The sequence below is a fragment of the Streptomyces brevispora genome (assembly GCF_007829885.1).
GTDB classification, from domain to species: Bacteria; Actinomycetota; Actinomycetes; order Streptomycetales; family Streptomycetaceae; genus Streptomyces; species Streptomyces brevispora.
The window spans coordinates 3,479,920-3,536,356 of record NZ_VIWW01000001.1; the positions used below are offsets into that span (position 1 = coordinate 3,479,920).

General features: G+C 71.3%; 52 protein-coding genes, 1 pseudogene and 1 riboswitch (2 of these 54 running past the window's edge). Of the genes and pseudogenes, 28 read left to right on the forward strand and 25 right to left on the reverse strand.

Annotated features, from left to right (window positions below; all coding sequences use genetic code 11):
- The 4 genes from FHX80_RS16215 to FHX80_RS16230 form a co-directional block, all read right to left on the reverse strand.
- Window positions 1-332, reverse strand: partial view of a 1-phosphofructokinase family hexose kinase gene (locus tag FHX80_RS16215; protein WP_145764826.1) — the 5' portion only. It extends 610 nt beyond the left edge of the window; only the first 332 of its 942 coding nucleotides appear in the window; it begins with the start codon at window positions 330-332; its stop codon lies beyond the left edge, outside the window.
- 167 nt (window positions 333-499) lie between these two features.
- Window positions 500-1,660, reverse strand: a complete 1,161-nt coding sequence (nagA, locus tag FHX80_RS16220; protein WP_145764827.1) for an N-acetylglucosamine-6-phosphate deacetylase — start codon at window positions 1,658-1,660, stop codon at window positions 500-502.
- Window positions 1,660-2,592 (reverse strand): ROK family protein, encoded by a 933-nt coding sequence (locus FHX80_RS16225; protein WP_145764828.1) that lies wholly within the window; start codon window positions 2,590-2,592, stop codon window positions 1,660-1,662. The genes nagA and FHX80_RS16225 overlap by 1 nt, the downstream gene beginning before the upstream one ends.
- Window positions 2,593-2,772: 180 nt before the next feature.
- Window positions 2,773-3,681 (reverse strand): SIS domain-containing protein, encoded by a 909-nt coding sequence (locus FHX80_RS16230; protein ID WP_145764829.1) that lies wholly within the window; start codon window positions 3,679-3,681, stop codon window positions 2,773-2,775.
- A 286-nt stretch (window positions 3,682-3,967) separates the two neighbouring features.
- On the opposite strand from FHX80_RS16230, the gene FHX80_RS16235 reads away from it, so the two are divergent.
- From FHX80_RS16235 to otsB, 3 genes are all read left to right on the forward strand, one after another.
- Complete coding sequence (locus FHX80_RS16235; RefSeq protein WP_145767330.1) at window positions 3,968-5,245, forward strand: ABC transporter substrate-binding protein; 1,278 nt, start codon at window positions 3,968-3,970, stop codon at window positions 5,243-5,245.
- A 32-nt stretch (window positions 5,246-5,277) separates the two neighbouring features.
- Complete coding sequence (locus FHX80_RS16240) at window positions 5,278-5,547, forward strand: DUF3263 domain-containing protein (RefSeq protein ID WP_145764830.1); 270 nt, start codon at window positions 5,278-5,280, stop codon at window positions 5,545-5,547.
- Window positions 5,548-5,883: 336 nt separating this feature from the next.
- Window positions 5,884-6,741 (forward strand): trehalose-phosphatase, encoded by an 858-nt coding sequence (gene otsB, locus FHX80_RS16245; protein WP_145764831.1) that lies wholly within the window; start codon window positions 5,884-5,886, stop codon window positions 6,739-6,741.
- On the opposite strand, the gene FHX80_RS16250 is transcribed toward otsB, so the two are convergent.
- Window positions 6,718-8,109 carry an alpha,alpha-trehalose-phosphate synthase (UDP-forming) gene (locus tag FHX80_RS16250; protein ID WP_145764832.1) on the reverse strand — a complete coding sequence of 464 codons (1,392 nt, stop codon included), beginning with the start codon at window positions 8,107-8,109 and terminating at the stop codon, window positions 6,718-6,720. The genes otsB and FHX80_RS16250 overlap by 24 nt on opposite strands.
- Before the next feature lie 57 nt (window positions 8,110-8,166).
- Window positions 8,167-9,117 (reverse strand): glucosyl-3-phosphoglycerate synthase, encoded by a 951-nt coding sequence (locus tag FHX80_RS16255; RefSeq protein WP_145764833.1) that lies wholly within the window; start codon window positions 9,115-9,117, stop codon window positions 8,167-8,169.
- Window positions 9,118-9,270: 153 nt separating this feature from the next.
- Window positions 9,271-9,397: riboswitch (SAM riboswitch) on the forward strand.
- 17 nt (window positions 9,398-9,414) lie between these two features.
- Here FHX80_RS16255 and thrC point away from each other — a divergent pair.
- From thrC to FHX80_RS16280, 5 genes are all read left to right on the forward strand, one after another.
- The gene (gene thrC, locus FHX80_RS16260) at window positions 9,415-10,707 is read left to right on the forward strand and encodes a threonine synthase (protein WP_145764834.1); all 1,293 of its coding nucleotides are present in this window, start codon (window positions 9,415-9,417) and stop codon (window positions 10,705-10,707) included.
- A 31-nt stretch (window positions 10,708-10,738) separates the two neighbouring features.
- Window positions 10,739-11,017, forward strand: coding sequence for a MoaD/ThiS family protein (locus FHX80_RS16265; RefSeq protein WP_145764835.1), 279 nt, complete (start codon window positions 10,739-10,741; stop codon window positions 11,015-11,017).
- A 433-nt stretch (window positions 11,018-11,450) separates the two neighbouring features.
- Window positions 11,451-11,657 carry a cold-shock protein gene (locus FHX80_RS16270; RefSeq protein ID WP_003967346.1) on the forward strand — a complete coding sequence of 69 codons (207 nt, stop codon included), beginning with the start codon at window positions 11,451-11,453 and terminating at the stop codon, window positions 11,655-11,657.
- Window positions 11,658-11,978: 321 nt separating this feature from the next.
- Complete coding sequence (gene groL, locus FHX80_RS16275) at window positions 11,979-13,604, forward strand: chaperonin GroEL (protein ID WP_145764836.1); 1,626 nt, start codon at window positions 11,979-11,981, stop codon at window positions 13,602-13,604.
- A gap of 64 nt (window positions 13,605-13,668) precedes the next feature.
- Window positions 13,669-15,627 (forward strand): glycosyl hydrolase family 28-related protein, encoded by a 1,959-nt coding sequence (locus tag FHX80_RS16280; protein ID WP_425281686.1) that lies wholly within the window; start codon window positions 13,669-13,671, stop codon window positions 15,625-15,627.
- 672 nt (window positions 15,628-16,299) lie between these two features.
- Here the strand turns inward: FHX80_RS16280 and FHX80_RS16285 are convergent.
- Window positions 16,300-17,121 carry a hypothetical protein gene (locus tag FHX80_RS16285; RefSeq protein ID WP_208764671.1) on the reverse strand — a complete coding sequence of 274 codons (822 nt, stop codon included), beginning with the start codon at window positions 17,119-17,121 and terminating at the stop codon, window positions 16,300-16,302.
- Between the two features lie 490 nt (window positions 17,122-17,611).
- On the opposite strand from FHX80_RS16285, the gene FHX80_RS16290 reads away from it, so the two are divergent.
- On the forward strand, window positions 17,612-17,980 hold the full coding sequence (locus FHX80_RS16290; protein WP_145764839.1) for a VOC family protein: 369 nt from the start codon (window positions 17,612-17,614) through the stop codon (window positions 17,978-17,980).
- Window positions 17,981-18,364: 384 nt separating this feature from the next.
- On the opposite strand, the gene FHX80_RS16295 is transcribed toward FHX80_RS16290, so the two are convergent.
- Both FHX80_RS16295 and FHX80_RS16300 read right to left on the reverse strand, forming a co-directional pair.
- Window positions 18,365-18,934: a mycothiol transferase gene (locus tag FHX80_RS16295; RefSeq protein WP_145764840.1), complete on the reverse strand. Its 570-nt coding sequence runs from the start codon at window positions 18,932-18,934 to the stop codon at window positions 18,365-18,367.
- A gap of 89 nt (window positions 18,935-19,023) precedes the next feature.
- The gene (locus FHX80_RS16300; RefSeq protein ID WP_167523557.1) at window positions 19,024-20,445 is read right to left on the reverse strand and encodes a DUF6056 family protein; all 1,422 of its coding nucleotides are present in this window, start codon (window positions 20,443-20,445) and stop codon (window positions 19,024-19,026) included.
- A 442-nt stretch (window positions 20,446-20,887) separates the two neighbouring features.
- Here FHX80_RS16300 and FHX80_RS16305 point away from each other — a divergent pair, with 442 nt between their 5' ends.
- The 3 genes from FHX80_RS16305 to FHX80_RS16315 all read left to right on the forward strand — a co-directional run bounded on the left by FHX80_RS16305 (window position 20,888) and on the right by FHX80_RS16315 (window position 23,504).
- Complete coding sequence (locus tag FHX80_RS16305) at window positions 20,888-22,294, forward strand: ricin-type beta-trefoil lectin domain protein (protein ID WP_167523558.1); 1,407 nt, start codon at window positions 20,888-20,890, stop codon at window positions 22,292-22,294.
- 215 nt (window positions 22,295-22,509) lie between these two features.
- Entirely contained in the window at window positions 22,510-22,977 is a 468-nt protein-coding gene (locus FHX80_RS16310; RefSeq protein WP_145764843.1) for an RICIN domain-containing protein, read from the forward strand.
- 137 nt (window positions 22,978-23,114) lie between these two features.
- Window positions 23,115-23,504: a VOC family protein gene (locus FHX80_RS16315; protein WP_145764844.1), complete on the forward strand. Its 390-nt coding sequence runs from the start codon at window positions 23,115-23,117 to the stop codon at window positions 23,502-23,504.
- Here the strand turns inward: FHX80_RS16315 and FHX80_RS16320 are convergent.
- Window positions 23,485-23,811 (reverse strand): DUF397 domain-containing protein, encoded by a 327-nt coding sequence (locus FHX80_RS16320; protein ID WP_145764845.1) that lies wholly within the window; start codon window positions 23,809-23,811, stop codon window positions 23,485-23,487. The genes FHX80_RS16315 and FHX80_RS16320 overlap by 20 nt on opposite strands.
- Window positions 23,792-24,633 (reverse strand): annotated as a pseudogene (locus FHX80_RS16325) (helix-turn-helix domain-containing protein). The gene FHX80_RS16320 and the pseudogene FHX80_RS16325 overlap by 20 nt, the downstream one beginning before the upstream one ends.
- Window positions 24,634-24,746: 113 nt before the next feature.
- On the opposite strand from FHX80_RS16325, the gene FHX80_RS16330 reads away from it, so the two are divergent.
- The 6 genes from FHX80_RS16330 to FHX80_RS16355 all read left to right on the forward strand — a co-directional run bounded on the left by FHX80_RS16330 (window position 24,747) and on the right by FHX80_RS16355 (window position 27,583).
- Window positions 24,747-24,989: a hypothetical protein gene (locus FHX80_RS16330; RefSeq protein ID WP_145764846.1), complete on the forward strand. Its 243-nt coding sequence runs from the start codon at window positions 24,747-24,749 to the stop codon at window positions 24,987-24,989.
- The gene (locus FHX80_RS16335) at window positions 24,979-25,221 is read left to right on the forward strand and encodes a hypothetical protein (protein ID WP_145764847.1); all 243 of its coding nucleotides are present in this window, start codon (window positions 24,979-24,981) and stop codon (window positions 25,219-25,221) included. The genes FHX80_RS16330 and FHX80_RS16335 overlap by 11 nt, the downstream gene beginning before the upstream one ends.
- Window positions 25,222-25,275: 54 nt before the next feature.
- On the forward strand, window positions 25,276-26,100 hold the full coding sequence (locus tag FHX80_RS16340) for an inositol monophosphatase family protein (protein WP_145764848.1): 825 nt from the start codon (window positions 25,276-25,278) through the stop codon (window positions 26,098-26,100).
- Between the two features lie 199 nt (window positions 26,101-26,299).
- A complete protein-coding gene (locus tag FHX80_RS16345; RefSeq protein ID WP_145764849.1) occupies window positions 26,300-26,659 on the forward strand; it encodes a hypothetical protein in 360 nt (119 codons plus the stop codon).
- Window positions 26,605-26,859, forward strand: coding sequence for a hypothetical protein (locus FHX80_RS16350; RefSeq protein ID WP_145764850.1), 255 nt, complete (start codon window positions 26,605-26,607; stop codon window positions 26,857-26,859). Before FHX80_RS16345 ends, FHX80_RS16350 begins: the two co-directional genes overlap by 55 nt.
- A gap of 118 nt (window positions 26,860-26,977) precedes the next feature.
- Complete coding sequence (locus FHX80_RS16355; RefSeq protein ID WP_145764851.1) at window positions 26,978-27,583, forward strand: Uma2 family endonuclease; 606 nt, start codon at window positions 26,978-26,980, stop codon at window positions 27,581-27,583.
- Between the two features lie 96 nt (window positions 27,584-27,679).
- On the opposite strand, the gene FHX80_RS16360 is transcribed toward FHX80_RS16355, so the two are convergent.
- From FHX80_RS16360 to FHX80_RS16375, 4 genes are all read right to left on the reverse strand, one after another.
- Window positions 27,680-28,147, reverse strand: a complete 468-nt coding sequence (locus tag FHX80_RS16360) for a BP74-related protein (protein WP_145764852.1) — start codon at window positions 28,145-28,147, stop codon at window positions 27,680-27,682.
- Window positions 28,148-28,314: 167 nt separating this feature from the next.
- Window positions 28,315-29,862 (reverse strand): PTS transporter subunit EIIC, encoded by a 1,548-nt coding sequence (locus FHX80_RS16365; RefSeq protein WP_145764853.1) that lies wholly within the window; start codon window positions 29,860-29,862, stop codon window positions 28,315-28,317.
- Window positions 29,863-29,907: 45 nt separating this feature from the next.
- Window positions 29,908-30,876: an N-acetylmuramic acid 6-phosphate etherase gene (murQ, locus tag FHX80_RS16370; protein ID WP_145764854.1), complete on the reverse strand. Its 969-nt coding sequence runs from the start codon at window positions 30,874-30,876 to the stop codon at window positions 29,908-29,910.
- Window positions 30,877-30,937: 61 nt separating this feature from the next.
- Window positions 30,938-31,855: a MurR/RpiR family transcriptional regulator gene (locus FHX80_RS16375; RefSeq protein ID WP_145764855.1), complete on the reverse strand. Its 918-nt coding sequence runs from the start codon at window positions 31,853-31,855 to the stop codon at window positions 30,938-30,940.
- A gap of 103 nt (window positions 31,856-31,958) precedes the next feature.
- Between FHX80_RS16375 and FHX80_RS16380 the strand changes: the two genes are divergently transcribed.
- Together FHX80_RS16380 and FHX80_RS16385 are read left to right on the forward strand one after the other, a co-directional pair.
- Complete coding sequence (locus FHX80_RS16380) at window positions 31,959-32,327, forward strand: hypothetical protein (RefSeq protein ID WP_145764856.1); 369 nt, start codon at window positions 31,959-31,961, stop codon at window positions 32,325-32,327.
- Complete coding sequence (locus FHX80_RS16385; protein WP_145764857.1) at window positions 32,324-32,605, forward strand: DUF4031 domain-containing protein; 282 nt, start codon at window positions 32,324-32,326, stop codon at window positions 32,603-32,605. The genes FHX80_RS16380 and FHX80_RS16385 overlap by 4 nt, the downstream gene beginning before the upstream one ends.
- An 87-nt stretch (window positions 32,606-32,692) precedes the next feature.
- On the opposite strand, the gene FHX80_RS16390 is transcribed toward FHX80_RS16385, so the two are convergent.
- Both FHX80_RS16390 and FHX80_RS16395 read right to left on the reverse strand, forming a co-directional pair.
- Window positions 32,693-33,925 carry a Cmx/CmrA family chloramphenicol efflux MFS transporter gene (locus tag FHX80_RS16390; RefSeq protein WP_145764858.1) on the reverse strand — a complete coding sequence of 411 codons (1,233 nt, stop codon included), beginning with the start codon at window positions 33,923-33,925 and terminating at the stop codon, window positions 32,693-32,695.
- Between the two features lie 198 nt (window positions 33,926-34,123).
- Window positions 34,124-34,798: an HD domain-containing protein gene (locus tag FHX80_RS16395; protein WP_145764859.1), complete on the reverse strand. Its 675-nt coding sequence runs from the start codon at window positions 34,796-34,798 to the stop codon at window positions 34,124-34,126.
- 102 nt (window positions 34,799-34,900) lie between these two features.
- Between FHX80_RS16395 and FHX80_RS16400 the strand changes: the two genes are divergently transcribed.
- The 4 genes from FHX80_RS16400 (at window position 34,901) to FHX80_RS16415 (ending at window position 38,121) form a co-directional block, all read left to right on the forward strand.
- On the forward strand, window positions 34,901-35,554 hold the full coding sequence (locus tag FHX80_RS16400; protein ID WP_145764860.1) for a maleylpyruvate isomerase family mycothiol-dependent enzyme: 654 nt from the start codon (window positions 34,901-34,903) through the stop codon (window positions 35,552-35,554).
- Between the two features lie 157 nt (window positions 35,555-35,711).
- On the forward strand, window positions 35,712-36,461 hold the full coding sequence (locus FHX80_RS16405; protein WP_145767331.1) for a LamB/YcsF family protein: 750 nt from the start codon (window positions 35,712-35,714) through the stop codon (window positions 36,459-36,461).
- Window positions 36,458-37,258 (forward strand): 5-oxoprolinase subunit B family protein, encoded by an 801-nt coding sequence (locus tag FHX80_RS16410; protein ID WP_244318299.1) that lies wholly within the window; start codon window positions 36,458-36,460, stop codon window positions 37,256-37,258. Before FHX80_RS16405 ends, FHX80_RS16410 begins: the two co-directional genes overlap by 4 nt.
- Window positions 37,255-38,121 (forward strand): 5-oxoprolinase subunit C family protein, encoded by an 867-nt coding sequence (locus FHX80_RS16415; RefSeq protein ID WP_145764861.1) that lies wholly within the window; start codon window positions 37,255-37,257, stop codon window positions 38,119-38,121. Before FHX80_RS16410 ends, FHX80_RS16415 begins: the two co-directional genes overlap by 4 nt.
- Before the next feature lie 16 nt (window positions 38,122-38,137).
- On the opposite strand, the gene FHX80_RS16420 is transcribed toward FHX80_RS16415, so the two are convergent.
- The 3 genes from FHX80_RS16420 to FHX80_RS16430 all read right to left on the reverse strand — a co-directional run bounded on the left by FHX80_RS16420 (window position 38,138) and on the right by FHX80_RS16430 (window position 41,706).
- Window positions 38,138-38,680, reverse strand: coding sequence for a hypothetical protein (locus FHX80_RS16420; protein WP_145764862.1), 543 nt, complete (start codon window positions 38,678-38,680; stop codon window positions 38,138-38,140).
- Window positions 38,677-39,225, reverse strand: a complete 549-nt coding sequence (locus FHX80_RS16425) for a hypothetical protein (RefSeq protein ID WP_244318301.1) — start codon at window positions 39,223-39,225, stop codon at window positions 38,677-38,679. Before FHX80_RS16425 ends, FHX80_RS16420 begins: the two co-directional genes overlap by 4 nt.
- Before the next feature lie 195 nt (window positions 39,226-39,420).
- Window positions 39,421-41,706, reverse strand: a complete 2,286-nt coding sequence (locus tag FHX80_RS16430; protein WP_145764863.1) for a heavy metal translocating P-type ATPase — start codon at window positions 41,704-41,706, stop codon at window positions 39,421-39,423.
- A gap of 251 nt (window positions 41,707-41,957) precedes the next feature.
- Between FHX80_RS16430 and FHX80_RS16435 the strand changes: the two genes are divergently transcribed.
- Window positions 41,958-42,647 (forward strand): copper homeostasis protein CutC, encoded by a 690-nt coding sequence (locus FHX80_RS16435; RefSeq protein WP_145764864.1) that lies wholly within the window; start codon window positions 41,958-41,960, stop codon window positions 42,645-42,647.
- A gap of 155 nt (window positions 42,648-42,802) precedes the next feature.
- Here FHX80_RS16435 and FHX80_RS16440 read toward each other — a convergent pair whose 3' ends face one another.
- A complete protein-coding gene (locus FHX80_RS16440) occupies window positions 42,803-43,927 on the reverse strand; it encodes a hypothetical protein (RefSeq protein ID WP_145764865.1) in 1,125 nt (374 codons plus the stop codon).
- A gap of 363 nt (window positions 43,928-44,290) precedes the next feature.
- Here FHX80_RS16440 and FHX80_RS16445 point away from each other — a divergent pair, with 363 nt between their 5' ends.
- Window positions 44,291-46,942 carry a glycoside hydrolase family 9 protein gene (locus FHX80_RS16445; protein WP_145764866.1) on the forward strand — a complete coding sequence of 884 codons (2,652 nt, stop codon included), beginning with the start codon at window positions 44,291-44,293 and terminating at the stop codon, window positions 46,940-46,942.
- Window positions 46,943-46,990: 48 nt separating this feature from the next.
- Here FHX80_RS16445 and FHX80_RS16450 read toward each other — a convergent pair whose 3' ends face one another.
- Window positions 46,991-49,066, reverse strand: coding sequence for a HelD family protein (locus tag FHX80_RS16450; RefSeq protein WP_145764867.1), 2,076 nt, complete (start codon window positions 49,064-49,066; stop codon window positions 46,991-46,993).
- A 383-nt stretch (window positions 49,067-49,449) separates the two neighbouring features.
- On the opposite strand from FHX80_RS16450, the gene FHX80_RS16455 reads away from it, so the two are divergent.
- Entirely contained in the window at window positions 49,450-49,638 is a 189-nt protein-coding gene (locus FHX80_RS16455) for a hypothetical protein (RefSeq protein WP_145764868.1), read from the forward strand.
- Between the two features lie 29 nt (window positions 49,639-49,667).
- Here the strand turns inward: FHX80_RS16455 and FHX80_RS16460 are convergent, their stop codons facing one another.
- Window positions 49,668-51,311, reverse strand: coding sequence for a DNA repair helicase XPB (locus FHX80_RS16460; protein WP_145764869.1), 1,644 nt, complete (start codon window positions 51,309-51,311; stop codon window positions 49,668-49,670).
- A gap of 571 nt (window positions 51,312-51,882) precedes the next feature.
- Complete coding sequence (locus FHX80_RS16465) at window positions 51,883-54,336, reverse strand: helicase C-terminal domain-containing protein (RefSeq protein ID WP_145764870.1); 2,454 nt, start codon at window positions 54,334-54,336, stop codon at window positions 51,883-51,885.
- A 75-nt stretch (window positions 54,337-54,411) separates the two neighbouring features.
- On the opposite strand from FHX80_RS16465, the gene FHX80_RS16470 reads away from it, so the two are divergent.
- Window positions 54,412-55,494: a hypothetical protein gene (locus tag FHX80_RS16470; RefSeq protein ID WP_145764871.1), complete on the forward strand. Its 1,083-nt coding sequence runs from the start codon at window positions 54,412-54,414 to the stop codon at window positions 55,492-55,494.
- Window positions 55,495-55,586: 92 nt separating this feature from the next.
- On the opposite strand, the gene FHX80_RS16475 is transcribed toward FHX80_RS16470, so the two are convergent.
- On the reverse strand, window positions 55,587-56,437 hold the 3' portion of the coding sequence (locus FHX80_RS16475) for an ABC transporter substrate-binding protein (RefSeq protein ID WP_145764872.1). The gene runs 127 nt beyond the window's last position; only the last 851 of its 978 coding nucleotides appear in the window; its start codon lies beyond the right edge, outside the window; its stop codon occupies window positions 55,587-55,589.

A 56,437-nucleotide genomic window follows, 5' to 3' on the forward strand; every position in this document is an offset into this window, starting at 1 on the left:
TCGTTGAACTGGGTGGTGTCGCCGGTGGCCCGGTCGGCGACGGCCAGGGTGCGGCGGGTGTCGCCGGCCACGGGGACGAGCGCGTCGGTGAGGGTCGCGGTGTCCTGCGGGAGGGCCGCGAGCAGTTCCCGCAGCGCGGTGCCGGTGGTGCCTCCGGCGAAGCCGGTGACGACGCTGTCGTGGCCGAGGGCGGTGAGTACCCGGGCGACGTTGACGCCCTTGCCGCCGGGGCGCTCGGAGAGGTCGGTGACCCGGTGGCTGGAGTGCGGGACGAGGGCCGGAACGTCGTACGTCAGGTCGAGTGCCGTGTTCAGCGTGACCGTGAGGATCACCTCGGCCGCCCCTCCGATCCGTGCTGAGCGCGGATCCCTTGGCAGAACGCGCTTTCCCTGTCTGGTTCGCGGACGATCATGCCAAAGAGCCGGCGGCCGGCCCAGACCCGGGGAACAACCGCCGTCTCTTCGTTACGTCTTCGCCCACGGTTCTCAAGATGCGGTCCTCACACCGCCGCGGGCACCGGCTGGACGATCCACTCGCCCTTGCGCATGACGCCCTTGAGCGTGAAGTCGGCGTCCAGGATCACCAGGTCGGCGTCCTTGCCCGGCTCCAGCGAGCCGACCCGGTCGTACACACCGAGCAGCCGGGCCGGGTTGGCGGAGATGGACTGCACCACGTCGCCGACCGGGATGCGGTCGATGGTGACGGCCCGGTGGAAGGCGGTGTCCAGGGTGAGCGTGGAGCCGGCGATGGAGTTGCCCTCGACGAGCCGGGCGACGCCGTCCTTGACCTCGACGGCGAGCGGGCCCAGCTGGTACTGGCCGTCGCCGAACCCGGCCGCGTCCATGGCGTCGGTGATCAGGGCGACGCGGTGGGCGCCCGCGTGGTGGTAGGCCAGCTGGAGGGCGGCCGGGTGCAGATGGGTGCCGTCGTTGATCAGCTCGACGGTGATCCGCTCGTCCTCCAGGAGGGCGGCGATCGGGCCGGGCGCGCGGTGGCCCAGGGGCGGCATCGCGTTGAAGAGGTGCGTGGCGACGGTGGCGCCCGCGTCGATCGCCTCGACGGTCTGCTCGTACGTGGCGTCGGTGTGCCCGATCGCGGCGATGACGCCGTGCTCGGCGAGCAGCCGTACGGACTCGATGCCGCCGGGCAGTTCGGTGGCGAGCGTGAACATCTTCGCGGTGCCGCGCGCGGCGTCCATCAGCTTGCGGACCTCGGCCGGGTCCGGGTGGCGCAGCAGGCCCTCGCTGTGCGCGCCCTTGCGGCACGGCGAGATGAAGGGGCCCTCGAAGTGGATGCCGGCCAGGTCGCCCTGTTCGACCAGTTCGGAGAGGATGCCGGCCCGTTCGGCGAGGAAGTCCATCTCGCCGGTGACGGTGGAGGCGACCAGGGTGGTGGTGCCGTGCTCGCGGTGGGTGCGGACGCCGGTGAGGACGTCGTCCACGGTGCCGGAGGTGAAGGAGGCGCCGCCTCCGCCGTGGTTGTGCATGTCCACGAAGCCGGGGACGATCCAGTGGCCGGACAGGTCGACGGTCCGGGCGTCCTCCGCCGGACTGTCGGCGATGCGGGTGCCCTCGATGATCACCCGGCCGTTCTCGACGGTGCCGGTGGGGAGTACCACCCGGGCACCTGCGAGAACTGTGCTGTCTGCGCGTCCGGCCATCAGGCGGATACCTCCGTGGAGAGAAGATCCCAGGCGAGCAGCCCTGCGCCCAGGCATCCGGCGGTGTCCCCGAGGGCCGCCGGGACGATGTGGGGCAGCTTCTGGAACGTGACGCGTTCCTCGACGGCCGCACGCAGTGGTGTGAACAAGGTTTCCCCCGCCTCGGCGAGACCGCCACCGATGATGAGCACGCGGGGATCCAGCAGTGTCAGTGCGGTGACCAGTCCGGCGGCGAGGGCGTCGACGGCGTTGTCCCAGACCGCCACGGCCGCCGCGTCGCCCGACTCCACGGCCTTGGCGCAGTCCGCGGCGTCGGCCTCCGGGTCGCCCGATGCGGCGGCCCAGGCCCGGCTGACGGCGGACGCGGAGGCGAGCGTCTCCAGGCAGCCGCGCTGGCCGCAGGGGCACTCCGGGCCGTCCGGCCGGATCACGATGTGGCCGATCTCGCCCGCGTAGCCGTGGGCGCCCGCCTCGATGGTGCCGTCGATGCCGATGGCCCCGGCGATCCCGGTGCCCAGCGGCACGAACAGGAAGCGGTCCGCGCCCTTGCCCCCGCCGATCCGGCCCTCGGCGAGCCCGCCGGTCCGGACGTCGTGGCCGAGGGCGACGGGTACGCCGCCGAGTCGTTCGCCGAGCAGTTGGCGCATGGGCACGTCGCGCCAGCCCAGGTTCGAGGAGTAGACGGCGATCCCGTTCTCGGCGTCGACGATGCCGGGCACGGCTACGCCGGCCGCGACGGCGCTCTCGCCGAGGTGCTCCTTGCCGTACGCGCGCAGATCCGCCGCGAAGGCGAGGATCGACTCCACGACGGCGTCGGGGCCGCGCTTCCTGCCGGTCGCGCGACGTGCCTCGTACAGCAGGGTGCCATCGGCCCCGACCAGCGCGGCCTTCATTCCGGTGCCGCCCACATCGAGGGCGATGACATGTTTCACGGGAAACAGTTTCGCCCGAGGAACCCCAAAAGGTCTAGTCCACTATCGCTGTTTGTTGCGCATCCATACAAAATCGGGGGCGCAACCCGGCGGCAATCCGCCGACATCCGGGCGCAATCCGGCGACAACGGGGGCGGAACACCCCCCGGCGCGCGCCCCCGACCGCATGGGCCGGTACGCCTAGTTCGGAAGGATCACGCTGCGTGACAGGTTGCGCGGGCGGTCCGGGTCGTACCCCTTCGACTCCGCGAGCACCACCGCGAGCCGCTGGGCCCGGATCAGGTCGGCCATCGGGTCGGCGCCGGCGTGGGCCACGAGCGTTCCGCCGACCCCGGCGACCTCGCCCGCCAGACCCTCGGGCAGCGCGCCGAACACCCAGGCCACCCGGTTCGGCCCGGTGATCGCGATCGGGCCGTGGCGGTACTCCATCGCGGGGTACGACTCGGTCCAGGCCCCTGCCGCCTCGCGCATCTTCAGTCCGGCCTCCTGCGCCAGGCCGTAGGTCCAGCCGCGCCCCAGGAACGTCCACTGCTCGGCCGCGACCACCGCCTCGTCCAGCGGCTCGGTCACCGCCAGCTCCGCGTCGACGGCGGCCTCGGCGACCGTCTTCACGCCCGCCGGGAGCGGACCGGACGCCTCCAGTCCGGCCCGCAGGAAGGCGAGCGCGGTGGTGGCGAACCGGGTCTGCACGACCGACTCCTCGTCGGCCCAGTCCAGTACCGCCACCGTGTCCGCCGCGTCCATGACCGGCGTCTTCGGGTCGGCGGTCAGCGCGACCGTCGGGGTCTTGCCGCGCAGCTCGCCGAGCAGCGCCAGCACCTCGCTCGTCGTGCCGGAGCGGGTGATGGCCACCACACGGTCGTAGGACCGCCCGGCCGGGAACTCCGACGAGGCGTAGGCGTCCGTCTCGCCCTGCCCGGCCGCCTCGCGCAGCGCCGCGTAGGCGATGGCCATGAACCAGGAGGTGCCGCACCCGGTGACGGCGACCCGCTCGCCCGGACGCGGCAGCCCCTCGGCCACCGCGCCCGCCTGGGCGGCGCGCCGCCAGCAGTTGGGCTGGGTGGCGATTTCTGATGCGGTACGGGACATGCGGAACGGCTCCTTGCGGTAGGGGCGGTGGCGGGGGCGGCGCAGAGGCACCGCAAGTGTGCGGGTATATATGGTCCGGACCATCGGGGCCGATCCAAAGGCCTGGTGCCGGAACCCGGTTGACCGAGACCTACTTAGCAGTCACTCCGTGTCCCGTGCAATGCCGCTGTGTTGCTGAAGCGATACCGCAATGGTGTAGACCTCGTCGTAAGTCGTGGGGGAAGATCGCACCTCATCCAAAGTGCTCCACGAGGACGTGGTTGTCGTGGATGACGCGATCGACAGGATGGACTGGGCTGTGCAGCGGCGTTACTTGGGACTGACTGCGGCTGTCGCCGCTCTGGGGATGACGGCAGCACTGTCGGGTTGTGGCGGTGACGGCGAATCGGGCGATGTCACACTGAAGTTGGTCGCGGCCGACTATGGCACGGGCGAGGCGAACAAGTCCGACAAGTACTGGGACCGGGTCGCCAGGAGGTTCGAGGCATCCCACCCCGGCATCAAGGTCGACGTGACCGTCCTCCCGTGGACGGACATCGACCGCGACGTCGCCGAGATGGTGAAGAACGGCAAGGCCCCCGACATCGCGCAGATCGGCGCGTACGCCGACTACGCCAAGGCCGGGAAGCTGTACTCCGCCGACCAGATGCTCAGCATCCGCACCCAGGCGAACTTCCTGCCGGTCCTCGCGGACGCGGGCCGGGTCAGCCAGGTCCAGTACGGACTGCCGTTCGTGGCCAGCACCCGGCTGCTCTTCTACAACAAGAAGCTCTTCAGCCAGTCGGGCCTCGACGCCCCGCAGACCTGGAACGACATCGCCGACGACGCCACCGCGCTCAAGCAGCACGGCGTGAAGGTCCCGTTCGCGCTGCCGCTTGGCCAGGAGGAGTCCCAGGCCGAGACCCTGATGTGGCTGCTCAGCGGGGGTGGCGGCTACACCGACGACGTCGGCTCGTACGACATCGACTCGGACGAGAACATCAAGACGTTCAACTGGCTGAAGTCGAACCTCGTCGACAAGGGTCTCGTCGGCCCCGTCGCCCCCGCCGGACTCAACCGGGCGAAGGCCTTCGCGGCGTTCACCCGCGGCGAGGTCGGCATGCTCAACGGGCATCCGACGCTGATGCAGGAGGCCGAGAAGCAGGGCGTGGACGTCGGCATGGTGCCGCTGCCCGGCATCGCCGGGCCCACCAACAGCTCGATGGGCGTCGCCGACTGGATCATGGGCTTCAAGCAGAACGGCCACCGGATCGAACTCGGCAAGTTCTTCGACTTCATGTTCGACGACAAGAACGTCATCGACTTCGCCGATACGTACGACATGCTGCCGGTCACCGACACCGCCTCCGCCTCGATGGAGACCGACCCCAAGTACAAGCCGCTGTGGAAGTTCCTGGCCGCGCTGCCGAACGCGGAGTTCTACCCGTTCGGCAAGACGTCCTGGGCGCAGGCCAGCGAGTCGATCAAGAAGAACATCGGCAAGGCGGTCGAGCGGGGAGCGAACCCCGAGAGCGTGCTGGAGCGCATATCGCAGGAGTCCTCGGCGGCGGAGAACGCGGAGTAGCGGTCCGCCGGCCGCGCAATATATTGGCTGATATGAACGATCCTCCTCCGAACGCCCCCGACGAGCCCACCCCGTCTTCCGGACTCTCCGACCGGGACCGTGCGGTCCTGGCGGTCGAGCGGCAGTCGTGGGCGGGGCCCGGGGCGAAGGAGCGGGCGATCAGGGAGCAGCTCGGCATCTCCCCGACCCGCTACTACCAGTTGCTGAACGTGCTGCTGGACGACCGGCGGGCGCTGGAGGCCGACCCGGTCACGGTGAACCGGCTGCGCCGGGTGCGGGAGGCCAGGCGGGGGCGCCGGTGACCGGCGGGGTCGTCCGTCACGCCCCTCCAGGGGTGTCGGTGACCGGCAGGGTTCGGCCCCTTCCGGGGTTCCTGACGTCCGGGGTTCGGCCCCTCCCGGGGCTTCGCTGACGTTCAGGGGTCGGCCCGTTCCGGGGTTCCGCTGACGTCCGGGGTTCGGCCACTCCGGGGCTTCGCTGGCGCCCGGGGTTCGGCGACTCCCAGGACTCCGCTGACGCCCGGGTTCGGCCGACTCCCGGGGCTCCGGTGACCGGCAGGGTTCGGCCACTCCCCGGGCTCCGCCCCGGACCCCGTGCCTCGAACGCCGACGGGGCCGAGTTGTCTATAGGCTCGGCGCATGGGCAGCCATCCGCACACCCCATCCCTGCCGACCCCGACGACCCCCGCCGGTCAGGAGGGCCTCGCCGCTCTCCTCGCCCGCCCCGACCGTGCCGTCATCGCGCTCGATTTCGACGGCACCCTCGCCGACATCGTCCCGGACCCCGAACAGGCCCGCGCCCACCCCGGCACCGTCGAGGCGCTCGCCGCACTCGCCCCCCGGGTCGCGTCGATCGCCGTGATCACCGGCCGCCCGGCCGGCGTCGCGGTCCGCTACGGCGGCTTCGCCGGGGTCGCGGGACTGGACCACCTCGTCGTCCTCGGCCACTACGGCGCCGAACGCTGGGAGGCCGTCTCCGGCACCGTCCGCGCCCCCGCCCCGCACCCCGGAGTCGCCGCCGTACGGGCCGAACTCCCCGGCATGCTCGACAGGTTCGACTCCTGGCGCGGCACCTGGATAGAGGAGAAGGGGCAGGCGCTCGCCGTCCACACCCGCCGTGCCGAGAACCCGCAGGCAGCCTTCGAGGCCCTGCGCGGCCCCCTCGGCGAGCTCGCCGCCCGGCACGGCCTGATCGTCGAACCGGGCCGCCTGGTACTGGAGTTGCGCCCCTCGGGCATGGACAAGGGCGTCGCCCTCACCGAGTACGTACGCGAGACGGGCGCCGGGTCCGTGCTGTACGCGGGCGACGACCTGGGCGACCTGGCCGCCTACGCCGCCGTGGAGAAGCTCCGCACCGAGGGCCCCCACGGCACCCCCGGCCTGCTGATCTGCAGCGGCGAGGCGGAGGTGCCCGAACTGGCCGCGCGCGCCGACCTGTTGTTGCCGGGGCCGGAGGCGGTCGTCGGATTCCTGTCAGCCCTGGCGCAGCGCCTCTAGCTGGTCCAGGAACCACTGCTGCGGCGGCAGCGCGGTGGCCGCCGCGGCCAGCCGTTCCGTGCGCTCCGCACGCTCGTCGTCCCCCATCGTCAGCGCCTCGTGCAGCGCGTCGGCGGTGGCGGACACGTCGTACGGGTTCACCGTGATGGCGTCGTCGCCCAGCTCCTCGTAGGCCCCCGCCTCCCGCGACAGGACCAGCGCGCAGCCGTGGTCGGAGACGACCGGGACCTCCTTGGCGACCAGGTTCATCCCGTCCCGGATGGGGTTGACGAGCGCCACGTCGGCCAGCCGGTACGCCGCGAGCGAGCGGGCGAAGTCGTCCTTGACGTGGAGCACGACCGGGGTCCAGTCCGCCGTCCCGTGCACCGCGTTGATGTCGGCGGCGACGCGCCGCACCTCGGCCGTGTACTCCCGGTACACTGCGAGGTCCTGCCGCGAGGGGTAGGCGAACGCGACGTGGACGACCCGGCCGCGCCACTCGGGCCGCTCGTCGAGCAGGGCGCGGTAGGCGAGCATCCCGCGGACGATGTTCTTGGACAGTTCCGTACGGTCCACCCGCACGATCGTCCTGCGGTCGGGGCCCACCTGTTCGCGCAGCGCCGCCATCCGGTCGTCCACGTCCGCCTCGTGCGCGCGCCGGCGCAGGAAGTCCGCGTCGGCGCCGAGCCCGTGCACGCCGATGCGGGTGCGGCCGGTGCCGCCCAGGATCTCCGTGCAGCAGCCGATGAAGGCGTCCGCCCAGCGCCGGGTCAGGAAGGCCGCCCGGTCGGCGCCGAGGATGCCGCGCAGCACCTGCTCGGCGATGTCGTCGGGCAGCAGCCGGAAGTAGTCGACGGGCGCCCACGGGGTGTGCGAGAAGTGGCCGATCCGCAGGTCGGGGCGGAGTTCGCGGAGCATTCCGGGCACCAGCACCAGGTGGTAGTCCTGCACCAGGACCGCCGCGCCCTCGCCCGCCTCCTCGGCGAGCGCCTCGGCGAAGGCCCGGTTGTACGTCTCGAAGGCCGCCCACTGACGGCGGAACTCCGCGTCGAAGACGGGCTCCACAGGGGTCTGGTAGAGCAGGTGATGGACGAACCAGAGCACCGAGTTCGCGATGCCGTTGTACGCGTCGGCGTGCACGTCCGCGTCGATGTCGAGCATCCGTACGCCCGGCTCGCCGACCCCGCGGCGCACCGCCTCGCGGTCGCCGTCACCGAGGGCGGCGCACACCCACATCTTGTCGTCCACCGCGCTCAGCCCGGAGACGAGCCCGCCCCCGCCCCGTTTCGCTTCGAGCGAGCCGTCCTCGTTCAGCGCGTACGAGACCGGACCGCGGTTGGACGCGACGAGTACCTGGGCGGCGGGCTGAGGGGCGTGCTCGGAGACCATGTTGCGGAATCTAGCCCGATCCCGAACCGTCCAAACGTGCGTCCGGCCGTGCCCCGGTCACGCCGCGCGGCGCGAGACGTACTCCTCGATCTCGCACATCGGCGGCCGCTCCTCGGTGTCCACCGGGTAGGTGTGCGGAACGAAACCGTGCTCGCCGCGCTCGAACTGGGTCAGCGAGGGGCGGACCAGATGCCCCCGGGAGAGCCGCAGCTGAGCGGTCCGGTAGATGGCCGCCGCCATCCGGCCGAGCGCCTGGCCGTCCTGATGGCGGTGCTTCCGGACGCCGACGTCGACCTGTCCGAGCGCGTCCAGGCCGACCGTGTGCAGGGCGTCGACGAGCAGCCCCAGCTCCACTCCGTAGCCGACCGGGAACGGCAGCCGTTCGAGCAGCGAGCGGCGCACGGCGTACTCGCCGCCCAGCGGCTGGACGAATCCGGCCAGCCGCGGCCAGTGCAGATTGAGCAGCGGCCGCGCCACCAGTTCGGTGACCCGGCCGCCCTGGCCTGCGGTGTCCCCGAAGGGGCGGTCGTACATCGCCTTGACGAACTGCACCGACGGGTCGGTCAGCAGCGGGCCGACGATGCCGGAGACGAAGTCGGCCGAGAAGTCCTTGAGGTCAGCGTCGATGAAGCAGACGATGTCACCGCCGGTCACCAGGAGTGACCGCCAGAGCACCTCGCCCTTGCCGGGGACGGCCGGGAGGCGGGGCAGGATCGCGTCCCGGTGGATCACCCGGGCGCCCGCCCGGCGGGCGATCTCGGCGGTGGCGTCCGTGGAGCCGGAGTCGATCACCACGAGTTCGTCGACCAGCCGGACCTTCTCCATGAGCTCGCGCCGGATCGTTCCGACGATGTCACCGACCGTCGCCGCCTCGTTGAGCGCGGGCAGTACGACACTCACGCTCCCGCGGTGCGGGTCGCCGTCCCTGGCCGCCAGGAGCTGTTCCAGCGGGCGGTCGGCGGCTGACCAGGAACGCCTGGTCAGCCAGCCTTCGACCTCTTCCAGCACGGTCGATACTCCCTGTATGTGATCCATCTCGCGGTTCGGACGTCCATCTCAACAGTCCGATGCTTCGGTTACAGTCTTGAACAACGCAGATGGCCCTGGCATGCCGGGGTCCTTCCGCCCATAAACGCCTGGACCATTGGTCCAGTGCCATAGCGCTCATCCAGAGGGACAGAGGGAACGGCCCGTTGAAGTCCCGGCAACCCTCCCGCCGACCGCGAGGTCAGGTGGGGAAGGTGCCAATTCCGTCTTGTGGCGAAATGCGTCACGAGGAAGATGAGGAGAAAGGGCCTCGCCATCATGGCTGTTGAGACTGTTGCAGCAAACACCGAATCTTCTGTGGACCTTGGTCCCGCCGCGGCGCTTTCCTGCCGCGAATGCGGAGAGCGATTCGAGCTCGGTCCCCTTTTCGCCTGTGCGACCTGTTTCGGGCCGCTCGAAGTGGCGTACGACCTGCCGAGCGGCTCCCCGGACGAGCTGAAGAAGCGCATCGAGGCCGGCCCCGACAACATCTGGCGCTACGCGCCGCTGCTGCCGGTCCCCGCCGATGTCGCGGACAAGCCCAACATCAACCCCGGCTTCACCAAGCTGGTCAAGGCCGACAACCTCGCCCGTGAACTGGGTGTCACCGGCGGCCTGTACGTCAAGGACGACTCGGGCAACCCGACGCACTCCTTCAAGGACCGTGTCGTCGCGATCGCCGTCGAGGCCGCCCGCGCCTTCGGTTTCACCACGCTCTCCTGCTCCTCCACCGGCAACCTCGCCGGTGCGGTGGGCGCCGCCGCCGCCCGCGCCGGCCTGCGGTCCTGTGTGTTCATCCCGCACGACCTGGAGCAGGGCAAGGTCGTCATGGCCGCGGTGTACGGCGGTGAGCTGGTCGGCATCGAGGGCAACTACGACGACGTCAACCGCTTCTGCTCGGAGCTCATCGGCGACCCGCTCGGCGAGGGCTGGGGCTTCGTCAACGTCAACCTGCGCCCGTACTACGGCGAGGGCTCCAAGACGCTCGCGTACGAGATCTGCGAGCAGCTCGGCTGGCGGCTGCCCGACCAGATCGTCATCCCGGTCGCGTCCGGCTCGCAGCTCACGAAGGTCGACAAGGGCCTCCAGGAGCTGATCAAGCTCGGCCTGGTCGAGGACAAGCCGTACAAGATCTTCGGAGCCCAGGCGGAGGGCTGCTCCCCGGTCTCCGTCGCCTTCAAGGCCGGTCACGACGTGGTGCGCCCGCAGAAGCCGAACACGATCGCCAAGTCCCTGGCGATCGGCAACCCGGCCGACGGCCCGTACGTCCTGGACATCGCCCGCCGCACCGGCGGCGCCGTCGAGGACGTCAACGACGAGCAGGTCGTCGACGCGATCAAGCTCCTGGCGCGTACCGAGGGCATCTTCGCCGAGACCGCGGGCGGGGTGACGGTCGGTGTGACGCGGAAGCTGATCGAGGCCGGTCTGCTCGACCCGTCGCTCACCACCGTCGTCCTGAACACGGGTGACGGCCTCAAGACGCTGGACGCGGTGGCCGCCACCTCGCAGGCGACGGCGACGATCCGCCCGAGCCTGGACGCCTTCCGCGCCGCCGGCCTCGGCAACAGCTGACCCACCCGAGACTCCAGGAAGGGCACCCACCATGAGCGTCAAGGTCCGTATCCCCACCATCCTCCGCACCTACACGGGCGGCCAGGCCGAGGTCCCGGCCGAGGGCGCGACCCTCTCCCAGGTCATCGCGTCCCTGGAGGACAACCACCCGGGCATCGCCGCCCGCGTCCTGGACGACCAGGGCAAGCTGCGCCGCTTCGTGAACGTGTACGTCAACGACGACGACGTGCGCTTCGAGGGCGGCCTGGAAGCGGTCACCCCGGACGGCGCCGGCATCTCGATCATCCCGGCCGTCGCCGGCGGCTGCTGACCCCCAGGGACCCGGGCGGTCCCACATCACCGCGTCACCGGATTGCCCCCTCCGCGAAAGAAGCGGAGGGGGCAATTCCGAATGATTGAGCGCGGTACAGTGTGGGAAGTCCCCTCCGCTGCCCGTGCCGCCCGCATATGAGAATGCGCCTCGCCACGACAAGATGCAGCCAAAGTGCCCGATCTCCTTGCGCCATAAGTCGCCTTTGCCTGGCCCGACTTGCCCCGGAATCCTACGAGTTCCTCATGTTCGGGCGATCGGTGCTGCCCAGAATTCTCGTCCGATTGACCTGTTGCAGAGGGCAGTTGGGCAGATACATTCGGCCGCGGTCAACGCGTTCCGGCGCACACGCTCTCTCCTGTCGGAGGGTGAGTTCTGACCCGGGACCGCGAAGTGCGGTCCTGTGCAAGGGCCAGTAATAGGGGAGTTGGGCATGGCTCAGGGCACCGTCAAGTGGTTCAACGCGGAGAAGGGGTACGGCTTCATCGCGGTCGACGGTGGTGCGGATGTTTTCGTCCACTACAGCGCGATCCAGATGGACGGATACCGCACCCTCGAAGAGGGTCAGCGAGTTGAATTCGAGATCTCGCAGGGCCAGAAGGGGCCGCAGGCGGACATGGTCAAGCTCGCTGTCGGCTGAGCTCGGCACGGTTGGCCAACGACGCTACTCACGCACGGAGGGTCCGTACCCCTGGGGTACGGGCCCTCCGTGCGTCCGGACTCCTTCGCCCCCTGGACGGTTGTCCGGTTGTCCACACTCCGGAGGGGGACGCTTGCACTCTCGGGGGTCGAGTGCTAATCATTGGGCTTAGCACTCTCCGGGTGAGAGTGACAGAAACTTGGACCGGGCCGGTGAGGCCCGCAGGTCTGTCGGGGCAAGGAACCGGCAGGCGGCAGGCCGTCCGTCGCGGGCGCCACTCGGTCCGGAGAAATCCACCCCTGTCCGGGAGGACCACTTCATATGGCCAAGATCATCGCGTTCGACGAGGAGGCCCGGCGCGGTCTTGAGCGCGGCATGAACCAGCTCGCCGACGCCGTCAAGGTCACCCTCGGCCCCAAGGGCCGCAACGTCGTCCTTGAGAAGAAGTGGGGCGCCCCCACGATCACCAACGATGGTGTTTCCATCGCCAAGGAGATCGAGCTGGAGGACCCGTACGAGAAGATCGGTGCGGAGCTGGTCAAGGAGGTCGCCAAGAAGACGGACGACGTCGCCGGCGACGGTACGACCACCGCCACCGTTCTCGCTCAGGCGCTCGTCCGCGAGGGCCTGCGCAACGTGGCCGCGGGTGCGAACCCGATGGCTCTCAAGCGGGGCATCGAGAAGGCCGTCGAGGCCGTCTCCGCCGCCCTCCTGGAGCAGGCCAAGGACGTGGAGACCAAGGAGCAGATCGCTTCGACCGCCTCCATCTCCGCCGCTGACACCCAGATCGGCGAGCTCATCGCCGAGGCCATGGACAAGGTCGGCAAGGAAGGCGTCATCACCGTCGAGGAGTCCCAGACCTTCGGTCTGGAGCTCGAGCTCACCGAGGGTATGCGCTTCGACAAGGGCTACATCTCGGCGTACTTCGCCACGGACATGGAGCGCATGGAGTCGTCCCTGGACGACCCGTACATCCTGATCGTGAACTCGAAGATCAGCAACGTGAAGGACCTCCTTCCGCTGCTGGAGAAGGTCATGCAGTCCGGCAAGCCGCTGCTGATCATCGCCGAGGACGTCGAGGGCGAGGCCCTGTCGACCCTGGTCGTCAACAAGATCCGTGGCACCTTCAAGTCCGTCGCCGTCAAGGCTCCGGGCTTCGGTGACCGCCGCAAGGCCATGCTCGGCGACATCGCCATCCTCACCGGTGGCACCGTCATCTCCGAGGAGGTCGGCCTCAAGCTGGAGAACGCCGGTCTCGACCTGCTCGGCCGCGCCCGCAAGGTCGTCATCACCAAGGACGAGACGACGATCGTCGACGGCGCCGGTGACAGCGACCAGGTTCAGGGTCGCGTCAACCAGATCCGTGCCGAGATCGAGAACTCCGACTCGGACTACGACCGCGAGAAGCTCCAGGAGCGCCTCGCGAAGCTGGCCGGCGGCGTGGCCGTCATCAAGGCCGGTGCCGCGACCGAGGTCGAGCTCAAGGAGCGCAAGCACCGCATCGAGGACGCGGTGCGCAACGCCAAGGCCGCCGTCGAGGAGGGCATCGTCGCCGGTGGTGGCGTGGCTCTGCTCCAGGCCTCGGCCGTCTTCGAGAAGCTGGACCTCTCGGGTGACGAGGCGACCGGCGCCAACGCCGTCAAGCTGGCGCTGGAGGCCCCGCTCAAGCAGATCGCCGTCAACGGTGGTCTCGAGGGTGGAGTCGTCGTCGAGAAGGTGCGCAACCTGCCGATCGGTCACGGCCTCAACGCCGCGACCGGCGAGTACGTCGACATGATCGCCGAGGGCATTCTCGACCCGGCGAAGGTCACGCGCTCCGCCCTGCAGAACGCCGCGTCCATCGCCGCGCTCTTCCTCACCACCGAGGCCGTCATCGCCGACAAGCCGGAGAAGGCCGCTGCCGGCGGCGCTCCGGGCGGCATGCCGGGCGGTGACATGGACTTCTGATCCTGACGGATCGGTAGTTCCTGCACAGCCTTAGCTGTAGCTGTACGACGTCGGCCCCCGGGGAGTGATCCCCGGGGGCCGACGTCGTGCGTGCACCCCTCGTACGGGATCCACCTCTGCCGCCACCCCCGCGGTGACCCGGGCCGCCCTCGATCCGGCGCTCGTGGCCGGCCGGGGCGCGGATGTGGCCTTCGTCGAGCAGGAGGCCGAGAACGCCACGACCAACGGCACGGTCATCGGCCCCGGCCGCGCCGCGTACACGCTGCCCGCCGAGGCGTCCGGCCGTAAGGCGGTCAGCCTGGAGCCGGGCGAGCACGTCGAGTTCACGCTGCCGCGCGCGGCGAACGCGATCACCGTGCGGTACAGCATCCCGGACGCCCCGAACGGCGGCGGGATCACCGCACCGCTCGATGTCGCGGTGAACGGCAAGAAGCGCTCCACGATGACGCTGACCTCGCAGTACGCGTGGCTGTACAACCAGTACCCGTTCTCCAACGACCCGTCCGCGGGGCTGCTCCACCCCGACTGGTGGATCACCGAGTGCTCCTGCGTGCCCAGCGAGACGACCCCGGCCCCGGTCATCGCGAAGCCGTACCGGCCCAGCCACTTCTACGACGAGCAGCGCCTCCTGCTGGGCCGTACGTACCGTGCGGGCGACACCGTACGGCTCACCGTCCCGGCCGGCAGCCGGGCCGCGTGGACGGCCATCGACCTGCTGGACTCGGAGCTGGTCGGCCTCCCGCGCGTCGAGCTGCTCGCCGCCAACGTCCGCGCGTTCGGGGCCGATCCGACCGGTCGGCGCGACTCGGCGACCGCGATCGACAAGGCCATCGCGGTCGCCCGGCGCACCCACCTCAAGGTGTACATCCCGCCGGGCACGTACCAGGTCAACCGGCACATCGTCGTGGACGACGTCACGATCGTCGGTGCCGGCAACTGGTACACGAAGATCAAGGGCCGCGAGACGGCACTCGCCACCCCGGCCCCCGACGGCTCGGTCCACACCGGCGTCGGCTTCTACGGCAAGGACGCGGCGGGCGGCGGCAGCCGCAACGTCCATCTGTCCGGCTTCGCCATCGAGGGCGACGTACGCGAACGCATCGACACCGACCAGGTCAGCGGCATCGGCGGCGCACTGAGCGACTCGACCATCGAGGGCCTGCACATCAGCCACACCAAGGTCGGCATGTGGTTCGACGGCCCGATGTCGAACCTGCGGATCACCGGCAACATCATCGTCGACCAGATCGCCGACGCCATCAACTTCCATACCGGCGTGACCGGTTCACGGGTCGCCCACACCTTCGTACGCAACTCCGGCGACGACGGCCTCGCGATGTGGTCGGAGAAGACGGCGAACGCCCGCAACACCTTCGACCACAACACCGTCCAGACCCCGGTCCTCGCCAACGGCATCGCGATCTACGGCGGCACCGACAACACCGTCTCGAACAACCTGGTCGCCGACCCGATCCGCGAGGGCAGCGCGCTGCACATCGGCTCCCGCTTCGGCGCCGAGCCCTTCGCCGGGAAGCTGAACCTGACGGCCAACACGACGGTCCGCTCCGGTACGTACGAACTCAACTGGAACATCGGCCTCGGCGCCCTGTGGATCTTCGCCCTCGACAAGAGCATCGACGCGGACATCAGGGTCACCGGCAACAACTTCCTCGACAGCACCTACAACGCGATCATGCTGGTCTCCGACTGGGGTGTGAAGAACCAGTACGTCATCAAGGGCGTCCGCTTCAAGGACCTCAAGGTCGACGGCACGGGCACCTCGGTGGTGAGCGCCCGCGCGGCGGGCGGCGCGACGTTCGAGAACGTGGACGCGCGAAACGTGGGCGCGGTGGGCGTCAACAACTGCGGCTCGTTCAACTTCCCCGCGACGGGATCGGAGTTCGCACTCACGGACCTGGGCGGCAACGACGGCGGCTGGCTGGCTCCCTGGCTGCTCCCCAACACGATCACCTGCGACGACCGCCCGGAGGTCGTCCCGCCGCCCGCACCGGGAAGTTGGTGACGCGGACCGGCGGAAGAGCGAAGGGCAGCCGGGTGGGGGAGAGGAACACCTTGGCGGCGGCACGCATCGGCGGGCCGCGCTGACGACCGGCTGGGCCGCCCTGTGCGGCTCGGCCGGTTCGGTGTGTCAGCAGGCGCGGGCCGTCCCGGTTCGTCGGCGAAGAACAGGGCGGGGCGAGGCGACTGCGGTCCTCGACCGGGCAGATCCGCTACGGTCCGACCCGTCGCTTGTGCAGATCTTGGTGGAGGAACCACGCCGTGAGCGCGACGGTCGTCCCGCAGACCGGGCACGAGTAGCAACGGAAGGCCGTTCCACACGGTCAGCAGGCCCACGACGGCGCAGCTGACCCCCCCCGGGGGCACGGCGCGGCCGTCCTGTACTCCTGGAGCCGGGCGCGATCGGTGGGCAGCCAGCTGGTGAAGGCGGAATAGCAGGTCAGTGCGGCGGCCAGGGAAAGAACGATCAGCGCCCCACCCATCAGCAGGGTCCCGCCGATCCTCGACCGGGGCGGCGGGGTCATGCCCGCATCGGGTGTGTCCGCCCCCTGCGCGGTGCCGGTCCTCTTCATGCCCTTCGCTCGTCCCCCCCGCCGCTCCCCACCGAAATCCGGTGAAAACCAGTCTCCAGCGGTTGCGATCCAGCGGGCTAGGAGATCAACGGGCGGCCCGCACCCTACTGATGGGGCCGGTCTGCTCGGGGTACCAGTCCCGCGCGTACTGCGTTCATGCGTGCTCGTACGCCTTGTTGGGGTACGGCGTTGGTGGGGCCGGTGGGGGTGGGGTGGGGGTTGCCGCGGCAGGTGCCGCATACGCCGCCCGGCATGGCCTGTGCGCTGCCGGGGGCGCGGCATTCGCTGCATTCCAGGGTGCGCAGGACGACGCGGGGGGTCGGGGGAGTCGCGCGCAGGGGTGGGAGTTTGTCGCGCAGGCGTCGGCGGATGAGTGCGGCGGCGTGGTGGATGGGTGAGGGCAGGCCCTGGGTCAGCGCGTGCAGGATCTCTGTTTCGGTGGCGCCGCGCTCGAACCATTCGCTCACCTGTGGTTCCAGTGCGAGGCAGTCCGCCTGGGACAGCATCAGGGCGGGCGCGTTGCGGCCGAGTGCGGCGAGGAGGATGAACGAGCGTGATCGGGTGGGGTGTTGGGGTGTCTGTGGGGGTGCGTCGCCCCTGGTGAAGGCTGCCCACCAGGCGTTGTCGCGTGAGGTGCGGGAGAAGAATGTCCGGGTCACCCAGATCAGTGCCGTCTCGGTGGCGATGCACTCGCTGCCCCGGCGCAGGTGACCTGCTTCCTGGAGCCGGTTCAGTGTGGTGCGCAGGGCGCACTGCCCGTACGGGAGCACCTTGGCGAGGCTCTTCACGGAGATGTCGGCCCCGTCGCACAGGCCGTCGACGTACGCGGCGATGGCGGCATCGCGAGGGAGGAGATGGACGAAGTCATGTCCGGTGCGGGGGCGTTGGTCCGGGGCCGAACGCTTGCCGTACCCGGGGTTGGCCATCGGGTGGTCAAGCGCGGTCGGCGTTACGGGCGCGGGGGAAGGGGCAGCACTAAGCTGGCTGACAGCCATGAGATCGGGCCTTAACGATCGAAGTGGTCAGGCCCCTGTTCGGTGTTTCCGCACCGGCGGGGGCCGTCGTGTCTTGGCTGACGCTAGAGCGTCGCTACCTTCCGTCGCAAGTCGGTCACGAATGGTCAACCCGCCGGTCAGGGTGGGTGGGTGGGTATTCAATCCCTCCGCCCGTTCCGCTGAAAGAGCGCTCGGATCTCGACACTTGAGCTCCGAGCCGGACGGGCGGCACGAGCTGGAGGCGGGTCGCCTACGGGAGCAGGGCCCCGCCCCGCCATGCTCTCCGCCCGCCATGCTCTCCGCCCACTGGTCGTCGGCGGCAGTCTGTGTGGCAGATCGTCCGGCAGGAGTGGTCGTGCCGATGAGTTCACCGTCCTCGAACGGTCTACCTATGGACACGACCGTTCTCGACAGGAGTGCCATGTCCACCATTCAGCCAGTGATCGTGACCACCGACCTTGACGTTCTGATCGGCTTCTATACGAAATTGTTCGGCGCTGAGGAGATCTTCCGGGTACCGGCGAAGGGCCCGGTCTTCTACCTCGGCTTGCGCATCGGCGACACCGACCTCGGGCTGGTGGCCAAGAAGGACCCGGGGACCGGGGATGCGTCGCGGATCCTGCTCAGCATCGCTGTCGACGACGTCGACGAGACGCTCGGCCGGGTGGAGGCCCTGGGCGGGTCGGTCGGCGGCGACCCCAAGGACATGCCGTGGGGACAGCGCGTCGCCCACATCCAGGACCCCGACGGCAACGCGGTGAACCTCACTCAGCCGGTCCCGGCCGGGTGACGCTGTTCCGGGGGCAAGCGCTGATCGTGGGCTACCCGCGGTAGAGATCGATGGTCGGTAGCGGCCTCGATGTCGTCAGGACGAGCAGCGCGCGAGACAGGTGGGTGGCGCGGGCGGGGCCAGTACGGGGCCCTGGCCGCCGCACGCGTCCCCGTCGAACGCGGCGCTGCCCACCTGAAGAACCGGCGCGCGGCCGGGCCGGGCGGCCGAGGTCCACACCGGACGGTCCCGAGGCGCCCTGGTTCCTCTTACGGTTCCGGGCCAGGGGCGTTGCAGGTGGCCCGGACCGACGGGGGAGGGGCGGTCCCGGATCGCGGGCGCCCCCGGAGGCGCGTCCCGGACCGGGGTTGCCCCCAGGAGAGGCGGGGGCAACCCGGTCCCTCCCTACTGGCCCACGCGTCCGTCGACGCACTCGCGCAGCAGGTCGGCGTGGCCGCAGTGACGGGCGTACTCCTCGATCCGGTGCACCATCAACTCCCGTACCGCGATGCCGTCCTTGCCCAGGCGTGTACCCAGGTCCGGGTGGGCGGCCAGTGCCGCGTCCGTCGCGGCCTGCTCGCGGGCCAGGTCGGCGTACGCGGACTCGACCACGGTCCGGTCGGCGACGGCGCCGGCGAAGTCCGCGTCGCGCTTGCCGTACAGCTTCGGCAGCGGTTCGCCGTCGCTGATCCAGTTGCGCCAGTCCCGTTCCACCTCGGCGAGGTGCCGGACGAGGCCGAGCAGCGACATCGTCGACGGCGGAACCGGCCGACGGGCCAGCTGTTCCGCGTCCAGGCCCTCGCACTTCATCCGCAGGGTCAGGCGGTAGTCCTTCATGAAGTCCTGGAGCGTGGGGAGTTCGCCGTCCGGGCTGGTTCCCTCGCTGTTGCGGGGGTCGTCGTCGGGGTCGGCCCACATGTCGGGGTAGACGGTCGCCTGGCTCCAACGTGCGGGTTGGTCGCTCATGCGTGCCATGGTGGTCGGTGAGGGCCCGCGCTCGCCAGTGATTTGCGGCCGGGGCGCGCGGAATTGGAGGTTCGGCCGACGAGGACCGCGTGCTTCGGTCAGGGCACCAGCGGGGTGTATTCCACCTGTTTCAGGCGGTAGTAGCGGGCCACGCACGTCGTTGTCCAGCTTCTTCGCCCGTTGTTGAACGGTTCCGTCATCTTGGCGATGGGCAACGGCGCGTACGGCAGGACCCGCGCCCCCTGTGCCACCCGGGCGCGCAGCCAGGCGTCCTGGCGGTCCCAGTTGTGCGCCCGCGTCCGCATCTGGTCGCCCAGCTCGACGAGCGGGGGCGCGAGCCCGACGCACACGGCGGCGCACACCGTCGCGGCGGCCAGCCGCAGTGCGCCGGCGTGCGTCCGGTGCAGCCGGACTCCCTGGAGCGCCTGCCCCAGCAGCGTGCCGAGACCGGTGAGCAGGACGACGTACAGGAAGAGGAAGTCGTTCCAGAGCCGGGTGGAGGTCGCCACCCCGGCGTGGAAGACGGGATACGCGAGGAGCGCGGCGAGACAGCCGGCCACCAGGAACGTGACCGCTCCGGCGCACACCAGCAGCACCGGGCGGCGTGGCGGCCCCGGCCTGGCGCCGCCGGGGCCGCGCATCACCAGGCCGAGCAGGACACCGGCCGCGATCGCCCCCAGGTAATGCCATGAGGAGAACGTGTCGATCATGATGTGCCCGAAGCTCCGGGCGGCCCCGGCCAGCGATTCCGGAGCGATCAGCGAGGTGTCCTTCGCCGCACCCCGGCTCCTGCGGTGCCGAGACCCGGGTGACGTCACCAGGATCAGCGCCCCGGCCACCGTCGCGGCCATACCCACCGCGAACCCGACCCGCAGCCGGCGGCGCCGCTGTTCGCCCGCCGTCCAGAAGGTCATGACCAGTGCGGCGAACAGCACCACCAGCACGACGATCGTGGTCTGCTCCGACAGCGTCCCGACGCAGAGGCCGATGATCACGCCGATGCCCAGCGCTACCGCCGTCCCCCGGCGCGAACGCGCGAGCAGGAACGGAATCACCGCCGCGCAGGCGAGCACCGGGGGCAGTGTGTGCGAGACGGACGCGGCGGGCCAGTAGAACGTCTTGTACGTGTTGGGTGACCCCAGCAGGAACACCACCGCCACCATGGACGCCACACACAGCGGGATCCCGCGCGGCACCGTCATGACCGCCCTGCGCAGGGCCAGCGCGAGCACCGCCCACAGGACCCCCAGCACGAACACGGCGCTGAGCGGGGCGAACCACTGCTGCCCCGACACACCGGACCTGCCGTAGAGCCAGACCAGCACGCCGTTCATGACGCGCCCGTTGTCGTCGATGTAGAACTTCCTGACCATCCCGGAGAATCCGTGATCCCGGATGACCGGCAGGAAGCACCACTCGTCGCCGCTCGGGCGCACCCAGCGGGCGAAGTACGCGGCGACCGCGAGGAGCCCCAACGGGAACAGGCAGAGGACGTACGCCCATGGCACGGCCCGTGGCACAGCCCATGGCCTCCTGCGCTCGGGACCGTTCGCGTACGCCGACCGCTCTCCTTCTCCCACTGCGGAACCCGCCCTCGATCCTCGATCGGCCACCGGCGATCCGGATCGGCTCCGGGCCGATGCGTCACATCCTGGCGGCTGCCAATTTCCTTCTTGTCCGCAGTACCTCACCCGTTCGGCGGCCGGGTTTCCGCACACGCGAACTCCGCTTCGAAGCAACGCGAACGGTCTACTCCGATGCGTTCTTCGGGTGGGAGTCGGTGGCGGCCCGGCCCGGCTGTCCGGTGGGAAGGGCGGACCGCGCCGAGCATCGGACGAATCGGGGTACGACGGCGGCGAGCGAGGCGGTGAGACCGGGATGCGAGTGGTGCGTGCGGGTCGGAAGAAGGGTGCGGGCGAGGGCAGATGGAAGCTGTTGCTCTGGGGCACGACCTGTCTGACGGTGAGTGTTGTTCTTCTCTTCCTGGTTCTCGGCCGGCCCGCCGGAATGTCCGAGAACCGTGCCGTCGCGCTCCTCGACGGACCCGGCGCATCCGGCGGGAAGAGCGGCGCCCAAGTCTGTGGGCGCACGATGGTGGGCGTGGCACACGAGGACGACGACCTGTTGTTCGTCAATCCGGAGATGCAGCGGGCGATGGGTCCGCAATGTGCGTTCAGCACCGTCTACCTGACCGCCGGGGACGCCGGCCGGTCCTACGCCGGGGGCGACTACGTACAGGAGAGGGAGGAAGGCGTCCGAGCGGCCTACGCGGAGATGGCGGGCGTCCCGGACCGCTGGACACGGCATGACGTCCACGTGGGGAACCGCACCATCGCCTCGTACACCTTGAACGGCAAGACCGGTGTGCGGCTTTCCTTCCTCAGACTTCCTGATGGCAACCCCGTCGGCAGCGGATATCCGAGGCACGCCCACCAGAGCCTGCTGAAACTCTTCCGTGGCGAGATCAGGGACATTCGGCCGGTGGACGGGGCGCAGAGCTACACGGAGCGGCAGCTCATCGATTCCCTCACCGCGCTCGCCCGGCAGGACGGCATCAGGCGCGTGCTGACCCTGGACTACGACAACACGTCCTTCGGGCACACGTACACGCCGGGGGCCGATCACAGCGACCACGGAGTGGCCGCCAGGTACTTCCGGCGCGTCGCGTTCGGCCTCCCGGACAGCCCCCGGATCGGGGTGACGGGATATCTCGGATACGACATGTCCCGCCTCCCCGAAAACCTGGGCCCGATCCTGGCCCGTCAGAAGGACGCGATCTTCCAGTCCTATCGGCGCGGCGCGGGGTGCGAGTCCAAGGCGTGCCCGCCCGGCCACTACATGGGCGGGAAGTACCTGGAGTGGGCGCGCCGGGAGTACTCCCTGAAGCCGCCGACGTCCGGGCCGGGAGAGATCGTGTCGGCGATCGGCCGCGCGAACGGAGCGGGACGGCACGAGCTCTGCCTCGGTTCGGTGGGTGACGCGAAAGGCTCACCCGAGGCCATGGAAGTAGGCACATCCGACTGCATTGGCAGGGCCGACCAGTCGTGGCGCATCAACGCCGGAACCATCGAGTCGAAGGGCGCGCGACTGTGCCTCACCGCGGACTCCCGGCGGGTCACCCTGCTGACGTGTGACGGCCGTCCGCACCAGGAATGGCGCCAGGGCAAGGACGGCAGAATCCAGTCCGCAGTAATGCAGTCGGGCGGAGGCCGCCCGAGCGGAGGCCAGTCGGGCGGAGACGAACCAGGTGGAAGCTGTCTGTTCCAGGACGACTTGGCGGTCCGGCACCCGAGGCTGCTCCTGAGGCCGTGCTCTCCGCTCCGGCCGGAGCTGAGCTGGTACGGAGGAAGCGCGCTGCCTGCCGCGTAGCGCGGGACGCGGGTGCGGCCCTTGCCGCGTGGGCGGGCCGCCACGGTTGCACGGCGTACGCGAAAGCGGTGAATGCGCCGGTCTGCTGCGAGTGCGCCCCGGTTGACGGTGTGGCGTTGGCGGGGCCGGATCTCGGTTGGTTGCGATCTTGGAGGCGACGCGGGCCACGCGGCCCGTGCTCGCAATTCCCCCCTCACACCTCTACGAGGAGTCCCGTGCGTATCCGCTCGATCCTTTCGCCGGTCGCGTCCGCCGTCGCCGTTGTCGCGCTCGCCACCCCCTCCCAGGCCGTCGACAACGGTCTCTACCGCATCCACAGCGCCCAGGACGGCAAGTGTCTGAAGAACAGCGAGGGCTACATCGGTGGAGAGCTCGGTGACTGCGGACCCAACGCCGGATGGCGTCTCGTCAACCTGTCGAACGGCACGGTGCAGATCCGCGAGGCGAACGACGAGAACCGCTGCCTCGCACTCTCGCCGTTGAAGATCTTCCCTCCGAACGTGTTCGACGACCGGTGCGGCAACTCCCCGGACCAGTGGGTGATCGATGGTCCCTCCGACAGCCGCCTTGTTGTCCTGAGGCTGGGGGACGCCCCGTACATGGGCACGCTCACCCCGAACGGTGACCGGGCCGTGCTGGCCGGGCAGGGCCGTCCCGAGTGGTTCCTGGAGCGGCTCGGCTAGGGGCTGTCCGGTGCACGCGTCGGGCCCGGTGCTTGAGCCCCGGGCCCGACACAAGTCCTGATGAAATGATCCGACCACGGAACCCCCCGAGCGCATCGTGTCCCGATGCCTCGGGCCCGACACACTAGGGAGCACTCATGCGGATCCACCTGGCCAGCGTCTTCGTCGACGACCAGGAGAAGGCCCTGCGCTTCTATACGGACGTGCTGGGCTTCGTGAAGAAGAACGATGTCCCGGTCGGTGCGGACCGGTGGCTGACCGTGGTCTCGCCGGAGGACCCCGACGGGACCGAACTGCTGCTGGAACCCGACGGCCACCCCGCGGCGAAGCCGTACAAGACGGCGCTGGTCAAGGACAGCATCCCGGCCACCTCCTTCGCCGTGGACGACGTGCAGGCGGAGTTCGACCGGCTGCGCGGGCTCGGGGTGCGCTTCACGCAGGAGCCGATGGAGATGGGCCCGGTCACCACTGCGGTTCTGGACGACACCTGCGGCAACCTGATCCAGCTCACGCACATGCGCGCTTGAGATCGGTGACGAACGACTGCCAGGCGCCTGCACGGAACATCAGCGCCGGGCCGTCGCTCACCTTGGAGTCGCGGACGGGGACGACCTCGGGGACACCGTCGAGGACTTCCAGGCAGTCGCCGTCGCCGCCGCTGTGTGTGGACTTGCGCCAGCTGCCGACCTCCAGACAGTCACCGCCGCTCGCGCCGCTGTACGAGGACTTGCGCCAGGTCGCGACCTCCACGCAGTCACCGCCACTTCCTCCGCTGTATGAGGACTTGTGCCAGATCGCCGTGGTCAGGTCGTAGTCAGAATCGCTCAACTTCATGGTCGTATTCCTCCGCCGCCGACTCGATCAAGGCCAGGGACGCTGCCGGTGAGATTGCGCTGGCCACCAGTAGATCGTAGGTCAGCTCACACCGGCGGACCGTGGCCGGATCGTCCTGCAACTGTCCTGTACCCAGGCCCTGGACGTACGCGAGCGGCGGCGCGTCCGGGAACGCCATGAGCTTGAGGGACCCTTCCAGCGCCACATGCGCGCCTTCCGGGAACGGCAGCACCTGAGCGACGATCCGGTGCTGCCTGACCAGCTCCGCGACATGGCGAAGTGCCGCCGCCATTGCCCCGGGGCCGCCCACCCTCCGACGTAACACGGCCTCGTCCAGCACCACCCACAACATGGGGACCGTTGGATCGGTCAGCAGCTGGGTGCGCTCCAACCGTGTCGTCACCAGCTCGTCGATCACTGACTCGGCAGCCGTCGGCTGGTACGCCCAGAACACCGCCCGCGCATACGCCTCCGTCTGCAACAGGCCCGGGATGAGCTGCGGCGCGTACTCCCGGATGGTCTCCGCGCGGGCCTCCGCCTCGGCGGCCCGCGCGAAGTGTTCCGGGTACTTCGACGCCTTCAGCGCCGCGCAGTTGCGTACGAAGAAGCCGTCCGCGCCAAGGATCTCGTCGACTTCTCCGCCTGGTCCATCTGCATGCGCCGCACCCCGGACTCCAGCTGTCCGATGAACGAGCCGCTGAGGAAGAGCGGGGCGCCCAGGTCCGACTGCGAGAGGCCGGCTTCTTCTCTCCGGTGGCGGAGTTCGGCACCCAGAAGGGCGCGTGGCGAGGAGGAGGGATCGAGCTTTCTGGGACCCGGCATGACAACTCCCTGTGATGCACGTGCGGTTGTTGGAACTGCACCTCTTCCAGGCTAACGAGAGATTAGACACGCTGGGTATGCATTGACGTTACTCAGCGTGGAAGGAATGGATCATGACGACTACGGAGCGACGCAGGGTGGCGGCGGGCAGAGTGCGGGAGGCCGAGGAGGTGGTGGCGCGCTTGCGGGAAGGGTTCGCGGGGGTCGGGATCACGTTGCCGTCGCTGCGGGTCGACCCGGTCTCGTGCGCGGGAAGCGGGCCGGCCGTGCTGGTCGATCTGGGGCGCTGCAACCTCGACACGGTGCGGCGGCTGAGCAGTGTGCTCGACGGAAAGGCGACCGGTCATGGTGGTTGAAGGCGGTGAGCCGGAGGCGTGTACGCCGGAGCCGGGGACGTTCGCCGTGGATGTGCGGGACGGGCGCGTGGGCCGGGTGATGGGGCGCGTCGGGCCGTATGTGCAGCTGCGGCCGCCCGGCGGGGGCTCCGAGTGGGACTGCCCGCCCGAATCCGTCCGGCCGGCCCCGCCGGGGCTGGTGCTCCGGGCGCGGGTGACCGAGGTCAACCGGGAGGGACAACTGCCGCGGTGAGGGTGCGACGGGGTGCCGGGCCGCGGCGGGAACGGGCGCGGATAGCCTGCACACATGCTGAGCATGAACATGGAAACCGACGCACAACTGGCCGTCAGGGCGGTACAGGCGGGAGCGGCGGTGGTCCGGGACATGTACGGGACATCGCCGGAGCGGTTCGCCAAGCCCGGCGGTGACTTCGCGACGGCCGCCGACCTCGCCGCGGAGAAGGCCATTCTCGATGTCCTGCGCACCGCCCGGCCCGATGACGCGGTGACGGGTGAGGAGAGCGGCCGCACCGGCGCGGACGGCGCGGAACGCCGTTGGCTGGTCGACCCCTTGTGCGGCACGTTGAACTACGCCGTGAACACCATGCTGGTCGCGGTGAACGTCGCCCTGCGCGACGGGTCCGGGATCACGGCGGCCGCGTCGGCCGACCCGTTCAGCGGTGAGGTGTTCTGGACGGACGGCGAGCGCGCCCGTCTGCGCAGGGGCGGTACAGGCGGTGCGGACGAGGCGTTGGTGCCCTCGTCCGGGTCCCGGCTGGTGGACGTCAACCTCGACCCGCCGTTCCCCAACGCACCGGACTTCCGGGCGGTCGGCCTGCTGGCCGCACCGGAGTTCGCGGAGCACTTCCGGCCGCGCGTCGTCTCCAGCACCCTCGCCGTGGCCTGGGTCGCGGCCGGGCGCAGGGCCGCCTACGTCACGGACGGCCGGCTGCGCGACAGCGTGCACTTCGCCGCCGGTATCGCCCTGTGCGAGGCGGCGGGCTGCGTGGTGACCGGTATCCACGGTGGGCGGCCGCACACCGGTGCGGGCGGTCTGGTGGTGGCGGCCGACCGGGAGACGCACGACCTGCTGCTGGAGATGATCAGGAACCAGGTTCCGGCCGGGCGCTAGGCCCCGTCCTGCCCGTCCTGCCTGTCCTGCCCGTCCTGCCTGTCCTGCCCGTCCTGCCTGTCCTGCCCGTCCTGCCCGTCCTGCCCGTCCTGTCTTCCGGCATGTCCTGCCCTTCCGGCCCGTCCGCCCCCGTTCGACGAAAGGCCAGCGATGCCGGCTGTTCTCGTCCTGCTGCTCTCCGGCACCTGGCTGCTGTCCGGTGTTCTTCGGCGCACGGTCCGGCCCCCGCAAGGCGGCGGGCGCGGCCCTGGCCTGCGCGGCGGCGGTCGGCTACGCGGCACTGGGCGCGGACGCCGGGGACCTGGACGCGGTGGGGCTGCTGCTGGTGGCGGCGGCGACGGTGGCGTTCGCGGTGTACGGGTTCCTGTACCGGGGCCGGCTGTCAGGGCTGCCGCCGCTGGCCGTCCTGCCCGTGCTGCTCGCGGCGGCAACCTGTCTGCTGCTCCCCATGGCCCTGCCCGCGCTGATCGCCCACCCCCGACCCTCGCCGCGACGGGCGGGATCGTGGTGCTCGGCGCGGTCGTCTACGCCCCCGCCTACCTCGTACAGCACCGGCTGATCGTGCTCCGCGGCCCGGTGTTCACGGCCGCCGTCCAACTCGCCGTTCCCTTCACGGTCCGCCTCGGCGACTGGGCCCTGGACACCGCACCCGCCCCCTCGCTCGCCGAACTGCTGCTCCTGGCGGTGTGCTGCGCGGGGATCGCGCTGGTGACCGTCCAGGCGAGCCGGTCGGTCGAACCCGCCCCTTCCGACCGGTGAACAGGGGGAGCGTTCGGTGCGTCCGGTACACGATCGTGGGACGCTGATGGAAGCGGCCCCGCGCCGCGAAACCGTTGATCTGCGCTCCCCGAACAGGCTTCAGGAGAAGGGACCCGCGATGACCGCCGCGATGGTCGAGCACCAGCAGGACTCTGAAGGCCGCCCGTGGGACTACCTGCTTCATACCTGGCAGGAACTGGACGTGCCCGAGGGGTGGCGCGCCGAGATCGACGAAGGGCAGATCGTCTTGGTACCGCCGCCTCATCCGCATCACAGCGGCATCGCTGCCAAGGTGCAGCGCCGGCTCTACGCGAATCTGCCTGACGAACTGGAGATCTATCAGACCTTGGGTGTGCATGTGGCGCCCCTCGGCAAGCTGTATGTGCCCGATCTCGTGGTCATGCCTGCCGAGTTGATCGACACCGTTGATTCCGACACCAGTGATCCGATGGATGCCTCCGAGGCACTCCTCATCGTCGAGATCACGTCGAAGGGCAACGCCGGGGAGGACCGTACGAAGAAGTACCGCGCCTATGCGCGCGCGGGTGTGCCCATGTATCTGCTGATCGACCGGTTCGACATCCGTGGCGCGATGGCCACGCTGTTCACCGAGCCGAACGAGGACGGCACGTTCAAGCGCTCCGACGCGGTGCCGTTCGGGAAGCCGCTCACGCTGCCCGAGCCCTTCGGCACGACGCTGCCCACCGACGGGTTCCCGGTCTGAGCGGGAACGGATGAGGGCGCCACCCCGGCCTGGGTGGCGCCCCTTCTGTTGCTGTCCGTCCGGTTCTTTTGCTGTCCGTCCGGCCTGCGCGGTGCCTTACGGCGCGGGGACTTCCTTGATGAGGCGTGAGCTCCACGGGCAGTAGATGCGGCCGGGCAGGAACGGGCCGCCGACCTCGTCGAGGTTGTCCTCGGTGTACTGCAGCGTCGCGTCGCACACCTCGATGGCGTAGTCGAAGAAGCCGACGCTGTCGGGCTCGAAGTGGAAGTTGTAGTTCGGGCTGTAGTCGGCCTGGCGCTTGCTGAGGCGGCCGATCAGGTGCGGCCGCTCGTACGTCGCACCGCTGACCAGCTCGCGGGCGTGGTCGATCTGGGCCTCCTTCACCAGCTTCACGACGAGGTTCTTGCGGCTGTAGCCGTCAGTCATCTCGAAGTAGGCGGGCGTCACGGCCGCGGCCCGCTTCTCGCCGGTGGTGTGCTGCTCCGCCTGGGCGGGCTGCGCGACGGTGAAGCCGAGCATTGCCGCGGCCGCGAGGCTTCCCAGCTTGGTGAACGTGCTTCGCACGAGATCTCCATGAGTGCGTAAGAGCCATGTCGATCATGGCTTTCGTGACGCACTGTAGGTTACCGGGTACGGAAAGTGATTGATGGCGCTCTGGGGGACCGCGCGCGCGTGCACATGGCTGAGGGCGGCGCCCGGGTGTCGGGTGCCGCCCTCGGTCAGGCGCGGGTTCAGACCTCGGCGGGGGTCTTCGCCAGGGCGTCCGGGCCGGTGACCGGTGCGGGGGTGCCCGTCGCGGGCTCTGTCGCGGTCGCCGTCGAAACGGCCGGTTCCTGCGACACGTTGAACTCCGTCAGCAGGTCCTTGCTGAAGCCGAAGAAGTACGTGGCGACGAAGCCGGCCAGATAGCCGACCAGCAGGCCGCCCCCGTAGATCGCGATCGTCGCGCCCAGGCCGTGGTTGCCCTCCAGCAGCGGGAACAGAGCCCAGCCGGACGGGCCGATGGCGGTGGAGCCGACCGCGTCACCGAGCTGGTTGAAGAAGCCGACGAACGCGCCGCCGAACGCACCGCCCACGCACGCCGTGATGAACGGGCGGCCCAGCGGCAGCGAGACGCCGTAGATCAGCGGCTCGCCGACGCCCAGGAAGCCCGCGGGCAGGGCGGACTTGATGGTCCTGCGGATCGACTCGTTGCGGGGGAGGCGGAAGTAGACCGCGATGGCCGCACCCACCTGGCCGGCCCCGGCCATCGCGAGGATCGGCAGCAGAACCGTGTAGCCCTGCTGCTCGATCAGCGTGGTGTGGATCGGGATCAGCGCCTGGTGCAGACCCAGCATGACCAGCGGGAGGAAGAAGCCGCCGAGGACCAGGCCCGCGCCCGCGCCGCCGTTGGACAGCAGCCAGTCGGCGAACGTACCGATCGCGGTGGAGACCTCACCCGCCACGTACATCAGGCCGAAGATCGTCACCAGGCCGGAGACCAGGACCGTCAGGGTCGGGGTGACCAGGACGTCCAGCGCCTCCGGGACCCAGCGGCGGCACCACTTCTCCACGTACACCGCGAGCACCGCCGCGCCCAGGGCGCCCAGGACGCCGCCCTGGCCGGGGGAGAGCTTCTGGCCGAACGCCTCGATGTTCGCGACGCCCGGGAAGACGATGATGGCCGCGACCGCACCGCCGAGGATCGGCGTACCGCCGAACTCCTTCGCCGTGTTGTAGCCGACGAAGACCGCGATCAGCGCCATGAAACCGGACGCCATCGCCGCCAGGGCCGGGGTGACCGACGTCAGCCAACCGAGGTTGACCAGCAGGCCGTTGAGCCCGGCGATGATGCCGCAGCCGATCAGGGCCGGGATCAACGGTACGAAGATGTTGGCGATCCTGCGCAGGAAGAGCTTGAACGGCGTCGCGTTCTTCGCCTTCCGTGCCGCCTTCATCTCTGCGCCCTGCGCGGCCAGTTCCTCCGCGGTGAGCGGGGCGGACGAACCGGACGGGACCGGGGCGGGCGCCGAGGCCCGGCCCTCCTCGACGAGCTTCTCGAACTCCGGGGTGACGCGGGCGACCGTACCGGGACCGAGAACGATCTGGTACGTGTCGTCGTCGACCACGCCCATGACGGCGGGGACGGCCTTCAGCGCGTCGTCCTGGACGAGCGAACGGTCGTGCAGGCCCAGCCGGAGCCGGGTCATGCAGTGGGCGATGGAGCTGATGTTCGCGGCGCCACCGACGAGCGGAAGGATCGCGGCGGCAGTGGCGCGGTTCTTGTCTTCTGTAGCCATGGTGCGTGGTGCCTTGCTGTGCGGGGGAGCGGAGGTGGAGCCGGGTCAGCTGGTGGGGGGACCGGCGGCGGCGAGCGCGGCACGGAGGTGGCCGTCCGACGTGGACAGCAGCGAGGCGGCGGTGGGGCCGTCGACCTGGCCGAGGATGGTGAGGATGGCGTTCTTCACCTCACCGTCGGTGGCGGCGAGCGCGGCCTCGATCTCGGCGTCCGACGCACCGGTGGCCAGCGAGACGATCCGCCGGGAACGGGCGCGCAGCTTCTCGTTGGAGGCCCGGACGTCGACCATGAGGTTTCCGTACGTCTTGCCGAGCCGGATCATCGTGATCGTCGAGAGCATGTTGAGGACGAGCTTCTGGGCCGTGCCCGCCTTGAGCCGGGTGGAGCCGGTGAGCAGCTCCGGGCCGACGACGACCTCGAGGGGGTGCGCGGCCGCGTCGCCCAGCGCGGAGTCCGCGTTGCAGGACAGGCCGATGGTCAGCGCACCCTTGGCGCGGGCGTGCTCGACGGCACCGATCGCGAACGGCGTACGGCCGGAGGCGGAGATGCCGACCACCGTGTCGTCGGCGGTGACACCCAGCGCGTCGAGGTCGGCGGCGGCCAGTTCCTTGCTGTCCTCGGCGCCCTCGACGGCGGTGATCATCGCGGACGGACCGCCCGCGATGAGGCCGACGACAACCGCCGGGTCGGTGTTGAAGGTGGGCGGGCACTCGCTGGCGTCCAGCACGCCGAGGCGGCCCGCGGTGCCGGCGCCCGCGTAGATCAGCCGGCCGCCACGGGCCATGCGCGCCGAGGTGGCGTCGATCGCGGCGGATATCTCGGGCAGCAGGGCGGCGACGGCGGCGGGGACGGTCTGGTCCTCGCCGTTCATGATCCGGGCGATCTCCGAAGTGGCCAGCCGGTCGATCTCGGCGAGCTCGGGGCGGAACGCCTCGGTGGTGAGCGTCGCGAGCTGGGCGCGCAGCTCCCCGTATCCGTCGGGGGTGGTTGCGTCGGCGTCGGTGGTGGAGGTCATGGAGAGCGGCTCTGCTTTCTTGAACTCGTACGGTTTCGCGGGTGAGGGTTTTCGCGGGACGTCAGCGGGTGCGGGGGTTGTGGCGGTGGGCCAGCGCCTCGTAGGAGGCGGCGAGGGCCGGTGCCGCCGTCTCGTACGTGCGCTGCGCGACCCCGATGAACAGGCAGTCGACGACCAGCAACTGGCTCGTACGGCTCGACATGGCGGCGGGGCGCAGTTCGCTCTCGCGGGCCGTGGACGTGGTCAGTACGTGGTCGGCGTACTGCGTGACCGGGCCGTCGGGGCGGCCGGTGATCGCGATCGTCGTCGCGCCGCGGTCGAAGGCGACCCGCAGCGGTTCGATGACGTCGCCGGTCGAACCGGAGTGGGTGATCGCGATGGCCACGTCACCGGAGCGCAGCTGCACGGCGTTGGTCACCGCCAGGTGCGGGTCCATGTGGGAGTGCGCGATCAGGCCGATACGGGCCAGCTTCTGGGCGAGGTCCTGGCCGACGAGCGAGGACGCGCCGGCCCCGTAGATGTCGATCCGGCGGGCGGTGGCGGCGGCGGCCACGGCGGCGCCGAGCTGCACGGTGTCGAGCCCGGCGGCCGTGTCGGCGAGGGTCTGCTGCTCGTCGTAGGCGAGCTTGGCGACCACGTCGGCGATCGGGTCGTCGACCGCTATGTCGGCGGTGACGGCGGGGGCCCGGCCGGACTGCTGGTGGGCGGCGAGACCGGCGAGCGCGAGGCGCAGGTCACGGTAGCCGGGGTAGCCGAGGAGGCGGGCGGTGCGGACCACCGTCGCCTCGCTGGTGCCGGTGAGCTCGGCGAGACCGGTGACCGTCAGGGCCGCGCAGCCGGCCGGGTCGCCCGCGACCGCCTCGGCGACCCGCTGCATGGAGCGGGTCATGGACGGCGCGAGCGTGCGCACCTTGGCGGCGAGGGCTGCCGGGGCGGGCGGCGAATCAGCGCTGAAACTTTCCTTCAGGTCATTGGTCACATTTGAAAGATATTTTCAAGACGCATGTCCGTCAACCCCCCTTTGGTCCTGACCTCTGGCGGCGACGGCGGGGCGGGCCGGTGCGCAGGTGGACAATGGCTGTATGGAGCTGAATCCCCTGGAGCAGGCGCTGCACGCCGCCCGCGCACTCGTCATGGCCGACCTCGTCGCCGGAGATGTCGCGGAGGCCCAGATCGTCTCGATGGTCGAGGACGCGGTGACGCACCGGCGCTGGTGGGTCGAGCAGTGGCCGGAAGGCGTGGAGTTCGTCGTCGGCCTCGTCGCCCAGGACGTCCAGGACGCACTGCTGAAGGAGTACGGCCGCTGGCCGCTGTGCCCGGTCTGCGACGCGGGCGACCCGCACGCCCTGGACGTCGAGCCGGAACTCGGCCCCGACCCGCACTGGGTCTGCACGAAGGCGGCCGTGGCGGTCGCCCCGGTCGGCTTGCTCAGCAGGACGATGCGCCCGTGACCGTCTATATCGATCCGCCGGACTGGCCGGGCCACGGGCGGCTCTGGTCGCATCTGGTCAGCGACGAGTCGTTCGATGAGCTGCATGCCTTCGCTGCGTCCATCGGCGCTCCGGAGCGGGCCTTCGAGCGGGACCACTACGACATACCGGAGACGCGGTACGAGGACGCGGTACGGGCCGGCGCCCGGCAGATCGGCTCCAAGGAGCTGGTCCGCCGGATCACGGAGGCGGGCCTGCGCCGCCCGAAGGGCCGCCCGGCGCCGCACCAGGCGCTCTGACCGCGACCGGGGCCGCTGCCGTTGTCGGGGCCGCGACCGCGACGTGAGCCGGGGCCTCGACCGCGACCGGGGCCGCTGCCGGGTCGCTCAGGCGGTCGTCGAGGGCGCGGACTCCATCGCCGCGCTCTGCGTCCCGGTGGCCGACGCGCCCGTCACCAGCCGTGAGGCGGTGCTCCGGCCGCGCTGGAGCCGCAGCGAGAACACCACGGCCACCAGCGCCAGCACGGTCATCGCCGCCCCCGCCCACGCGGTCGACGCGAAACCGAAGTCCGCGTCGATCACCGTGCCGCCCAGCCACGGCCCACCGGTGTTGCCCAGGTTGAACGCGGCGGTGGTCGTCGCACCCGCCAGCGTCGGGGCGGCGCCCGCGACGTTGAACATCCGGGCGTTCAGCGCCGGAGCGGTGAAGAACGCCGACAGGCCCAGCAGGAACGCGAGCACGATCACGGCGGCCTGGCTCGACGCGAACAGTGCCAGCGCGGCCAGGAACACCGTCGACGCCGAGATACCGCTCAGCAGCACCCCGAAGAGGTGCGCGTCCGCGACCCGGCCGCCGACCGTCGTACCGATCAGCGCACCGATCCCGAACAGTGCGAGCACGGTCGGCACCCAGCCCGAGTCCAGCCCGGCGACATCCGTCAGCAGCGGCGCCAGATAGCTGAACGCGCAGAACACCCCGCCCGCCGCGAGCGCCGTGATCACGATGGACAGCCACACCTGCCGGTCCCGGTAGATGCCCATCTCGCGCTTGAGCTGCGGCTTCTCGTCCGGGACGGGGATGCGGGGGATCAGCGTCGCGACGCCGACGAGGGCGATCGCGGAGGCCGCACCGACCGCCCAGAACGCCGACCGCCAGCCCAGGTTCTCCCCGAGGAAGGCCCCCAGCGGCACACCCAGCACGTTCGCGATGGACAGCCCGCCGATCATCACGGCCATGGCGCGGGCCCGCTGGTCCACCCGGACCATGGCGATGGCGACGGCCGAACCGACGGCCCAGAACCCGGCGCACGCGAACGCGCTGATCACCCGGGAGGCGAAGAGGATCTCGTACGTCGGCGCGAGCGCGCCCGCGACCTGGCCGAGGCCGAAGACCGAGATCAGCGCGATGAGAGTGGTGCGGCGCGGCAGCCGGAGCGTCGCGACGGCGAGCAGCGGGGCGCCGACCACCATGCCGATCGCGAACGCGGATATGAGGAGTCCGGCACGCGGGATCGACACGTTCATGTCGTCGGCTATGGGCGGCAGCAGGCCGGAGAGCATGAACTCGCTGGTGCCGAGGGCGAAGACGGAGAGGCCGAGAATGTATACGGCCAGTGGCATACGCGAGCGGCGAGGGGCAGAGTCGGGCATGACAGGTGCCAACAGCACGCTTGCCCGTTACATTCCCGCGCGTCCGGCGCTCCCGGGCCCGCCCGGGACAGGCCGGGCAGGTGTGGTGCGGCGTGGTGCGGCAGGGGCCGTGCGCTCAGCGGGCGTCATGGGGTCGTGCGCTCAGCGGGCGGCAGGAGCCCAGTCCGTTCAGCGGGCGAGCAGCTCCAGCTCCGTCAGCAGGTTGTGCCGGGCCCTCGGCTCCCACACGTCCGCCCCGTGCGGCGTACGGAACAGCCGCGGCAGCCCCAGAAGCTGCCGCAGCACGGCCGCCCGGCCCTCCCGGAACGCCTCGTCGGGCACGAAGCCGTACTCCTCGCGCACCTGGGCCGCGTACTGCGCGTACTCCTTCGGCGACGCCGCCAGGATCGCCAGGTCCGCGTCGCACAGCACCTCGCCGTTGGTGTCGCCGTCGGCCGGATCGTGCGAGACCGTGAGCCGGACCAGCCGGGCGACCTCGGCGGCGGTCCCGGCGGGCACCCCGGCCTCCGGCAGTGCGCGTTCGGCGAGGACGGCGCTGCGCTCCTCGTTCTCGGAGCGGTCGGGGCGGTAGACCGCGTCGTGGAACCAGGCGGCGAGCCGTACGGCGTCCGGGTCCGCGGCATGGCCGGCCAGCGTGTCGATGTGGTCGAGGACCGCGGTCAGGTGCGCGGTGGTGTGGTAGCGCCGCTGGCGTTCCGCCCAGCGTTCCAGGAGGTTGTCCGCGTACGGCAACGGGTCCGGGCCTTCGGCGTCGCCCCGGGCCGCGACGAGACAGTCGCGCCAGCGGCGGCGGAGCACGTCATCGGGGCTGCTGCGGCGGGCCCGGGCGGTTTCGTCGTCCATGCCTGTGAGGTTACGACCTCACCCGTGATCGGCGGCGGGATCAAGGACCGCGGGTTCGCCGAAGGCCAAGTCCGACGGAGGTCGGGATGGTTGGCTGGGGGCATGGCTGACGAGCGCGATCCCGAACTGCCCGGTCTCCTCCTGCGCACCGAGCGAGACACCCTCCTGCCGCTGCTGCGGTCCGCCGCCGGGAGCGATTTCGGCCTGCGCACCGCGTGTCCCGGCTGGACGGTGCGCGATCTCCTCGCGCACTGCGGTTCCGTGCTGAACCGGGTGGTGGAGCGCCGGTTCGGGCCGGACGTGTTCAGCCCCGAGTGCAACGACCGCGACATCGCCGAGCGCGCCGACTGGACGGACACGCAGGTGGTGGACGAGCTGGAGTGGGGGATGGCCGAGGCCGGTACCTCCATCGCCAAGGCGGGCGGGGTGCTGGACGCGGTCGCACTGGGGGAGTGGATCCACGCGGGGGACGTGCGCGAGGCATGGGGCCTCGAAGGGGCCTACCAGGGCGCCGGACTGACACACGCGCTCACCCTCCTCGCCCCGTTCACCCGGCACCACAGGACGCCGCTGCTGGTCGCGCGGCTGGAGGACAGCGGCGAGGAGCTGACCATCGGGACCCCGCACGAGGGTCGGGCCCCCGGACGGTACCGGGGGGACGGCGCGACGTTGATCCGGCTCTGTGCGGGCCGGTCGCTGGTGGGGACGCGGTACGAGCTGGAGGGCGTGAAGGAGAGCGAACTGTTCGTCTTCTGACGCGCTGTCCTCTCTCTGCCGAGCGGGCGCGCGGAATTCTGCCGAGCGCGGGCGCGGACGTGTGGACGACCGCGCCCGCGAAGGCGCTAACGTGCGCTTCGTGACGAATCCGATGAATCCTGCGGACCGGGGGGACGAGCCGGCCGCGGCGGCTCCCATGGATCTCAACGCCGATCTCGGCGAGGGGTTCGGGCGCTGGTCGCTCACCGACGACGAGGCGCTCCTCGCGTGCGTGACCAGCGCCAACGTGGCGTGCGGCTTCCACGCGGGGGACCCCTCGGTGATGCGGCGGGTCTGCGACACCGCGGCCGCCCGGGGCGTACGGATCGGCGCGCAGGTCTCGTACCGCGATCTGGCGGGCTTCGGGCGCCGCTCCATGGATGTGCCGGCCGACGAGCTGGCCGCCGAAGTGGCTTACCAGATCGGTGCGTTGAGAGTGTTCGCCGAGGCGGCCGGTACCACCGTCTCGTACGTCAAACCGCATGGCGCCCTCTACAACCGCGCGGTCCGCGACGACAAGCAGGCGGCGGCGGTGATCGAGGGCGTCCGGCTGGCGGGCGGTGACCTGGCCGTTCTCGGACTGCCCGGCTCCCGGCTGCTCGTACGGGCCGCCGAGGCGGGGCTGGTCGCGGTCGAGGAGGCGTTCGCCGACCGCGCGTACACCCCGCAGGGCACGCTCGTGCCGCGCGTCGAGCCGGGCGCCGTCGTGCACGACGGGGACGAGGTCGTGCGCCGCAGTGTCGGAATCGCGGTCGACCGGCGCGTGATCGCCGCCGACGGCGAACGGATCGCGGTCGCGGCCCGGTCCCTGTGCGTCCACGGCGACACTCCCGGAGCGGCGGTGCTCGCCCACCGGGTGCGGGCCGCACTGGAAGAGGCGGGCGTCGTGGTGCGGGCGTTCGCGTGAGCACGCGGACTCCGGACGGGCAGGAGCGCGGCCGGCCGCCGGTCGTGCTGCCCGCCGGACCGGACGCGCTGCTGGTCGAGCTGGGCTCCGGGGAGGAGACGGAAGCCTTCCACGCGGAGGTGCTGCGGCGCCGCGCGGCGGGTGAACTGCCCGGCGTGCGCGAGGTCGTGCCCGCCGCGCGGACGGTCCTGCTGGACGGCATCGCGCGGGACACGGCCGGGCTCGCCCGTGAGCTGGCCTCGTGGCGGGTACCGCCGCTGCGCCGGGACACCGGCGAGCTCGTGGAGATCCCGGTCGTGTACGACGGCCCGGACCTGGCCGGTGTCGCCGAGGCGTGGGGGGTCGCCGTCGCCGAGGTGGCCCGCATCCACGCCGGGACCGGATTCCGGGTCGCCTTCTGCGGGTTCGCCCCCGGCTTCGGCTACCTGACGGGCCTGCCGGACCGCTTCCACCTGCCGCGCCGGGCGACTCCGCGGACCCGGGTCCCGGCCGGTGCGGTGGCCCTGGCCGGCCCCTACACCGGCGTGTACCCGCGCCCGTCCCCCGGCGGCTGGCAGCTCATCGGCCGGATGCCGGACCCGGCCGCCCTGTGGAACCCGGACCGCGAACCGCCCGCACTGCTGGCGCCCGGGGCGCGGGTCCGCTTCGTCGAGGCGGGGACGGGGGCGAGCACGAGCACGAGCACGAGCACGAGCACGAGCACGGGGACGGGTACGGGCATGGGCACGGGGACGGGCATGGGCACGGGGACAAGTACGGGGACGGGTACGAGTACGGGCACGGGGGCGGGGGCGTGAGCGCGGGGATCGAGGTCGTCCGTGCCGGGGCCCTGACCACCGTGCAGGACGAGGGGCGGTTCGGCCACGCGCACCTGGGGGTGGGGCGGGCGGGCGCCCTGGACGCACCGTCCGCCCGGCTCGCCAACCGGCTGGCCGGCAACCCCGTCACCGCGGCCCTCCTGGAGACGACCGCCACCGGCTGCGCGGTCCGCCCGGGCCGTGCGGTGCGCGTGGTCGTCGGCGGCGCCCCCTGCCGGGTGACGGTGGACGGGCGGCCGGTGGCGTGGGGCGCCGCGGTGCGCGTACCGGCGGGCGCGGTGCTGGACGCCGGGCCGGCGGCGTACGGGCTGCGCGGCTACCTGGCGTTCTCGGGCGGCCTGGAACCGGAGCCGGTGCTCGGGAGCCGGTCCGCCGATCTGCTCTCCGGGCTGGGGCCGGCGCCCCTGCGTGACGGCGACGTGCTGCCGCTGGGCCCGCCCGCGCCGGTTGGCGCCCCGTACGCCGGGGCGGTGCCGTGGCCGGGGGTGCCCGACGAGCTCGTGCTCCCGGTGCGCTTCGGCCCCCGCCACACCTGGTTCACGCCCGCGGCCCTGCGCACGCTCACCACCGCGGCGTACCGCGTCTCCCCGCACAGCAACCGCATCGGCCTGCGCACCGAGGGCCCGGCGCTGGAGCGCGCCCGGCAGGGCGAACTGCCCAGCGAGGGCATGGTGCTGGGTGCGATCCAGGTCCCCCCGGACGGCCGCCCGGTGGTGTTCCTGAACGACCACCCGACGACGGGCGGCTACCCGGTGGTGGGCGTCGTCCCGGAACCCGCGCTGGCGGCGGCGGCCCGGGTGGTGGCGGGGACGGTGGTGCGGTTCGTGCTCGGCGTGAGGTGATCGGCCAGGACGCTCCTCAGGTCACGGCGGGCAGCCCGAAACGGTCGGTGATGATCCGTATCGTCACAGCGCCGTCGGCGTTGAACGACGGGTCGGCGTCGTACGCCGGGGTCTCCCGGCCGACGATCCCGGCGTCCAGCAACTCCCGTACCAGCAGGTCGCCGCTGCGACGCGACTCGCGGCGCCGCCCGACGTTGAAGTACGTCTTGTTGAACCCGCCCCGGCTGTGGGAGAAGTTGAACGGGTGCTCGTCGCAATGCGGGATCGCGTAGTTCTGCCCGTGCGGGCACTCGCACGCGGGGGTGGAGGCCAGGAACACCGTCTCCACGCGATCGGGCCCGCCGAACCGTTCCGCGTAACGGAAACCGGTGATGTCGCGTGCCAGATCCATGACCGCCCGCCCGCTCAGGGCGGTCGCGTCATGCGTCACCCAGGACCAGCCGTTCGACTCGCCCGCGGTGCGGACGGGACACCTCGCCTCCGTGAAGACGTCGACGAGGGTCGGCAGGTCCAGGCCTCTGGCATAGGTGACGAACGTGTTCGGGGCGATCGCGTTCACTTGGCCGTCACCTCGAGGGAGAGCGGGGGCGACGGCAGGGCGAAGCAGTCCGCCAGCGCCTTCACCAGCCGGTCGTCCGCGTCGTCCTCGTGGTCGAGGCAGTCGTGGCCGTCTTCCGTCTTCCACTTGTCGCACTCCGCCCCGGGGCCGATGAGGTTCGCGGCGAGGAGCTCGGCCGATATGTGGTCGGGGTTGTCGCCCAGTCGCTGCCCGATGTCCTCGAAGCTGAAGTGCAGGGTGGTACGGCCGCTGCGGAGGTAAGTGAAGTTGGGCCCGTGCGCCTTGGCACTGCACGGCTCGGTCTCGAACACGATGACCTCGGTGCCCTCCGGGCAGATGCTCCGGTAGTCGACCGGGTCGTAGTCCTCGGTCCCCTCCTCGAACATGTCGTGTACCGCCCAGGCCCAGCCGCCCGCCTCACCGTGGGCGAGCGGCTCGCGGTGCAGTCCGCGAAGGCCCTCGACCAGTGTGTCGGCGGACAGCCCGCGGGCGAGGACGAGGTTCACCTCGTGGCCGGGAAACGAATCGTGCATCCAGCTGATCATGCCGGAACCCTAAACTCAGCCACTGACAACGGGCTTGCTCGGCAGCCCCGTTCGAGGAGAGAAGAGCGCGTTGCGTGTGGCCCCCGCTCGAAGGGGGAGAGCCATGGTGCGCGGATACGCCGACAGGCGGCCGGAGGCCCGGCTCCCCGGAGGGAGCCCGGCTCCGGCCGCCCGCGGGCGGGGACGCGCAGTCGGTCACACCCCGGCCTTGAACCCCCGCAGCCGCAGTGAGTTGCCGACCACGAAGACCGATGAGAACGCCATCGCCGCACCCGCGATCATCGGGTTCAGCAGCCCCGCCGCGGCCAGCGGGAGGGCGGCCACGTTGTAGGCGAAGGCCCAGAACAGGTTCGTCCGGATGGTGCCGAGGGTCTTCCGCGACAGCCGGATCGCGTCGGCAGCGGCCCGCAGGTCCCCCCGGACCAGGGTCAGGTCGCCGGCCTCGATCGCCGCGTCCGTACCGGTGCCCATCGCGAGGCCCAGGTCGGCCTGGGCGAGGGCGGCCGCGTCGTTCACGCCGTCGCCGACCATCGCGACCGAACGGCCCTCGGCCTGGAGGCGCTTGACGACGTCGACCTTGTCCTCCGGCATGACCTCCGCGTACACCTCGTCGATCCCGACCTCGGCCGCGACCGATTCCGCCACCGCCCGGTTGTCACCGGTCAGCAGGATCGGCGTCAGGCCGAGTGCGCGGAGCCGCTTGATCGCCTCGGCGCTGGTGTCCTTCACCGCGTCGGCCACCTCCAGGACCGCACGCGCCTCGCCGTCCCAGGCGACCGTGATCGCCGTGCGGCCCGCGGTCTCCGCTTCGGCCTTCCGGCGCGCCAGCTCCGCGGGGAGGTGGATCTCCCACTCGGCCAGCAACTGCTCACGGCCCACGAGGACCGCGTGGCCCTCGACGACGCCCTGGACGCCGAGGCCCGGGATGTTGGCGAAGTCCTCGGGGGTGGGGAGGGGGGCGGTGATGCGTTCGGTGGCTCCGGTGGCGACGGCCTGTGCGATGGGGTGTTCGGAGGCGTGTTCCAGGGCGCCGGCGAGGCGCAGTACGTCGGTTTCCGTGGTGCCGGGGGTGGTGTGGACGGTCCGGAGGGTCATCTTGCCGGTGGTGACGGTGCCGGTCTTGTCGAGGACGATCGTGTCGACGCGGCGGGTGGTCTCCAGGACTTCGGGGCCCTTGATGAGGATGCCGAGCTGGGCGCCGCGTCCGGTGCCGACCATGAGGGCGGTGGGCGTGGCGAGGCCGAGGGCGCACGGGCAGGCGATGATCAGTACGGCGACGGCAGCGGTGAACGCGGCCGTCAGCCCCGAGCCGTTGCCGAGCCAGAAGCCGAGCGTGCCGAGCGCGAGCGCGATCACGACGGGGACGAACACCGCCGAGATCCGGTCGGCGAGGCGCTGGGCCGCCGCCTTGCCGTTCTGCGCGTCCTCGACCAGCTTCGCCATCCGGGCCAGCTGGGTGTCGGCGCCGATCCGGGTCGCCTCGACGACGATCCGGCCGCCGGCGTTGAGCGTGGCGCCGGTCACCGGGTCGCCGACGCCGACCTCGACGGGGACCGACTCACCGGTGAGCATGGACGCGTCCACCGCCGAGCTGCCCTCGACGACGGTGCCGTCGGTGGCGATCTTCTCGCCGGGCCGGACCAGGAAACGGTCCCCGACCTGGAGGTCCGCCGTTTCCACGGTCACCTCGCGGCCGTTGCGCAGGACGGTCACCTCCTTGGCGCCCAGTTCGAGCAGGGCCTTCAGCGCCGCGCCCGCCTTCCGCTTGGAACGGGCCTCGAAGTAGCGCCCGGCCAGGATGAACGCGGTGACTCCGGCGGCGGCCTCGAGATAGATGTTCCCGGCGCCGTCGCTGCGGCCGATGGTCAGCTCGAAGGGGTGCGTCATGCCGGTCATTCCGGCGGTGCCGAAGAAGAGCGCCCACACCGACCACAGGAACGCGGCCGAGGTGCCGACCGAGATCAGGGTGTCCATGGTGGCCGCGCCGTGCCGGGCGTTGGTCCACGCGGCACGGTGGAAGGGCCAGCCGGCATACGTGACGACGGGCGCGGTGAGCGTCAGCGAGAGCCACTGCCAGTTGTCGAACTGGAGCACCGGGATCATCGCCATCGCGATCACCGGCACCGCGAGCAGGACCGCCGTGATCAGCCGCTGCCGCAGCGGGCGGAGCTCGTCCTCCTCGGTGGCCGCGGACTCGGCGGGTGTGTCGCCGCGACGTACCGGCGGAGCGGGCTCGTGCGCGCTGTAGCCGGTCTTCTCGACGGTGGCGATCAGGTCCTGCACGGAGACGTCCTCGCCCCGGTAGCTGACCCGCGCCTTCTCGGTGGCGTAGTTGACGGTGGCCTCGACCCCGTCCATTCGGTTGAGCTTCTTCTCGATACGGGCCGCGCACGATGCGCAGGTCATCCCGCTGATGGCGAGCTCGACCTCTGCGGCGCCGGTACCGGTGGTACCAGTGGTGGCTGCGGTCTGCGCGGACACTGGGCCTCCTCGGTCGTTGGATCGTTTATACCCCTAGGGGGTATGCAGTGCTGATTCAGGTATACCCCCTACCCCTATAAAAAAGCAAGAGTGATCCATCGTGGATGCGCGGATTCCGGGCGTTCGGTCGCCCGGCATGCGTCTGACCTCGCGTATCTTCACGTGCGCGTGAGGCTGTGCCCTTGGCCGCCCGACCCGTAGGCTGGCCATTGGACTAGACCTATAGCTGCTTCCTGGAGGATTGGGTTCCCATGAGCAACCGTGCAGTCCTGGAGGTGATCGCTCTCGACGCGGAGGACGCGGTCGCTGCCCAGGCGGGTGGTGCGGACCGGCTTGAGCTGGTCACCGACATGGCGGCGGACGGCCTCACCCCGTCCCGTGCGACCTTCGCGGCGATCCGCGCCGCGGTGGACATCCCCCTGCGGGTGATGCTCAGAGTGGCGGACGGCTTCGCGGCCGGTGACATCGATGTACTCGTGACCAGGGCGCGCGAGCTGCGGTCGGAGGGCGCGGACGAATTCGTGTTCGGCTTCCTGGACGCGGACGGCCGCCCCGATCTCGTCGCGGTCGAGCGGATCATCGCCGAGCTGGACGGCTGCCACTGGACGTTCCACCGCGCGATCGACCGCGCCGCCGACCGGGACGCCCTGCGCAAGTCCCTCGCGGACCTTCCGGGCCTGGACACGTATCTCACCGCGGGCTCGGCGGCCGGGGTGGACGACGGCATCCCCACGCTGCTGGTCGAGGCGGCCCGCAAGGGGGAGCCGGGGTACGAGCAGCAGATCCTCGTCGGTGGCGGGCTGCGGCTCAGCCACCTGCCGGAACTGCTGGAGGCGGGCATCGACGCCGTCCACATCGGCGGTGCGGCGCGGCCCGGCGGGTGGTCGGGACCGGTGGACGCGGCGGCGGTACGGGAGTGGCGGGACGTGCTCGACGCGTAGGCGGTCGAGAGCCTGCGTTGCAGGCGTTACGGGCGGGGCGGGATGCCAGGTGACGGCATCCCGCCCCGCCCGTTGTCGTGCCCGGCGGCGACTCCGCGAAACTATGGAGCGGCGGCCGCCCTCGGTGGTCGCGAGGGTTCCGGCGCTGCGGGCGCCTACAGCTGGGTCGTGGCAGTGGGGGTCCGGCCGCTCTGGGCCTGCCCGGCGCGCTCGGTGAGCATCGTCAGCAGGGCATTCAGCACCTGGGTGTCCGGTTGCTGGGAGCTGCCGCCGTAGGCGACACGGGCCACGATGGTGCCCACCCGGATCACGGCCCCTTCCGTCAGGACCGTGTGACCCGCCGAATCGTCCTGGGCGGTGAATCCGGTGCTTTGGTCGGCCACCGGGGTGATCGGCATCGTCGTCGTGCCGTCGAGATGCAGCGCTATGCCGGCGACGGCCCTGTAGCCGGCCTCGGCTGTGCCGACACTGTCGTAGGCGTACACGCGGAACTCGGCCTGCGCCTCGCCCGTGGAGTCACCGAACCTGGCGCGGCCGTGGTGGATCTGGCCCCGACAGCCTTCTTCTCCCTCGGCGCAAGGGGAGTTGTCGACTCCGAGGCCTTCGCTGCTGGAGTCGGATCCGGGAGCGAATGACCAGTCGTCCGGCAGGCTCGTCGGCTCAGGGAAGATCGCCTTGAAGTGTTCGACGTCCTTGATCGCTGCGGTCTTGTCCCCTCCGGTCGCGCCCTCATCGCCCTGCGACGGTTCGGCGCCGGAGCCCGTGCGCGAGCCGTTCGAACCGGACGACGGGGTGGCGGCCTTCGCGTCGTCGTCCGGGCCCAGCGTGTGAATCACGCCGTACATGCCGAAGACCAGCAGGGCCACCACGGCCAGGACGAGGGCGGCCAGCGCCACCTGGTTGCCGGGCGTCCTGTTCAGGGTGACCGGCCCGATCGTGATCGTGCTCTTCTTGACCGCGCCGCCGATGCTGATGGTGTTGATGTCCCCCGCCGACTGCACGGCGGTCAGGCGCAGGGCCTCCTGAACCTGCCGGGCGAAGCCGGGGTCGGCGGCGAGCGCGGCCGTGAGCTGGGCGAGGACCTGGTCATCGGCTCCGGCCGCGGCCGGATCCCCGTCGAGCTGGTCCAGAGCCGCCCTCCCCTCCTCGGCCGCGCCCAGGCGTTCGCGTACCAGGCGGCGCACTTCCGCGACTGCCGCACTGCTGAACTCACTGCCCACCGCGTTCGTCAGCCCGGTGATCATCGGCATGACCAACGCGCCGAGTTCCTCTGCTCCCACGCCCGCCCCCATGTGTCGACGCATCGATCAACTCGCGTCCCAAGTATGGGTGTTGACGAATTGAGCGGCGCCGGAAACGCGTGAGGAGGCGCGGGGCCCGCCCGGGGGCGGTTCCACAGGCTGGTGCTGTCATGACCCTGGTGCAACGAACGCCCCGGCCTCCACAATGAATCAGCGATGTGGGAACGCTCCCACTGCGTCTCCCTAGCTCTGTCCATCACGTATGGGAGCGTTCCCACCGTATTCTGCCGCGCGCCCGCCCCGCTCCTCCGCACCGTCGCTCCTCCGCACCGTCGCTCCTCCGCACCGTCGCTCCTCCGCACCGTCGCTCCACTGCCGCCGCCCCCTACCGAAAGGCCCCCGGTGAACGCCTCTCCGCCCCCGTCCCCCACCGGTCGCGCCCGCGCCCGGCACGGGCGCCGTGCGCTCGGGACACTGGCCCTCGCCGCACTGTTCGGCGCCGTCCTCACCGCGCCGGGCGCCACCGCCGATGACGCCGGCTCCGCCCCGGAGCAGATCACCAACGGCGACTTCGCCGCCGGGACCGCCCCCTGGTGGTGGACCGCCAACACCGCCGCCGCCGTCACGGACGGCCGGCTGTGCACCGGCGTACCGGGGGGAACGGCCAACCCGTGGGACGTGATCGTCGGCCAGAACGACATCCCGCTCGTCGCGGGGGAGACGTACACCCTCACCTACACGGCCACCTCCACCGCCCCGCTCTCCATCCACACCAACGTGCAGATGGCCACCGAGCCGTACAGCACCGATCTGTCCGCGACCGACACGATCGGCGCGGACGCGGTCCCCGTCACCCATGTCTTCACCGCGTCCACCGACCGCGACGCTGCCCAACTCGCGTTCCAGATCGGCGGCAACGACGAGGCGGCCGCCTTCTGTCTCGACGACGTGTCCCTGCGCGGCGGCGCCGAACCGCCCGTGTACGTGCCCGACACCGGCTCGCCCGTCCGCGTCAACCAGGTCGGCTACCTCCCGCAGGGACCCAAGAGCGGCACCCTGGTCACCGAGGCGACCGAGCCGCTGCCCTGGACCCTCAGAGCGGCCGACGGAACGGTCGCCGCCACCGGCACCACCGTCCCAGGCGGAGTCGACCCCACCTCACGGCAGAACGTCCACACCTTCGACTTCAGCGACGTCACCACCCCCGGCGACGGCTACACCGTCGAGGCGGACGGGCAGGTCAGCGAGACCTTCTCGATCCGGGGCGATCTCTACGACAGCCTGCGCAGCGACTCGCTGGCGTACTTTTACCAGAACCGCAGCGGCATCGCGATCGACGCGGCCCTCGTCGGCGAGCAGTACGCGCGCCCGGCCGGACACCTCGGCGCCGCCCCCAACAAGGGCGACACGGACGTGCCCTGCCAGCCAGGGGTCTGCGACTACCGGCTCGATGTGCGGGGCGGCTGGTACGACGCCGGTGACCAGGGCAAGTACGTGGTCAATGGCGGCATCGCGGTCGCCGAACTGATGGACACCTACGAGCGGACCCTGACGGCCGACGGAGCGGAGTCCGCCGAACTCGGCGACGGCGCGCTGCGGGTCCCCGAACACGGCAACGACATCCCGGACATCCTCGACGAGGCGCGCTGGGAGCTCGACTTCATGATGCGCATGCAGGTCCCGGCCGGGCAGCCGCTCGCCGGAATGGTCCACCACAAGGTGCACGACGCCCAGTGGACCGGGCTGCCGATGATGCCCCACCTGGACCCGCAGCAGCGCGAGCTGCACCCGCCGACCACCGCCGCGACGCTCAATCTCGCCGCTGCGGCAGCCCAGTGCGCCCGGCTCTTCGCTCCGTACGACGCCGAGTTCGCCGACCGGTGCCGCAGTGCCGCCGGGGCGGCGTGGAGCGCGGCGAAGGCCCACCCGGACATCCTCGCCGACCCGGACGACGGTACGGGCGGCGGGACCTACAGCGACGACGACGTCTCCGACGAGTTCTACTGGGCCGCCGCCGAGCTCTTCACCACCACCGGCGCCGACACCTACCGCCAGGCCCTCCTCGGCTCCCCGCTGCACGGTGACACCGACGCGGTCTTCCCGGCCGACGGCGGCATGTGGTGGGGCGGGACGGCCGGACTCGGCGTCCTCACCCTGGCCACCGTGCCCAACGACCTGACCGCCGGCCAACTGGCCCAGGTCCGTACCGTGCTGACCACGGCAGCCGACCGCTACGCGGCACAGACCGAGGACCAGCTGTACGGCGTCCCGTACGCACCAACCGGACAGAACTACGTCTGGGGCTCCAACAGCCAGGTGCTCAACAACATGATCGTGCTGGCCACCGCGGCCGATCTCACCGGGAAGGCCGAGTACCGCGACGCCGTACTGCGCGGCGCCGACTACCTCTTCGGACGCAACCCGCTCAATCAGTCGTACGTCACCGGGTACGGCGAGCGCAGCTCCGAGAACCAGCACCACCGGGTCTGGGCCCACCAGAGCGACCCGTCCCTGCCCCACCCGCCCCCCGGCTCCCTCGCGGGCGGCCCCAACCTCACCGCCCCCACCTCCGGGGACCCGGAGGCCGCGGCGAAGCTCAAGGGCTGTGCGGCGGCGATGTGTTACCTCGACGACAACGGCTCGTACGCCACCAACGAGGTCGCCATCAACTGGAACGCGCCGCTGGCCTTCGTCGCCTCCTACCTGGACGACGCCGGTGACGGCGCGGGCCCGGCACGCTCCTGCCGCGTCACGTACTCCTCGCACCCGTGGAACACCGGATCGACCACCACCGTCACGGTGAAGAACACCGGCACCGAGGCGCTCACCCCCTGGTCCCTGACCTGGCTGCTGCCGGGCGACCAGAGGCTCGGCCACACCTGGAGCGCCGAACTCACCCAGTACGGACGGACGGTCACCGCCGCACCGCTGTCCTGGAACCGCACCCTCGCACCGGGTGCGGAGGTCGACTTCGGGTTCAACAGCAGCGTCTCGGGTACGGCCGCCGACCCGGGCACGGTCAAGCTGAACGGGAGGGCTTGCACGGCCGGGTGAACAACGACGGTGTGCGGGGCGGACATCCGCCCCGCACACCGTCGTTCATCAGGCCAACTCCTCCGGCAGCGGCGCCGCGTGAAGAACGATCAGTCCGGACACGGCACGGGTCAGGGCCACGTACAGCCGGCGCAGCCCCGTCCGCTCGTCGGGCTCGCCGTCGACCACCGCCGCCGGTTCGTCCAGCACCACGTAGTCGTACTCCAGGCCCTTCGCCAGCGACGCCGGGACCAGGGTCAGCCGGGACTCGGCGGTCGTCTCCATGCCGGGGGAGAGATAGGCGTGGCCCGCCGCGGTCAGGGCGGCCGCCAGCGCCGGGATACGGGCGTCGGCGGCGATCAGGCCCGTCGAACCCTCCTGCTCCAGCGACTCCTCGCAGGCCGCGACCACCGCCGCGTCCAGCGCGTCCGCGCCCGCCACCTCCCGTACCGACAACGAGCCGGGCGACTCACGCACCGACTCGACCGCCGTCAGACCCGGTGAGATCACCGGCAGCAGCCGTGACGCGTACGCGATCACCTCGCGCGGCACGCGGAAGCCCGCCGTCAGCTCCTCCACCACCGCGTCCGACTTGCCCAGGTGATGCAGCGCCTGGGCCCAGCTCTGCGTCGACCACGGCGTCGTGCCCTGCGCCAGATCCCCGAGGACCGTGGCGGAACCGGTCGAGCAGCGCCGGCCGACCGCCCGGTACTGCATGGGGGAGAGGTCCTGCGCCTCGTCGATCACGACATGGCCCAGCGAGTGCGTACGCGCGACCAGGTCCATCGCCTCGTCGATCAGCACCGCGTCCGCCGCCGACCACTTCGCGGACTTCACGCTGCGGGCAGGCTTGGTCCACAGGATCGCCTTCTGCTCGTCCGCGGTCAGCAGCCCGTCCGCCTGTGCGGCCAGGAACTCCGGGTCGGACAGCAGTCGCAGCACCAGCTTCGACGGGTCGACCGCGGGCCAGACCGCCTTCACGGCCGCCTTCACCGCGGGGGTGCGCGCCACCGCGTTCTGCACCCGGTCGTCGGGCGCCTCGCCCGCCTCCTCCATCCGCACCAGCACGGCATGGGCGATGCGCTGCGGAAGGGCCTCGTGCGCCGCCCCGTAACGCATGTCGCGGGCCAGCAGCTCGTTGACCATCTCCTCGATCTCGTACGCCGGGACCCGCCAGCGCCGGGAACCGCGCACCACCATCACCGACTCCGTCGGCGGCGTCACATGCGAACGGATCGCCCGCCGCAGCACCTCCGCCATCCGGGCGTCGCCCTTCACCACGGCGGCCGGCGCCTCGTCCGTGCCGCGGACCTCGACGTGGGCCGTCACCAGGTCGTCGACGGTCGCCTGCTTCACCTCCAGCTCGCCGAGGGCCGGCAGCACCTGCTCGATGTAGTGCAGGAAGGACCGGTTCGGCCCGATGACCAGCGTCCCGGTGCGGGCGAGCCGCTCCCGGTGCGCGTACAGCAGATACGCGACCCGGTGCAGGCCCACGGCGGTCTTCCCGGTGCCGGGGCCGCCCTGCACACAGACCGAGCCGCCGAGCTCGCTGCGGACGATCTCGTCCTGTTCCGGCTGGATCGTCGCGACGATGTCGCGCATCGGCCCGACACGCGGCCGCTCGATCTCCGCCTGGAGCAGCTTGCTGGTCTGCGCCGCCTCGGAGGGGTCGGTGAGGTGCTCGTCCTCGTACGCGGTCAGCTCGCCGCCCGTGTAGCCGAAGCGGCGCCGCTGTCCGACGTCGAGCGGGTCGTTGCGGGACGCCCGGTAGAACGGCTGCGAGACCGGGGCCCGCCAGTCGATCACCATGGGGTCGCCGCCGGCGTCGTGGACGTGGCGGCGCCCGATGTAGAACTGTTCGCCCTCCGCGCCCTCCGCCTTCTCCGCGCCGACCACGTGGAGGTAGTCCAGCCGTCCGAAGAAGAGCGGGGTGTGGGCGAGGTCGGCGAGCGACTTGATGCGGTCGGTGATCTGGGCCTGCAGCACCGCGGCGTTCACCCAGTTCGCCGTGACATCGCGGATGTCGAGGGCCTGGGCGTCCTCGCGCATGGCCCGCAGCGCGGCGCGCGAGGCGGCGAGATGGGCGCGTTCATGAGCGAGGGGGTCGGTAGTGGTGGTGTCGCTTTCGTGTTCGTGCGCGGGCACGGTGTTGCCTCCGGCATTCAACGCGGGACGGCGGGCCGCACCCTCGTCCCCGGCCGGTGACCGGGGGCGATGCGGTCCGCTCGGGGATCGATCACTAGTACGTACGAGGGCGTGCGTACGGCTGTCGGCCGGTTTCCGTCCGGTCGGCGGCGCTCCCCCGGCTGCCGGCGCGGGCCCTTGCGGGCTGCCGGTACCACGGTGCGGGAGGCGGGCAGACCGGCGATTGTATCGACGGGCCGGGCCGGGCGCGAACGAATACCGGCGGATGACCGCGGGGTCCACCCCGTAGGGGACGGCGTGCGACCACAGGGGTAGGCGTGGCTCCGTCACCTTCAGCCTGCGGGCCGACGCCTTTGCCGGCCGTGCGGAGCACCATGGAACACATGAGCACCGTCATCCTGAACCCGCGAAAGACCGGCCCCGCGCACGGCGCGACCGCGGTCACCGGTCACCACTACGGCCACCTCGTCGGTGACGCCCTGCGCGCCGCCGGGATCTTCGCACGGGCCGCGTTCGACGTCGTCGTCCTCGGTGAGTACGCGCAGGAGGCGGGCGTCCGCCGCACTCGCTGAGCCCGACGCACTCCCGCCCCTGCGGACGCTCAGTTGTCCGTCAGCAGCTCGTCGGCGTCCACGATCCGGTACGCGTAGCCCTGCTCGGCCAGGAACCGCTGGCGGTGGGCCGCGAAGTCCTGGTCGATCGTGTCGCGGGCGACCACCGAGTAGAACCGTGCCTCGTGCCCGTCCGCCTTCGGCCGCAGCACCCGGCCGAGCCGCTGGGCCTCCTCCTGGCGCGAACCGAACGTGCCGGACACCTGGATGGCGACGGTGGCCTCCGGCAGGTCGATGGAGAAGTTCGCCACCTTCGACACGACCAGCACGCTCAGCTCGCCCTGCCGGAAGGCGTCGAAGAGCTTCTCCCGCTGGGCGTTGCTCGTCTCGCCCTTGATCACCGGGGCGTTCAGATGCTCACCCAGCTCGTCGAGCTGATCGATGTACTGCCCGATGACCAGGGTCTGCTCACCCTTGTGCTTGCGCACCAGCGCCTCGGTGACCTTCCGCTTGGTCGCGGTCGTCGCGCAGTACCGGTACTTCTCCTCGGCCTCGGCGGTCGCGTACGCGAGCCGCTCGCTGTCCGTCAGATTGACCCGTACCTCGACACAGTCGGCGGGCGCGATGTAGCCCTGCGCCTCGATCTCCTTCCACGGGGCGTCGAACCGCTTGGGCCCGATCAGCGAGAAGACGTCCGACTCGCGCCCGTCCTCGCGCACCAGCGTCGCCGTCAGCCCGAGCCGGCGGCGCGCCTGGAGGTCGGCGGTGAACTTGAAGACGGGCGCGGGCAGCAGATGCACCTCGTCGTAGATCACCAGACCCCAGTCGCGGGAGTCGAACAGCTCCAGGTGCGCGTAGACGCCCTTACGGCGGGTCGTGAGCACCTGGTACGTGGCGATGGTGACCGGCCGGATCTCCTTGCGGGTACCGCTGTACTCGCCGATCTCCTCCTCGGTCAGCGAGGTCCGCTTCACCAGCTCGTGCTTCCACTGCCGGGCGGAGACGGTGTTGGTGACCAGGATCAGCGTGGTCGCCTTGGCCTGTGCCATGGCGCCCGCGCCCACCAGCGTCTTTCCGGCCCCGCAGGGCAGTACGACCACACCCGAGCCGCCGTGCCAGAACCCCTCGACGGCCTGCTGCTGGTAGGGCCGCAGCGCCCAGCCGCTCTCGTCCAGCTCGATCGGGTGCGCCTCGCCGTCCACGTAACCGGCGAGGTCCTCGGCGGGCCAGCCCAGCTTCAGCAGCGTCTGCTTGACCTGCCCGCGCTCGGACGGGTGCACGGCCACCGTGTCGGGGTCGATCCTGGCGCCGACCAGCGGCTGGACCTTCTTCGACCGGAGGATCTCCTCCAGGACGGGCCGGTCGGTGGAGGTCAGCACCAGGCCGTGGACCGGGTGCTTGGAGAGCGTGAGGCGGCCGTAGCGGCCCATCGTCTCGGCGATGTCGACGAGCAGTGCGTGCGGTACGGGGTAGCGCGAGTACTTCACGAGCGCGTCGACGACCTGCTCGGCGTCGTGTCCCGCGGCCCGCGCGTTCCACAGCCCGAGCGGGGTCAGCCGGTAGGTGTGGATGTGCTCGGGCGCGCGCTCCAGCTCCGCGAAGGGCGCGATCACGCGGCGGCAGGCGTCGGCCTGCTCGTGGTCGACTTCCAGGAGGAGCGTCTTGTCGCTCTGGACGATGAGGGGTCCGGTCACGCGCTTCGGCCCTTTCTACTGCGGGGTGGCCGTGTACCGGCCAAACATCCAGTGTGCCGTACGCGGTGGCGGGGTGCGTGGTTCCTTGGTTCGGGGTTCCGTCCTCAATCGCCGGACGGGCTTGGTGTGCGGGTCGCTCCGCGGGGTGCGTGATGTTCGGTGGGTGGGGGTCCGGTGCCCCTCCGGGGCGTCTCCTCGGACGACGAACGTTCGGCGGGTATGCGAGGGGACCCGGGTATGTGTTCGTCGTCCTGCGGGGACTCCCCTGCACGGCCCCGGACCCGGCCGTCCCGCGTCTGCGGCAGTCGTACCGCCGGGGTGCGGACGCACACAATGCAGGGGTGGGGCCGTGCAGGGGAGTCCCCGCAGGAAATGGCGTACGACCCGGGTCCCTCACGGACCCGGGTGAACACGCCATTTTTGAGGAGACGCCCCGGAGGGGCACCGCCCCCCACCCACCGGGCATCGCGCCACGTGGGGCACCCGCGCCCAAGCCCGTCCGGCGATTGAGGACGGAACCCCGAACCAAGGAACCCCGCACACCGAACCCGGAACCCGTTCCCCCGGACCGTCAGGTCCGCTGGTCGTCCGCCAGTTCCGCCACGCCCGTGATCCGGTGCAGGGGGTACGTGCGGACCTCGTCGGCCGTGTGGTCGTACGCCGTCACGTAGCCGCCCTCGACGCGGACCGGGGCGATCACGCGCTGGCTGGCGGCGCCCTCCGCGTTGACGTAGCCGATCCAGATCGCGGAGCCGGTCATGGCCGCGGCCTGGACGGTGACCAGGGTCTCGGCCGATGTCGTACGGGGCAGCGCGCCCGCGGGCGTCGAGGGGCCGGTGTCCTTGTGGACGATCGTGGCGGCCGTGTCCCCGGCCCGGATCGCCCGGACCGCCGCGCCCAGCAGCGTGGGGTCGGGGAGCGGCGGGCCCTCGGGGACGGGGGCGGGGGCCGCGCGGGGCGGGGTGCGGCGGGCGCCCGCGCGGGTGATCAGGACGTCGCCGTCGGCGGACTCCGCGGCCGGCGCGTAGCCGAGTTCGCGCAGGCCGTCCAGGAGCGAGGCCGGGTCGATCTGGGCGGCCAGGGCCGTGGGGGCGAGGCGGCGCAGCCGCAGGGTGGCCGAGCGCTTGTCGGCGAGGATCTCGTTGAGGACGGCCTCGTCGTCGCAGCGCACGTACGAGGAGGCGGCGCCGATCCGCAGGTGGCCGTGGCGGCGGGCGACGTCGTCGATGAGGTAGCTCAGCGGCTGCGGCACCGGCGTACGGCTGTGCGCGGCGAGGAAGGCGTGCAGGTCGGCGGCGGACTGCCCGGCGTCCAGGGCGCGGCGTACGGACCCGGGCGTGAACCGGTAGACCGTCGCGCCGCCCTTCGACTCGATGTCGGCGACGGCGGCGAGCATGTCCGCGAGCGGGCGTTCCAGCGGGCCCGGGGCGACGGCGGTCAGGTCGGCCTGGAGCAGCACGTGGTCCAGGGGCTCCGGGAGGAGCGGGGCGAGCGCGGCGGCGGCCTCGGCGGGGCCGGTGGACAGCAGGGCGCGGGACTGCGAGGCGAGGGCGCCGCGGCCGGTGATGCCGAGGAGCTCGGACTCGTTCAGCGTCCAGAGGGCGATCCGGGACCGCAGGTCGGTGGTGTCCCCGGCGGAGGCGGACGCACCGCGCAGCGGGCGTTCCCAGCGGAGCCGGGCGAGCAGGGTCTCCGGGTCCGGGGCGGTGCCCGGGGGCAGTGCGGCGAGCAGGGTCAGCACGCGGTGGCGGACCTCGGGGGCGGCGGAGCGGTCCAGGTCCGGGCCGAGGGTGGACAGGGCGCGGCCCTTGGCGTCCTGGCCGCCCACCAGCCCCGGGGTGCGGGTGGCGGCGAGCCAGGCGGTGGCGAGGCGTACCCAGCGGTCCTGGGCGGGGAGTTCGGTCCAGTCGTCGTACGCGGGGGTCGGGGCGTACCGCTCGTCGGTCTCGCCGTCGGAGGCCAGTAGCCCGGCGGCGTGGGCGAGTTCGATCCAGAACGCGGCGACGGGCTCCGACACGTCCAGGACCGCCGCGGTCTTCTTCAGCTCGCGGACGCTGAGGCCGCCGGCCCGCAGTATGGCGGGGCCGCCGCCGTTCCAGCTCTTCAGGAGCTCCTCGACGGTGGACACGGACAGGAACGCCTGGCCCGCCGCCGCGCTGTCCACAGCCTGTGGATCGCGTTCGGCGGCGGCGGCCACGACGGGCGGCCGCGGCTCGGGCACCCGGTGGGCGCGACCGGCCCGCAGATGCAGCGCGGCCTCGCGCGGCAGCACGACGGTGCGGGTCGACACGGGCAGCAGCAGCCCGCGGTCGCGCAGCCACTTCACGGGCGGGGTGGGGTTCGGGGTGACCTCGCCGTACGGCGGGCCCCAGACCAGCCGGTCCAGCACCGACAGCGCCTCCATGGGGGCGGTGTCGAGGAGTTCGCCCATCCGGGCCCGGTCGGTGAACAGCCCGGCCAGGGCGGTCACCGCGGAGACCGGGTCGTGGGTGGCGGGCAGCCCGGCCGCGGTGAGGATCTCCTGGAGCCGGCCCGGCGACATGCCGGCGGTGGCCTCCGCGACGGTCGGGCCGAGACCGGTGGGGGAGGGGTGCTGCGGCGACGGTGCGAGGAGTTCGCGGGCGGTCCGCACCAGGTGCAGCCGTTCGTCCTCGCCCCAGACGAGGGCCTGTTCGCGCAGGGTGCCGAGGGCCCCGGGCAGCGCGTCGACGATGGCGGCGCCCGCGTCCCCGTGAAGCTCGCCGTCGTCCCGGCCGTCGCCGGTGAGCAGGCTGAGCAGGGTGTCGTAGGGCGCGGGATCCGGCGCTACCGCGAGCGCCTCGGCGGTCTGCAGGGCGAACCGGTCGAGGTGTTCCAGGGCGCGGACGACGGAGGCACGGGTGCCCGCCCGCGTCGCGAGCTGGGTGATGTCGTTGGGCACGGGGTTGAGGAGGTCGGGCCGGGCACGCAGCAGCCCGGCCAACGACTCGTCGTCCCGGGCGCGCAGAGCCTCGGCGAGCGTCCGCGGTGGTGTGGTCATCCCCATCCGTCCCACGGTAGTCGCTCCGGGCGGGCCCGAGGGCGCTACCGTCGGTGCAGGTCGGTAGAGGGGAACCATCGCGTGGGGATCGAGAGCGATCAGCTGGTCTACGACTACCTGAGCCGGGTCGGGGACATGGCACAGCGACAACAGCTGCCCTCGGGCACCCGGATGAGGCTGGTGTCGGAGCTGCGGGGCGAGATCGACCGGCAGCGGGTGAAGCAGGCCGCGGACACCCCTGCGGCGGTGCGCCGCATCATCGGGAGGCTCGGCACCCCCGACGAACTGGTCGCGGCCGCGGCCTCGTCGGCCGACGGATCGGTGCCGTTGCCCCAGGTGCCGGAGCAGGGCCCCGCGGAGGCGGCCGGGATCCCGTGGCCGCGCAGGCCGAAGCTCCGCAAGGACAGCCGCGGGGACGGCGGCAGGACCGGCCGGAAAGACAGTTCGGGCAAGGGCGCGTCGGAGGCGCCGGCGGAGATGTCCGGCGCGTCACCCGGGGTGTCGGCCGGCGGCGGACCGTCCGCACCGCACCGGGCGGGCACGGACGAGCTCGGACCGTCCGGGAGCGAGCCGGACTGGTGGCGCGTCGAGCCGGGCCCCTTCGGCGAGTTCGGCGAGGGGACCGAGGTGCCGGGGTTCCGGGGCGGGGTGGAGATCCCGGCGCTGCTGCGGCCACCGGGGGCGGAGCCGGACGAGGAGCCCGGGGAACCGGGGGAGGGGGAGTACGAGGACGTCGAGGAAGAGCACGAGGAGGCGGCGGCTTCGCGGCGGCGGTGGCTGCCGAGGCCGCGCCGCTCCCAGGGCGTTGAGGGCGCGGCGTCGCGTGGCTTCTCGCACCCCCTCCTGCTGCTCGCCGCCGCACTGCTGGTGACCGGCGCGGTGATGGGCTCGCTGCTGGCCGTGGCGGGCGGCTGGCTGCTCGCGTACAGCTCGCGCAAACTGTCCCGCGCGCAGGCGAAATGGGCGGCGCTGGGGCTGCCGGGAGTGGTCGCGGTGGGCGCTCTCGTCTGGCTGTGGGGCCGGATGGACGGGCGGTGGGGCGCGCCCATCGGGGACGGGCAGATGGGCCCGGCGATCGGCCAGACCTGGCCGTGGGTGCTGCGGGGTGCGGCCGTGGCCTCCGCGCTCTACCTGGTGTGGCGGGCGCGGAGGCCACGGGCGTGACGGGCCGGGCCGTGACAACCGGGCCGTGACCGGCCGGGCAGTGGCGGCCGGGCCTGTCACGGCCCGGGTCCGGCCGTGGCCGTGAGGCCTCGTCAGCCGGTCATCTTCGTCTGGAACTCGTTGAGGATCCGGTCCGCGGCGGTGTAGCCGATGCCCGCGATCCACAGCCGGTCGTCGACCTTGAAGACCTTGCCGTCCTTGGAGGCCTTCAGCCCCTTCCACAGCCCGCTCTTCATCGTCCGGGTCGTGCCCGCCTTGTCCGGGTCGCCGTACGTCGAGGTGAAGACGGCGTCCGCGTCAGCGAGGTCGATCTTCTCGGGCGACACGTCGTAGGAGAAGCCGTCCTTGGCCTTGTCGGTGATGGCGGGGCGGCCCATGCCGATGTCGGCGAAGATCGAGCCGATGTAGTTCTGCTTGCCGTAGATGCGGATGTCCGCGCCCTCGACGAAGCGCACGAAGTTGACGTCGGTGGCCGCCGCCTTCTCCTTGCCGCCGATCGCCGCGGTCACCCTCGCGACATGGGCGTCGTACGCGGCGACGACCTTCTTCGCCTCGGCCTGCTTGCCGAGCGCCTCCGCGTGGACGTGGAAGTTGTCCTTCCAGGCCGATCCGGTGGACTCCGTCATCACGGTCGGGGCGATCGCGCTGAGCTGCTGGTAGCGGTCGCCGTCGCGGACCTTGCTGGTGAGGATCAGGTCCGGCTTCAGGGAGGCGACGGTCTCCATGTTGGGGTTGGCGATCTCACCGACCTCCTTGATGTCCTTCGTCTTCGCCGCGGGCAGGTAGGCGGGGAAGCCGTCCTCGGTCGCCGAGTGCGTCCCGCCGACGGGCCGCACGCCGAGGGTGAGCGCGGAGTCCAGCTCACCGGTGTCCAGGACCACGACGCGCGTGGGGTGCACGGGGACCTTCACGTCACCCATCGCCGTCTTGACGGTGTGTGTCC

Coding starts and splice junctions, on each gene's coding strand:
- FHX80_RS16390 (WP_145764858.1), bottom strand. CDS start 33,925: ATGCCACTGGCCGTATACATTCTCGGCCTCTCCGTCTTCGCCCTCGGC.
- FHX80_RS16320 (WP_145764845.1), bottom strand. CDS start 23,811: ATGAAGTTGAGCGATTCTGACTACGACCTGACCACGGCGATCTGGCAC.
- FHX80_RS16380 (WP_145764856.1), top strand. CDS start 31,959: ATGGAGCTGAATCCCCTGGAGCAGGCGCTGCACGCCGCCCGCGCACTC.
- FHX80_RS16405 (WP_145767331.1), top strand. CDS start 35,712: ATGGATCTCAACGCCGATCTCGGCGAGGGGTTCGGGCGCTGGTCGCTC.
- groL (WP_145764836.1), top strand. CDS start 11,979: ATGGCCAAGATCATCGCGTTCGACGAGGAGGCCCGGCGCGGTCTTGAG.
- FHX80_RS16240 (WP_145764830.1), top strand. CDS start 5,278: ATGAACGATCCTCCTCCGAACGCCCCCGACGAGCCCACCCCGTCTTCC.
- FHX80_RS16395 (WP_145764859.1), bottom strand. CDS start 34,798: ATGGACGACGAAACCGCCCGGGCCCGCCGCAGCAGCCCCGATGACGTG.
- nagA (WP_145764827.1), bottom strand. CDS start 1,660: ATGGCCGGACGCGCAGACAGCACAGTTCTCGCAGGTGCCCGGGTGGTA.
- FHX80_RS16340 (WP_145764848.1), top strand. CDS start 25,276: ATGCTGAGCATGAACATGGAAACCGACGCACAACTGGCCGTCAGGGCG.
- FHX80_RS16285 (WP_208764671.1), bottom strand. CDS start 17,121: ATGGCCAACCCCGGGTACGGCAAGCGTTCGGCCCCGGACCAACGCCCC.
- murQ (WP_145764854.1), bottom strand. CDS start 30,876: ATGACCTCCACCACCGACGCCGACGCAACCACCCCCGACGGATACGGG.
- FHX80_RS16230 (WP_145764829.1), bottom strand. CDS start 3,681: ATGTCCCGTACCGCATCAGAAATCGCCACCCAGCCCAACTGCTGGCGG.
- otsB (WP_145764831.1), top strand. CDS start 5,884: ATGGGCAGCCATCCGCACACCCCATCCCTGCCGACCCCGACGACCCCC.
- FHX80_RS16425 (WP_244318301.1), bottom strand. CDS start 39,225: ATGATCAGCTGGATGCACGATTCGTTTCCCGGCCACGAGGTGAACCTC.
- FHX80_RS16365 (WP_145764853.1), bottom strand. CDS start 29,862: ATGGCTACAGAAGACAAGAACCGCGCCACTGCCGCCGCGATCCTTCCG.
- FHX80_RS16435 (WP_145764864.1), top strand. CDS start 41,958: ATGAGCAACCGTGCAGTCCTGGAGGTGATCGCTCTCGACGCGGAGGAC.
- FHX80_RS16315 (WP_145764844.1), top strand. CDS start 23,115: ATGCGGATCCACCTGGCCAGCGTCTTCGTCGACGACCAGGAGAAGGCC.
- FHX80_RS16335 (WP_145764847.1), top strand. CDS start 24,979: ATGGTGGTTGAAGGCGGTGAGCCGGAGGCGTGTACGCCGGAGCCGGGG.
- FHX80_RS16235 (WP_145767330.1), top strand. CDS start 3,968: ATGGACTGGGCTGTGCAGCGGCGTTACTTGGGACTGACTGCGGCTGTC.
- FHX80_RS16455 (WP_145764868.1), top strand. CDS start 49,450: ATGAGCACCGTCATCCTGAACCCGCGAAAGACCGGCCCCGCGCACGGC.
- FHX80_RS16400 (WP_145764860.1), top strand. CDS start 34,901: ATGGCTGACGAGCGCGATCCCGAACTGCCCGGTCTCCTCCTGCGCACC.
- FHX80_RS16465 (WP_145764870.1), bottom strand. CDS start 54,336: ATGGGGATGACCACACCACCGCGGACGCTCGCCGAGGCTCTGCGCGCC.
- FHX80_RS16290 (WP_145764839.1), top strand. CDS start 17,612: ATGTCCACCATTCAGCCAGTGATCGTGACCACCGACCTTGACGTTCTG.
- FHX80_RS16295 (WP_145764840.1), bottom strand. CDS start 18,934: ATGGCACGCATGAGCGACCAACCCGCACGTTGGAGCCAGGCGACCGTC.
- thrC (WP_145764834.1), top strand. CDS start 9,415: ATGGCTGTTGAGACTGTTGCAGCAAACACCGAATCTTCTGTGGACCTT.
- FHX80_RS16250 (WP_145764832.1), bottom strand. CDS start 8,109: ATGGTCTCCGAGCACGCCCCTCAGCCCGCCGCCCAGGTACTCGTCGCG.
- FHX80_RS16355 (WP_145764851.1), top strand. CDS start 26,978: ATGACCGCCGCGATGGTCGAGCACCAGCAGGACTCTGAAGGCCGCCCG.
- FHX80_RS16265 (WP_145764835.1), top strand. CDS start 10,739: ATGAGCGTCAAGGTCCGTATCCCCACCATCCTCCGCACCTACACGGGC.
- FHX80_RS16270 (WP_003967346.1), top strand. CDS start 11,451: ATGGCTCAGGGCACCGTCAAGTGGTTCAACGCGGAGAAGGGGTACGGC.
- FHX80_RS16330 (WP_145764846.1), top strand. CDS start 24,747: ATGACGACTACGGAGCGACGCAGGGTGGCGGCGGGCAGAGTGCGGGAG.